52 protein-coding genes and 1 tRNA gene (2 of these 53 only partly in view) are annotated in these 57,671 nt (G+C 40.8%); 17 read left to right on the top strand and 36 right to left on the bottom strand.

Going from position 1 to position 57,671, the window contains the following annotated elements; all coding sequences use genetic code 11:
- Together OWEHO_RS06835 and OWEHO_RS06830 are read left to right on the top strand one after the other, a co-directional pair.
- Window positions 1–912, top strand: partial view of a LamG-like jellyroll fold domain-containing protein gene (locus tag OWEHO_RS06835; protein ID WP_014201740.1) — the end only. 1,344 nt of this gene lie to the left of the window's left edge; only the last 912 of its 2,256 coding nucleotides appear in the window; the start codon falls outside the window, past its left edge; it ends in the stop codon at window positions 910–912.
- 118 nt (window positions 913–1,030) lie between these two features.
- The gene (locus OWEHO_RS06830; RefSeq protein ID WP_014201739.1) at window positions 1,031–3,274 is read left to right on the top strand and encodes a LamG-like jellyroll fold domain-containing protein; all 2,244 of its coding nucleotides are present in this window, start codon (window positions 1,031–1,033) and stop codon (window positions 3,272–3,274) included.
- 3 nt (window positions 3,275–3,277) lie between these two features.
- Here the strand turns inward: OWEHO_RS06830 and OWEHO_RS06825 are convergent, their stop codons facing one another.
- Genes OWEHO_RS06825 through nadC form a run of 3 tightly spaced genes read right to left on the bottom strand, consistent with a single transcriptional unit; the run spans window position 3,278 to window position 5,530 of the window.
- Window positions 3,278–3,712 (bottom strand): DUF2147 domain-containing protein, encoded by a 435-nt coding sequence (locus OWEHO_RS06825; RefSeq protein ID WP_014201738.1) that lies wholly within the window; start codon window positions 3,710–3,712, stop codon window positions 3,278–3,280.
- The gene (locus tag OWEHO_RS06820) at window positions 3,709–4,656 is read right to left on the bottom strand and encodes a YihY/virulence factor BrkB family protein (RefSeq protein ID WP_014201737.1); all 948 of its coding nucleotides are present in this window, start codon (window positions 4,654–4,656) and stop codon (window positions 3,709–3,711) included. The genes OWEHO_RS06825 and OWEHO_RS06820 overlap by 4 nt, the downstream gene beginning before the upstream one ends.
- A 28-nt stretch (window positions 4,657–4,684) precedes the next feature.
- Entirely contained in the window at window positions 4,685–5,530 is an 846-nt protein-coding gene (nadC, locus tag OWEHO_RS06815; RefSeq protein WP_014201736.1) for a carboxylating nicotinate-nucleotide diphosphorylase, read from the bottom strand.
- Between the two features lie 40 nt (window positions 5,531–5,570).
- Here nadC and rlmH point away from each other — a divergent pair, with 40 nt between their 5' ends.
- Both rlmH and rdgB read left to right on the top strand, forming a co-directional pair.
- Window positions 5,571–6,044 carry a 23S rRNA (pseudouridine(1915)-N(3))-methyltransferase RlmH gene (gene rlmH / locus OWEHO_RS06810; protein WP_014201735.1) on the top strand — a complete coding sequence of 158 codons (474 nt, stop codon included), beginning with the start codon at window positions 5,571–5,573 and terminating at the stop codon, window positions 6,042–6,044.
- Window positions 6,041–6,628 carry an RdgB/HAM1 family non-canonical purine NTP pyrophosphatase gene (rdgB, locus tag OWEHO_RS06805; protein ID WP_014201734.1) on the top strand — a complete coding sequence of 196 codons (588 nt, stop codon included), beginning with the start codon at window positions 6,041–6,043 and terminating at the stop codon, window positions 6,626–6,628. Before rlmH ends, rdgB begins: the two co-directional genes overlap by 4 nt.
- Window positions 6,629–6,669: 41 nt before the next feature.
- Here rdgB and OWEHO_RS06800 read toward each other — a convergent pair whose 3' ends face one another.
- The 5 genes from OWEHO_RS06800 to OWEHO_RS06780 form a co-directional block, all read right to left on the bottom strand.
- Complete coding sequence (locus OWEHO_RS06800; RefSeq protein WP_014201733.1) at window positions 6,670–8,817, bottom strand: catalase; 2,148 nt, start codon at window positions 8,815–8,817, stop codon at window positions 6,670–6,672.
- A 266-nt stretch (window positions 8,818–9,083) separates the two neighbouring features.
- Window positions 9,084–9,737, bottom strand: coding sequence for a hypothetical protein (locus tag OWEHO_RS06795; protein ID WP_143764538.1), 654 nt, complete (start codon window positions 9,735–9,737; stop codon window positions 9,084–9,086).
- Window positions 9,738–9,791: 54 nt separating this feature from the next.
- A complete protein-coding gene (gene rsmD, locus OWEHO_RS06790) occupies window positions 9,792–10,346 on the bottom strand; it encodes a 16S rRNA (guanine(966)-N(2))-methyltransferase RsmD (RefSeq protein ID WP_041628035.1) in 555 nt (184 codons plus the stop codon).
- Entirely contained in the window at window positions 10,346–11,194 is an 849-nt protein-coding gene (locus OWEHO_RS06785) for a DUF3822 family protein (RefSeq protein WP_014201730.1), read from the bottom strand. Before OWEHO_RS06785 ends, rsmD begins: the two co-directional genes overlap by 1 nt.
- Entirely contained in the window at window positions 11,178–11,789 is a 612-nt protein-coding gene (locus OWEHO_RS06780; RefSeq protein WP_014201729.1) for a hypothetical protein, read from the bottom strand. Before OWEHO_RS06780 ends, OWEHO_RS06785 begins: the two co-directional genes overlap by 17 nt.
- Window positions 11,790–11,892: 103 nt before the next feature.
- Here OWEHO_RS06780 and OWEHO_RS06775 point away from each other — a divergent pair, with 103 nt between their 5' ends.
- Window positions 11,893–13,320: an ATP-dependent DNA helicase gene (locus OWEHO_RS06775; protein WP_014201728.1), complete on the top strand. Its 1,428-nt coding sequence runs from the start codon at window positions 11,893–11,895 to the stop codon at window positions 13,318–13,320.
- 7 nt (window positions 13,321–13,327) lie between these two features.
- Here OWEHO_RS06775 and OWEHO_RS06770 read toward each other — a convergent pair whose 3' ends face one another.
- On the bottom strand, window positions 13,328–13,654 hold the full coding sequence (locus OWEHO_RS06770) for a hypothetical protein (RefSeq protein ID WP_014201727.1): 327 nt from the start codon (window positions 13,652–13,654) through the stop codon (window positions 13,328–13,330).
- A gap of 196 nt (window positions 13,655–13,850) precedes the next feature.
- Here OWEHO_RS06770 and OWEHO_RS06765 point away from each other — a divergent pair, with 196 nt between their 5' ends.
- Window positions 13,851–14,408 (top strand): 1-acyl-sn-glycerol-3-phosphate acyltransferase, encoded by a 558-nt coding sequence (locus OWEHO_RS06765; RefSeq protein ID WP_014201726.1) that lies wholly within the window; start codon window positions 13,851–13,853, stop codon window positions 14,406–14,408.
- Between the two features lie 15 nt (window positions 14,409–14,423).
- Here the strand turns inward: OWEHO_RS06765 and OWEHO_RS06760 are convergent, their stop codons facing one another.
- The 17 genes from OWEHO_RS06760 to OWEHO_RS06680 form a co-directional block, all read right to left on the bottom strand.
- Entirely contained in the window at window positions 14,424–14,960 is a 537-nt protein-coding gene (locus OWEHO_RS06760; RefSeq protein ID WP_041628033.1) for a hypothetical protein, read from the bottom strand.
- A 14-nt stretch (window positions 14,961–14,974) separates the two neighbouring features.
- Window positions 14,975–16,465 (bottom strand): TolC family protein, encoded by a 1,491-nt coding sequence (locus OWEHO_RS06755; RefSeq protein WP_014201724.1) that lies wholly within the window; start codon window positions 16,463–16,465, stop codon window positions 14,975–14,977.
- A gap of 246 nt (window positions 16,466–16,711) precedes the next feature.
- On the bottom strand, window positions 16,712–18,046 hold the full coding sequence (locus tag OWEHO_RS06750; protein WP_014201723.1) for an ABC transporter permease: 1,335 nt from the start codon (window positions 18,044–18,046) through the stop codon (window positions 16,712–16,714).
- 46 nt (window positions 18,047–18,092) lie between these two features.
- On the bottom strand, window positions 18,093–19,346 hold the full coding sequence (locus OWEHO_RS06745) for an efflux RND transporter periplasmic adaptor subunit (protein ID WP_014201722.1): 1,254 nt from the start codon (window positions 19,344–19,346) through the stop codon (window positions 18,093–18,095).
- Between the two features lie 300 nt (window positions 19,347–19,646).
- Window positions 19,647–20,366 carry an SDR family oxidoreductase gene (locus tag OWEHO_RS06740; protein WP_014201721.1) on the bottom strand — a complete coding sequence of 240 codons (720 nt, stop codon included), beginning with the start codon at window positions 20,364–20,366 and terminating at the stop codon, window positions 19,647–19,649.
- A gap of 247 nt (window positions 20,367–20,613) precedes the next feature.
- Complete coding sequence (bioB, locus tag OWEHO_RS06735; protein ID WP_014201720.1) at window positions 20,614–21,693, bottom strand: biotin synthase BioB; 1,080 nt, start codon at window positions 21,691–21,693, stop codon at window positions 20,614–20,616.
- On the bottom strand, window positions 21,690–22,814 hold the full coding sequence (locus tag OWEHO_RS06730; RefSeq protein WP_014201719.1) for a beta-ketoacyl synthase N-terminal-like domain-containing protein: 1,125 nt from the start codon (window positions 22,812–22,814) through the stop codon (window positions 21,690–21,692). Before OWEHO_RS06730 ends, bioB begins: the two co-directional genes overlap by 4 nt.
- A complete protein-coding gene (gene bioA, locus OWEHO_RS06725) occupies window positions 22,811–24,160 on the bottom strand; it encodes an adenosylmethionine--8-amino-7-oxononanoate transaminase (protein ID WP_014201718.1) in 1,350 nt (449 codons plus the stop codon). Before bioA ends, OWEHO_RS06730 begins: the two co-directional genes overlap by 4 nt.
- Window positions 24,145–24,768: a dethiobiotin synthase gene (bioD, locus tag OWEHO_RS06720; RefSeq protein ID WP_014201717.1), complete on the bottom strand. Its 624-nt coding sequence runs from the start codon at window positions 24,766–24,768 to the stop codon at window positions 24,145–24,147. The genes bioA and bioD overlap by 16 nt, the downstream gene beginning before the upstream one ends.
- Window positions 24,765–25,883: an aminotransferase class I/II-fold pyridoxal phosphate-dependent enzyme gene (locus OWEHO_RS06715; protein ID WP_014201716.1), complete on the bottom strand. Its 1,119-nt coding sequence runs from the start codon at window positions 25,881–25,883 to the stop codon at window positions 24,765–24,767. The genes bioD and OWEHO_RS06715 overlap by 4 nt, the downstream gene beginning before the upstream one ends.
- A 251-nt stretch (window positions 25,884–26,134) precedes the next feature.
- A complete protein-coding gene (locus OWEHO_RS06710) occupies window positions 26,135–27,721 on the bottom strand; it encodes a T9SS type A sorting domain-containing protein (protein ID WP_014201715.1) in 1,587 nt (528 codons plus the stop codon).
- Between the two features lie 177 nt (window positions 27,722–27,898).
- Window positions 27,899–28,372, bottom strand: coding sequence for a DUF6252 family protein (locus OWEHO_RS06705; RefSeq protein ID WP_014201714.1), 474 nt, complete (start codon window positions 28,370–28,372; stop codon window positions 27,899–27,901).
- Between the two features lie 310 nt (window positions 28,373–28,682).
- Window positions 28,683–29,405, bottom strand: coding sequence for a DUF2971 domain-containing protein (locus OWEHO_RS06700; RefSeq protein ID WP_041627477.1), 723 nt, complete (start codon window positions 29,403–29,405; stop codon window positions 28,683–28,685).
- An 83-nt stretch (window positions 29,406–29,488) separates the two neighbouring features.
- Window positions 29,489–30,358, bottom strand: coding sequence for a DUF72 domain-containing protein (locus OWEHO_RS06695; protein WP_014201712.1), 870 nt, complete (start codon window positions 30,356–30,358; stop codon window positions 29,489–29,491).
- Window positions 30,355–30,774: a type II toxin-antitoxin system VapC family toxin gene (locus OWEHO_RS06690; protein ID WP_014201711.1), complete on the bottom strand. Its 420-nt coding sequence runs from the start codon at window positions 30,772–30,774 to the stop codon at window positions 30,355–30,357. Before OWEHO_RS06690 ends, OWEHO_RS06695 begins: the two co-directional genes overlap by 4 nt.
- Complete coding sequence (locus OWEHO_RS06685) at window positions 30,771–31,025, bottom strand: DUF6364 family protein (protein ID WP_014201710.1); 255 nt, start codon at window positions 31,023–31,025, stop codon at window positions 30,771–30,773. Before OWEHO_RS06685 ends, OWEHO_RS06690 begins: the two co-directional genes overlap by 4 nt.
- Window positions 31,026–31,144: 119 nt before the next feature.
- Window positions 31,145–34,099, bottom strand: a complete 2,955-nt coding sequence (locus OWEHO_RS06680; protein WP_014201709.1) for a DNA polymerase III subunit alpha — start codon at window positions 34,097–34,099, stop codon at window positions 31,145–31,147.
- Between the two features lie 268 nt (window positions 34,100–34,367).
- On the opposite strand from OWEHO_RS06680, the gene OWEHO_RS06675 reads away from it, so the two are divergent.
- Window positions 34,368–35,327: a T9SS type A sorting domain-containing protein gene (locus tag OWEHO_RS06675; protein WP_014201708.1), complete on the top strand. Its 960-nt coding sequence runs from the start codon at window positions 34,368–34,370 to the stop codon at window positions 35,325–35,327.
- A 57-nt stretch (window positions 35,328–35,384) separates the two neighbouring features.
- On the opposite strand, the gene dinB is transcribed toward OWEHO_RS06675, so the two are convergent.
- Window positions 35,385–36,620 (bottom strand): DNA polymerase IV, encoded by a 1,236-nt coding sequence (dinB, locus tag OWEHO_RS06670; RefSeq protein ID WP_014201707.1) that lies wholly within the window; start codon window positions 36,618–36,620, stop codon window positions 35,385–35,387.
- Between the two features lie 286 nt (window positions 36,621–36,906).
- Here dinB and OWEHO_RS06665 point away from each other — a divergent pair, with 286 nt between their 5' ends.
- The 6 genes from OWEHO_RS06665 to OWEHO_RS06640 all read left to right on the top strand — a co-directional run bounded on the left by OWEHO_RS06665 (window position 36,907) and on the right by OWEHO_RS06640 (window position 45,764).
- Window positions 36,907–37,446, top strand: a complete 540-nt coding sequence (locus OWEHO_RS06665; protein WP_041627476.1) for a hypothetical protein — start codon at window positions 36,907–36,909, stop codon at window positions 37,444–37,446.
- 326 nt (window positions 37,447–37,772) lie between these two features.
- Window positions 37,773–40,178: a TonB-dependent receptor gene (locus OWEHO_RS06660; RefSeq protein ID WP_014201705.1), complete on the top strand. Its 2,406-nt coding sequence runs from the start codon at window positions 37,773–37,775 to the stop codon at window positions 40,176–40,178.
- A 29-nt stretch (window positions 40,179–40,207) separates the two neighbouring features.
- On the top strand, window positions 40,208–41,491 hold the full coding sequence (locus OWEHO_RS06655; protein WP_014201704.1) for a hypothetical protein: 1,284 nt from the start codon (window positions 40,208–40,210) through the stop codon (window positions 41,489–41,491).
- A 72-nt stretch (window positions 41,492–41,563) separates the two neighbouring features.
- The gene (locus tag OWEHO_RS06650) at window positions 41,564–43,051 is read left to right on the top strand and encodes an ankyrin repeat domain-containing protein (protein ID WP_014201703.1); all 1,488 of its coding nucleotides are present in this window, start codon (window positions 41,564–41,566) and stop codon (window positions 43,049–43,051) included.
- Window positions 43,052–43,055: 4 nt separating this feature from the next.
- Window positions 43,056–43,544 carry a DUF2271 domain-containing protein gene (locus OWEHO_RS06645; RefSeq protein ID WP_014201702.1) on the top strand — a complete coding sequence of 163 codons (489 nt, stop codon included), beginning with the start codon at window positions 43,056–43,058 and terminating at the stop codon, window positions 43,542–43,544.
- Window positions 43,545–43,556: 12 nt separating this feature from the next.
- Window positions 43,557–45,764, top strand: a complete 2,208-nt coding sequence (locus OWEHO_RS06640; RefSeq protein WP_014201701.1) for a PepSY domain-containing protein — start codon at window positions 43,557–43,559, stop codon at window positions 45,762–45,764.
- 208 nt (window positions 45,765–45,972) lie between these two features.
- Here the strand turns inward: OWEHO_RS06640 and OWEHO_RS06635 are convergent.
- From OWEHO_RS06635 to OWEHO_RS06605, 7 genes are all read right to left on the bottom strand, one after another.
- Window positions 45,973–46,048: transfer RNA gene (locus tag OWEHO_RS06635), tRNA-His, on the bottom strand.
- Between the two features lie 72 nt (window positions 46,049–46,120).
- On the bottom strand, window positions 46,121–46,591 hold the full coding sequence (locus OWEHO_RS06630; RefSeq protein ID WP_014201699.1) for a hypothetical protein: 471 nt from the start codon (window positions 46,589–46,591) through the stop codon (window positions 46,121–46,123).
- Window positions 46,578–46,979 carry a hypothetical protein gene (locus tag OWEHO_RS06625; protein WP_014201698.1) on the bottom strand — a complete coding sequence of 134 codons (402 nt, stop codon included), beginning with the start codon at window positions 46,977–46,979 and terminating at the stop codon, window positions 46,578–46,580. The genes OWEHO_RS06630 and OWEHO_RS06625 overlap by 14 nt, the downstream gene beginning before the upstream one ends.
- 5 nt (window positions 46,980–46,984) lie before the next feature.
- On the bottom strand, window positions 46,985–47,521 hold the full coding sequence (locus OWEHO_RS06620; protein WP_014201697.1) for an RNA polymerase sigma factor: 537 nt from the start codon (window positions 47,519–47,521) through the stop codon (window positions 46,985–46,987).
- 102 nt (window positions 47,522–47,623) lie between these two features.
- Window positions 47,624–48,577, bottom strand: coding sequence for a transketolase family protein (locus tag OWEHO_RS06615; protein ID WP_014201696.1), 954 nt, complete (start codon window positions 48,575–48,577; stop codon window positions 47,624–47,626).
- 2 nt (window positions 48,578–48,579) lie between these two features.
- On the bottom strand, window positions 48,580–49,959 hold the full coding sequence (locus OWEHO_RS06610) for a vWA domain-containing protein (protein WP_014201695.1): 1,380 nt from the start codon (window positions 49,957–49,959) through the stop codon (window positions 48,580–48,582).
- Window positions 49,960–49,968: 9 nt separating this feature from the next.
- Window positions 49,969–50,817 (bottom strand): transketolase, encoded by an 849-nt coding sequence (locus OWEHO_RS06605; RefSeq protein ID WP_014201694.1) that lies wholly within the window; start codon window positions 50,815–50,817, stop codon window positions 49,969–49,971.
- A gap of 157 nt (window positions 50,818–50,974) precedes the next feature.
- Here OWEHO_RS06605 and OWEHO_RS06600 point away from each other — a divergent pair, with 157 nt between their 5' ends.
- The 4 genes from OWEHO_RS06600 to OWEHO_RS06580 all read left to right on the top strand — a co-directional run bounded on the left by OWEHO_RS06600 (window position 50,975) and on the right by OWEHO_RS06580 (window position 55,052).
- Window positions 50,975–51,988 (top strand): glutaminyl-peptide cyclotransferase, encoded by a 1,014-nt coding sequence (locus OWEHO_RS06600; RefSeq protein ID WP_014201693.1) that lies wholly within the window; start codon window positions 50,975–50,977, stop codon window positions 51,986–51,988.
- A 383-nt stretch (window positions 51,989–52,371) separates the two neighbouring features.
- Window positions 52,372–52,698, top strand: coding sequence for a hypothetical protein (locus tag OWEHO_RS06590; RefSeq protein ID WP_014201692.1), 327 nt, complete (start codon window positions 52,372–52,374; stop codon window positions 52,696–52,698).
- A 295-nt stretch (window positions 52,699–52,993) separates the two neighbouring features.
- Window positions 52,994–53,437, top strand: a complete 444-nt coding sequence (locus OWEHO_RS06585) for a response regulator (protein WP_014201691.1) — start codon at window positions 52,994–52,996, stop codon at window positions 53,435–53,437.
- A gap of 34 nt (window positions 53,438–53,471) precedes the next feature.
- Window positions 53,472–55,052 (top strand): tetratricopeptide repeat protein, encoded by a 1,581-nt coding sequence (locus tag OWEHO_RS06580; protein ID WP_014201690.1) that lies wholly within the window; start codon window positions 53,472–53,474, stop codon window positions 55,050–55,052.
- 53 nt (window positions 55,053–55,105) lie between these two features.
- On the opposite strand, the gene OWEHO_RS06575 is transcribed toward OWEHO_RS06580, so the two are convergent.
- Together OWEHO_RS06575 and OWEHO_RS06570 are read right to left on the bottom strand one after the other, a co-directional pair.
- On the bottom strand, window positions 55,106–57,358 hold the full coding sequence (locus OWEHO_RS06575; RefSeq protein ID WP_014201689.1) for a YCF48-related protein: 2,253 nt from the start codon (window positions 57,356–57,358) through the stop codon (window positions 55,106–55,108).
- A 240-nt stretch (window positions 57,359–57,598) separates the two neighbouring features.
- A protein-coding gene (locus OWEHO_RS06570) for a methylglyoxal synthase (protein ID WP_014201688.1) crosses the window boundary here: on the bottom strand, window positions 57,599–57,671 show its 3' portion. Its footprint extends 302 nt past the window's final position; only the last 73 of its 375 coding nucleotides appear in the window; its start codon lies beyond the right edge, outside the window — the gene reads right to left on this strand; its stop codon occupies window positions 57,599–57,601.

Here is a 57,671-nt window from a genome sequence, read left to right as displayed (position 1 = left end):
TCCAATATTCCATCCTCATCGCTAGATACTGTTATATGCGGAGCAAGCAGTTTTACTTGTGACATTAGCATGAGTGGAGCCACAAGCTATCAGTGGTTTGATGGAAATACGCAGCCCGTCCGTATATTTACTAATGATGGTAGCTATTGGTTTGAGCGAACCTTTCCTGGAGGGTGCAGCACTAGAGATACGTTGACCTTGAAATTTGCAATTATCACCACAGATCCTGTGGCTGAAAATGAGTTGTACCTGTGTGGTCAAGATACCGTTGATGTCCAACTTCGTTCTAATACGTACCCAGAGGTATTATGGAGCAATGGGGAAACTTCATGGCAAACCGAATATTGGCAAACGGGCATGGAGTGGGTGCAAACAAAAAATGCAGATGGCTGCTGGCAAACTGATTCATTCGAAATTTTGCAATCTTTACCACTTTCGGATCAGGCTATATTTGCGGACACAAGTTTTTGCGCGGGGCAAACATTGCTACTATCAGCTCCTTCAGGATACACAGCTACATGGCCCAATGGACAGACTGGTGATTATTTAGTAGGAGGTACCAAAGATATTCGGGTGGAATTGTCTGATGGGTGTACGGAGAGCGTGGAATACTTTAGTGTAACTAAATATAGTTGCGAGTGCGATGTGCAGTTTGCCAACGCCTTTACGCCCGATGGCGATGGCCTTAATGATTATTTTGGCCCAGTTACCAATTGTGAATTCACAACCTACAATCTTATAATCCTCAATAGGTGGGGGCAGCAGATGTTTGAATCGAGAGATGAAAACTTACGCTTTGATGGGAGATGGAAAAACCGCAAATTACCCATAGGGGTATATGTTTACCGGTTTGTGTATAGCACGCCTTACAAGTCAGGAACTGCTCAAGGGTACTTTACTTTGATGCGATAATTCCAGCCAACAACATTTTTTGGTGTTTTCTTTTCGAAAAAGCAAATTTTAACATTAGCAGCTGATAGGTTTTGTAGGGGTATTCTTATATTTGAGATAGCTTAACGAAATGATTACAATGCGCTACTTGACTCTTTTAATATTAATTTGTCAATCATTGATTGCTCAAAATGTGGGTAGTGGTGGAGCATTGGATTTTGATGGAACCGATGATTATATTGACTTCAACCAAAATTTCACCACTGCAAATTTCCCGTTTTCTTTTACCGTTTGGTTAAAGTTAGATTCATACAATGGCTCCCGTACACTCTTTTGTACAAACCATACTTCCGCTGGCTATTCTGGTTTTTCAGCTAATATTTCGTCTACTGATGTTAATATTGGGTTTGGAGATGGCAACTGTTATGCTTCTTCATGCAGAAGGAGTGCTTCGGCTAACATATCAGGACATGTTGGAAAATGGGTACACATTACTGGAGTATTTCAGGGGCCTAGTAATCTTCATATTTATGTAAACGGCAATCAGCAAGTTGTGTCCACATCGGGTAGTGGTAATTCGCAGGTTCACAATGCATCTGGAAACGGAACTATCGGAACAGGTCGCCCATTAGCAACAGGACGCTATTATGATGGACAAATGGATGAGCTAACCTTTTGGGACAAAGCTCTTACCCAAGGCGAAATAAGAAATATGATGTGTCACAAGCTTAGCGGTAACGAACCCAATTTGCTCGCATATTATCGTTTTGATAATGGTTCAGGAAGTACCCTTAGCAATTTGGTAACCAACGGCCCAGATGGAACTTTAGTAAATGGACCAGCCTGGGTGCTTTCCTCAGCCCCCATAGGAGATAGATCATATCATAATGGCTACAATGGTACTGACGCTGGCGGCTCTAGCCTTTCGGGAGATAGTGTAGTTATTCATCCTACCGCTATCGGTATTCCGGGTACACATCTTTACTTTATTGACAGCAAGCCAACCAATACAACTGGCATTAATCCAGTGGTCGGTATTGATTACTATTTTGGAGTTTTTAATTCAGAATTTCCAAAGGTGTATGATCTGTATGTTATACCATCTGGTACTACGGCCTCTCATCCTAATAACACACTTCAACTGGCAACTAGGCCGCATAACGCATCACCAAGCTGGACTCAAACTAATAGAAAAAACACGCCTAACTATTCACTACCGGGAGAGACTCCCATGAGTCAATATATCATTGCATTTGCTGGTTGCCCACCAATTGATTTATTGCCTGATGACTCTGCAAGCTGTGACTCTTTGTATGTGACACTACCAAGTAATATGAATTACACTTGGTCGGATGGTTCTAGATCAAATGTTAACGCTTTTATCAACTCAGGCAAGGTCTGGGTTTCTGCAGAAGACCCGGTAACAAATTGTGTATACCATGATACCATGAACGTGAATATTATCAATAGCTCCAACTTGCCTTCATTTTCATTAGATACAGCCGTTTGTGGAGGAACTAGCTTTACATATAATATTACAGTGAATGGTGCATTATATTATCGATGGTTTGATGGGAGTGGCCGATCCATTCGCACATTCAGTAATAATGGTAGCTATTGGTTTGAGGTGAGGTTCCCTGGAGGCTGCAGCATAACAGATACTTTAAATGTGAAATTCCCCACCCTTACCACAGACCCGGTGGCCGATGATGAGTTTTTTATATGCGGGCAGGATACTGTAAATGTTTACTTGCGCTCTAATACTTTTCCTGCGGTACTATGGAGTAATGGTGAAACTTCTTGGCAAACGGAATACTGGCAAATAGGCACAGAATGGGTAACAACCAAGAATGCTGACGGCTGTTGGCAAACCGATTCATTTGAAATACTACCAACTCCGCCACTTTCTGATCATCCAGTATTTGCGGATACTAGTGTTTGTGCAGGTCAATCATTGCTGTTATCAGCACCTATGGGCTATACGGCTACTTGGCCTAATGGAACAACAGGTGACTATTTGGTGAGTGGAGATAAAAATATCCGTGTGGAGCTATCGGATGGATGCACTGAAAGTGTAGAATATTTTAGCGTAAGCAAATATAGCTGTGAGTGTGACGTGATGTTTGGTGATGCTTTTACCCCTGATGGTGATGGACTCAATGATTACTTTGGACCTGTCACCAAATGTGAGTTTTTGGAATTTAACCTCTATGTATACAACCGCTGGGGGCAGGAGGTTTTTACTTCACATGATGAAAGTATGCTTTTTGATGGACGCTGGAAAAGCGAGGATTTACCAGTGGGAGTATACATTTATAAGTTTGTATTTCGTACTCCCTACACAAAGGGCACCGAGCATGGACATGTTACCATTATCAGGTAAAAATTATTTCACTCTTGTCCAGGTTGTGCTGCGGCCAATCATGGCGAAGCCGATATATCCTTTTAGAAATAAAGTGTTGGCGTCTTCCAATTTGGCATAAAGACTATAAGTGCTGCCGCTGCGAGGGTCATATATTTCGCCATCATCCCACTCATTATCGTCTTCGTCCCACTCCAAATCTTTCAGGATGTTAATGCCTACAATTGGGCGAGATCTTAGTTTTTCATCCTCATTGTTTACATCAAGTTTTGGTGACTCACCATTTGGCCCAACATTTTGGCTCAGCCAAATAATTTTCCCGAAGTATTTGTCACCTTTTTTATACACCTCAATTTTGGCATCTTTTGGCTCATTAAGCCAGGTGCCGAGTATTTTATCTGCTTGAGCAAATGTGGAAACGGAGGTGATTAGTAATAAGGCAATAAGTAATTTTTTCATGTTTCTAAATCTAATTCAAGTTCTGCTTGAGATTGTTCATTTTTTAAAGAGGCAATGCTAGCATTTAGCTCAAAGCCTAATATAAGTACTATGGCATTAATGTATATCCAAAGTAGGATAATCATTAACGTACCAATACTACCATAAAGTTTATTGTACTGCGCAAAGTTGCTCACATAAAAGCTAAAACCCACAGAAGTAATTACGATAAGAAAAGTAGCTAATAAGCTACCGGGGGATATAAATCGCCACTGCCTTTTTTTGGATGGGCCAAAATTGTACATCAAAGCTATGGCCAGTAATACTACCGAAAGCATAAGCAAGAGTCGTGTAGTTTCAATGATAAATGGTGAAATCACTTCTAAACGGAAAAAGTTGAGCAAACCATTGATTACGCCTGAGCTAAAAATAACAATGGTAAGGCCTACCAAAAACAAAAATGACAAAACAATGGTGAGCACTACCGATACAAGCTGTTGCTTAAAAAAACCACGTGTGTCAATCTGGTGGATGGTATTGTTGAAATTGGAAATAAGCGAGTTGATACCATTTGTGGCAAACACCAGCGCAAACAAGAAACCGAAGGAAAGAAGGTCCGTCCGTTTATTATTCAAAATATCATCAATTGTGGTTCGTGCGGCATCATAAGTATCAGGTGGCAACACGCGTTGGAAAGTGTAAAACACTTCATTCTCCATTCCTTCAATGGGAAAGAAGGGAATTAGGTTGAACAAAAAAATAATTCCTGGAAAGAGGGCTAAAAAAAAGCTAAATGCCACGCTGGCTGCTCTGTCCGTTATTTTGCCCTCTACTATACCTCTTATAAAAAAAGATAAAACTGCGTATAGTGTAAGCCCTTCAAAAAGTGGAAGGCGAATACGCTTGGCTTGGCGCAACACTCTGTACCAAGTTCTAAGTAGTATGGTTTTTAGATTTTTTAGCATGTTTACCTTACGGTGAAAGTAGGGAGGGCTATTCTGCCTTCAAACTCAAATCTAAACTTTTTACGGAGTGTGTAAGGGCGCCTACCGAAATAAAGTCAACACCTGTTTCGGCATAACTTCGAATCGTGGTTTCCGTGATTCCCCCTGAAGATTCAGTTTCAAATTTACCGCCCACCATATTCAGAGCTTTGATGGTATCTTCAATGCTGTAATTGTCAAACATTACACGCTGCACACCGCCCTTGTCTATCACCTGCTGTAGCTCTTCCAGGTTTCGGGTTTCCACTTCTATGCCAATGTCAAGTCCGTTTTCTTTAATGTACTCATGCGCTTTGTCGATGGCGTTGATAATTCCTCCTGCAAAATCTACATGATTATCCTTTAGCATAATCATATCATATAGACCCATTCTATGATTATAGCCGCCACCAACAGTCACTGCATACTTTTCTAAAGCCCTCATGTTGGGCGTGGTTTTTCTAGTATCCAATAGTTTGGTAGGAGTTCCCTCAATCAGTTTTACAATATGATGGGTGCGCGTGGCAATGCCGCTCATGCGCTGCATAATGTTTAGTGCAAGCCTTTCGCTGCGCAGCAAGGCGCGTTCCGGTCCTTGAAGTCTAAAGGCGATGTCTCCCAGTTTTACGGCATCACCATCCCTCATCAAAATTTCCATTTTAATGGCAGGATCTACTTTTTCAAAAACTCTTTTAGCTACATCTATGCCTGCGATTATACCTTCTTCTTTTACCAAAAGGTACATTTTTCCCTCCGCTGTAGCGGGAATGCTGCAGTTGCTGCTATGGTCGCCAGGGCCAATGTCTTCGGCTATTGCATCGTCAATAAACCGGTCGAGATAGTCTTTAGAAATCATACGGCAAATTACTTAACTTTTGCCCCAACAATCAAAGGTTTTGAAGATAGTATTTGTACAAACAGGAAAGACGAAAGGTAAAGAGATACAGAAGCTTGAAGAGGAGTACTATAAGCGCCTAGGGCGCTATGTGAGTTTCCAAAAAGTGGTGGTTCCTGATCTTAAAAATACCAAGACTTTGCGCGAAGAAGAGGTCAAAAAACAGGAAGCTTTGCTCATTCAAAAGGAATTTCAGCCTGGTGATCACATTATTTTACTGGATGAAAACGGCAAGCAGTACCCTTCTTTAAAATTTGCAAACCACTTGCAGCAAATAATGAACAGGGGAGTGAGGCGCATCGTTTTTGTGATTGGCGGCCCTTATGGTTTTGACCAAACGATTTATGATGCCGCACAGGAAAAACTGTCTCTTTCATTAATGACTTTTTCGCATCAAATAATACGGCCCATATTTGCCGAGCAGCTATATCGCGCTTACAGTATTTTGAATAATGACCCTTATCACCATCAATGATGAACGAACTGATATTTGCCACCCATAACGCTAATAAAGCCAAAGAGGTAAAAGTGCTTTTACCACATCTCAAGGTTCAATCCCTTTCAGAAATTGGCTTTTATGATGAAATTCCTGAAACTGGAGAAACGCTACAAGACAATGCCCTGATAAAAGCTAGAACCATTTTTAAGACGACTGGAAAACCTTGCTTTGCTGATGATACTGGTTTGGAGGTGGAAGCTCTTAATGGTGCTCCCGGGGTATATTCTGCACGCTATGCTGGCGAAGGTGCCAACTCAGAAAACAACATGGATAAGCTTTTGACTGAGCTTGATGGGAAGGAAAATCGCAAAGCACAGTTTAGAACAGTGATTGCCTACATTGACAATACAGGAAAGGAGCATTTATTTGAAGGCTCTGTACAAGGTGAAATTCTAAAAGCCAGACAAGGCGGGGAAGGTTTTGGTTATGATCCTATTTTTTTACCGGAAGGCGAAACCGAAAGTTTTGCTGAAATGAGTGCTGTGCGCAAAAATACCATGAGCCACAGGGGAAGAGCAATGCGGAAGCTAACCCAATATTTAACTGGCGTGGAAAAGTAACTGCACTCAGGCAAAGCGCCTAAGTGCAGTTGAAAATAAACTTATACAGCCACTTTTTTGGCTACTTCCATTCTATCCCAATTTCTGTGATTGGCAATAGCGGTTTTAAAATCGGAAGCCTTACCATTTATAAATATGGCCTTGTCATCTTTATGATCCTTAATAAAGGTATTATCTATTAAGTTCTCGCCTTCATTATCAGCTGCAATGGCTTTACAGTGCTTAAATGCCTCATTCAAAAACTTGGAGAACTTAGCTTCCTTAATCAGGGCATCTACCGATTTTTTGCCACCTGGGATATACACAGCATCGTAGAGCACACTTTCTGTAGTGTTAATGGCTGCGTCTACTGGATGGCTTACGTTTTTATCGCAAGTAACTTTTCCCCCGTGCGGTGCGATGATCGCCAGAGTAGCACCTTCCTTTTCTAAAGATTTTGTCATCTTTTCATAATCACTCATGCTAAAGCCATCACTCACCAAAACGGCAATTTTGCGGGTGGCAACACTATCAAATTTTGTGTTAGCCTGACTTAGTGCAGGTGATTCATCCAAATAGATTTTCTTCTTACCGGGTTGATGCTTCTTTACATCGGCATCAGCACCAATAGCTTGATTGATAGGTTTATCAATATTTTTAGGAACAGACATTCCCAGTCCATCAGCTACTTTTTTGGCTAAGTCGGTATCTATTTGGTTTATCACCCAAAGCATTCTTTCTTTAATGTGATCCTGATTGCACTTACCTAATTCAAAGGTATAGGCATCGGCCACATGTTCTTTTTCCCAATTAGCCAAACTCCTGTAAAAGAGAGCGGGTTGAGAAAAGTGATCACTAAAACTCTCGCTTCTGGTTCTGATTTTTTTGGCATCAATCCGCTCTTCGTAGGAATGAAATGCACCCTCAGACATTTTACTAAGATGTGGACATCCACCACTTAACGTGTTTGGAAAATAAGCCGTTTGCCCTTTCGGAATATCCATTTGCATATGTCCATCACGCTGGTTATTGTGATTTTCTACCACGGGCCTGTTGATTGGGATCTGATGGAAATTAGGAGTTCCTAAACGTGAGAGTTGTGTATCTCTGTATGAAAATAATCGGCCCTGTAGAAGTGGATCATTTGTAAAATCTAAGCCTGGAACAATATGTCCAGGTAGAAATGCTACCTGCTCCGTTTCTGCAAAAAAGTTGTCAGGATTTCTATTGAGGGTCATTTTACCAACAATCTTTACCGGCACCATTTCTTCAGGCACAAGCTTGGTAGGATCCAATAAATCAAAATCAAATTTATGCTCGTCTTTTTCGGGGATAAGCTGCAAACCTAATTCCCATTCAGGGTATTGTCCTGCTTCAATCGCATCCCAAAGATCCCTGCGGTGAAAATCTGCATCAGCACCATTTATTTTTACCGCTTCGTCCCAGGTTACGGAATGAACACCAAGAAGTGGTTTCCAATGAAATTTCACAAAATGAGCTTCGCCCTTATCATTGATCATTCTAAAAGTGTGAATTCCGAAACCTTCCATCATTCTATAGCTGCGGGGAATAGCTCTGTCACTCATCGCCCAAATGTGGTTGTGTAAAGTCTCTGTGGCATGAGATACAAAATCGTAAAAAGTATCATGTGCCGAAGCAGCCTGTGGGATTTCCTTGTTTGGCTCAGGTTTTACTGAGTGAACCAAGTCAGGAAATTTCATCGCATCCTGAATGAAGAATATAGGCATATTGTTACCTACTAAATCCCAGGTTCCTTCCTCCGTGTAAAATTTTACGGCAAAGCCTCGTACATCGCGAGCAAGGTCTGGAGATCCTTTAGATCCTGCTACCGTAGAAAATCTCACAAAGACCGGAGTCTTACGTTTTGTATCATTAAACATTCCGGCTTTTGTAAATTCAGGAATAGCTTTATACAATTCAAAAACACCATGTGCTCCGCTACCTCTGGCATGTACAATGCGCTCTGGAATGCGCTCATGATCAAAGTGGGTGATTTTTTCTCTGAGCAGAAAGTCTTCTAAAAGAGTGGAACCACGCTCTCCGCTTTTCAATGAATTATTGGTGTCATTTACCTTGAGCCCTTGATTGGTGGTCATGGGCTTCCCAGAGGGATCCTTCTTGTGCTGTTCTAATTGTTCTTGCTTTTTGGAGGATGCCTTTTCTTGAGATTTTTTGTTTGATTTGGCCATAGTATACTAATTAGTTAAACGTGTATACACTAATCTAAATCGGAGCAAAAAGGTTCAAAATTTCATGTTAAAATTACTTTAACAGACAAGCGGAAGTGTTACTAAACTAGATGCTTACATGGGGGATAATTTCTCCATTGTGGAGGGCCAGGAGAAATGTAGGAAGGGCTTTTAGCTTTGCTGAAAAAAGCGCTGAAGGTAAAAATGCTATGAGCCACAGGGGAAGAGCGATGGGGAATATTTGTTAGCCAGGTAGATGCTAATTATTAAAATTTAATGTTTTGTTTTTTCCAATTATTGATTGAGGATCGAATTTCACTTCTATTTCGGAGAAATAATTCACGTTTATGGTTATTACCTTTAAACGGGTCAGCGATAATTTTGCTCACATGAATATGGCCGTCTATTTCAAACCAGCTATCAGTAGTTTCAAAAGTGATTTTGCCATTCAGATCTATTTGACCTCTAAAAACTTCCGGAACTCGGCCTCCAATAATTTGAAAATCGGTTGAAGCAGCATTAGCCTCAGCTAAACCTAATGGTGTCATTGTACCAATATACTTACTGGGATAAAAATGACTGAGAATTTCAAGAAACTCAATTGCGTTACTTTTTGCTTGGAGGTATAAAAAACCATTTGAATGAATTCTGCCTTCAAATCTTTTAGTCATGTAAGTCCATGGACTTGAACCTTCACTGGTAACCTTGAACTGGATATTTTCGTTGCATAGTAGTTGTTTGTTTTCTTCAACTAGCTTCTTGAAGTTTTCATTATTGGCTGAAATGTGATCTACAAGAGATAAATCCAAAGACCTATTTAAGAGTGTCCTCTTTTTTATCAGCCACTTTTTGATAAAGAATCTAAATGGTGATTTGAGTTTCTTTTCAACTGATTCTAATTCTCGGGTAATTTTTTTCAAACCATTCATTTGCCTGGAGATAAAGGGGCGAAAAGTTTAAAATTTTAAAGCTAACTATTCATCACCAGCTTCCTTCTCATGCTCAAAAAAGCTAAAACTCACATTGCCGTAAGCTCTTACATTACTGAAGTGAGGGAAGGAGCTTAGGTCTTGCATGCTTTGGTGCTCTACTACCAAAAAGCCTTCTTCAGAAAGGAGGTTCTTTTCAAAAATCTTCTCAACTAGCTTTTCATATTGGTCAAAGTCGAAGGGAGGGTCGGCAAAAATGAGGTCGTAGGTTTTGCTGTCTTTTTCTACAAATTGAAATATCTCAGCTCTAAAAGCATGAAGAGTATCCATTTCCAGCTTTTCGGCTGTTTCCTGGATAAACTTTATGCAAGCTTGATTATCATCAATAGCTATAATATCAGGGCAACCACGGCTGGCCAGTTCGTAGGAAATGTTTCCTGTGCCGGAGCAAAGATCAAGTGCTGTTACTTCATCAAAGTAAAAGTGGTTGTTCAGAATGTTGAACAGTGATTCTTTGGCACGGTCGGTAGTTGGGCGAACGGGCAAATTTTTGGGCGCTTGTATTTTGCGTCCACGGTGTTTTCCGCTAATTATTCTAATCATAAACTTGCAATAAGGTGCGCCACCTGCCTAAGCTGGTTGCGGCTAAGTTGTGGGGCAGAAGTTTTGCCAATAGGCACGGGCACTTCTGTTACTTTACCAATATAAGTGCTCAGTAGGTTGTATAGTTCAGAGCCTTTGGTAATGGCGCCTCCTACTTTTAGTTCTACCTCGGGAGCCAAAATTCTATTTTGCTCCAAAGCAAAAAGTAGGTAGTACAATAAATCTTCGTGCACATCAAAAGGAAACTGATTGTAAAAAATCATCTTTCCTTTTTTGGTAATAAAGAGCTCGGCAAAATTATCGCTCACCATGATAAGGCAATTGAAATCATCACCTGTGGTATTCATCGAAAGATTATTTAGCGCAAAGCTACTGTGGGCAATGGTGCTCTTTTCATTTTGGGCAATAGCCCAGTCATGCAGCTTTTGCGAAAGCGCATAGAGGCCCACAATGTCTTTGAGTTTCCAAAAGTCAGAGTATACCGTTTCGTTTTCTTCCAAACGTGAAGTTTGCGAAAGCAGCTCGTGACCTTGACCTTGCTGATGAAAAATATCAGGAATGAGAGAACACTTAGAAACAGAAAACAGCCAGTGTATACCGGCTGCTTTTTGTGGTAAAATATGATGTTGATCAAAAAACTTTTGTGTCTGTTCTATCAGGTAGGCGTCTTCTTTTGAAGCGAGCCATGAAGCTTGAAAAATATCCAAAACTCCTTTTCCTGATGGATCACTTACCACAATTGCTAATCCGTCATAACGGAGGTTGATGGTAAGCTTAAGACCCTTTATGCCCTCGGCAATGTTGTTTCTTGAATATGCTTGAGCAAAATTATTTCCAGTTTCCACTAAGGGTGGGTTCTGTCATTGATCCTACTTTAAGACCGTAGTCTTTGTCAATAAAATCGCTGTACTTGTCCATGATGTCAGCAAATACATCCACATTTGGAGCGCGAGCTTCGAAAACCGGAACGACTACATCACCAACTTTTATCTTATTGGCTTCCATCTCAAACTTAAACTTGTTTTCCGTCATCGGGATATATTGAAGCTTATTTGCATCGAAGTTACTTCCAAATAAACTTTCCTTAACGTTTTTATAACCTAGTACACGCACTATAGTGGTGTCTTTTGATCTTTCCTGTTGGAAAACTTCATCATAATACATGAAAGAAGAGTCCTTACGAACGATGATAGATTGCTTACCTGTATCTACAAATGCGATAAGTGAGTTTAAATCTTTTGCAAACTCGTTGTACTCAGCGCGATAGGTCTTTTGTACATCACGGATTTGCTCCAATCTTTCTTTAATTTTGGTGTAGCGCTGTTCTTTTATTTTCTGAAAGCGTACTGGCTCCTGAATGATTTCGTAAAGGTTATAACCAAGTATAACTACGGCCACAAGAAGAACGAGGTTTACTACTAATGATACCTTCTTATTCATGCTATTTTAGGCAGATTTATTATTGCGTTGCGCACAAAACTACAATTTTTTTCCATTGACAAAATTGTTTTTGTCCCCCCTGTAATCCCCGTACTTTTGGCGAATGGAATTAGATAACAAAAGGAAACTCGAAAAAGACCTCATTACGAACTTTGGCTTTGAGCCTACATTGGGACAGCAAATGGCTTTGCGTCAACTTTCTACCTTTTGCTTATCGCTAAATTCCAACGAGGTTTTTTTGCTAAAGGGATATGCCGGAACGGGGAAAACCACTCTTATTCAAACTTTGGTAAAAACGCTTCCCGCTTATAAGCGAAAAACGGTATTGCTTGCTCCAACCGGCCGTGCAGCTAAGGTGATAAGTCAATATACAGGCAAAGTAGCTTACACAATTCACAAACATATTTTTCGGCCAAAGAGCGATTCCAGAGGTACGCCCACTTTTAATCTGAGGGAAAATAAAGCCACAAATACCATTTACATAGTAGATGAAGCTTCCATGATAAATGATGCCGGTGGCGATAATACTTTGGCTTCGGGCAGTTTGCTGAGCGAGTTGCTGGAGTTTGTAAAAAATGGCGTGAATTGTAAGCTTATGCTGGTAGGTGATACAGCACAGCTTCCGCCTGTGGGCACTGACCAAAGCCCGGCTTTGGATGCCAGTTACCTAGGAGTACATTACCGAAGGGAGCCCATGGAGGTAGAACTTCGCGAGGTGATGCGTCAGGTGCAGGATTCAGGAATTTTGCAAAATGCTACAGCCCTTCGCGCCAAGCAGGAAGAGTATGATTTTAGTACACCATCTTTTAGCACTTCACCTGATGTGGTAAGGTTGGTAGAAGGTTTTGAGGTAGAAGATGCTCTCAATGATTCTTTTAAAGAAGCAGGAAGGGAAGGGACAGCAATTTTGGTGCGATCCAATAAAAGGGCAGGGCTTTACAACAAACAAATTCGCGCGCGTGTCCTTTGGCAGGAAGACGAAATTTCGGCTGGAGATTATTTGATGGTGGTGAAGAATAATTATTTCTGGCTACCGGAAGAATCTAAAGCTGGCTTCATTGCCAATGGAGACATTATCGAACTTTTACAGATTTATGAGCTCAACGAATTGTACGGCTACAGGTATGCTCGTGTAAAAGTGAATATGGTGGATTACCCTGATGAAAAACCTTTTGAAACAGTATTGATGCTCAATACGCTGGACATGCCATCAGCAGCGCTTCCGTGGGAAGATTCACAAAAGTTGTATCAAACTATTTTGGAAGACTATCAGGATATTCCACAGAAGTACAAGCGCATACAGGAGTTGAAGAAAAATCCTTTTTACAATGCCTTGCAGGTGAAGTTTGCCTACGCTATTACTTGCCACAAAGCACAAGGTGGACAGTGGGAAAACGTGTTTGTAGAGCAGCCTTGGTTACCTTCTGGGGAAATAGATTTGGACTACCTGCGTTGGCTCTATACTGCTTTTACAAGAGCACAAAAGAAGGTGTACCTGATTGGTTTTAAGGATGAGTATTTTGAAGAATAGAGAGCCTTTAAAGCTTTACTCTTTTCACTTTTTCAATAGATGCCTCAAGGTCGTTTATTAAATCCCGAGTATGTTCTTTCACCATATCTTTTGAATAAATCTTATTTACACTTCGCTCCACGTGATTGGCCAATCGGTATAAATCATCAAAACCCATTGTCATAAAATGAGGCTTGGCTTTCATTACAATGTTTCCAATACCCTGATAGTTTTCCTGCTCTAGAGCATTTCTTAAGGAGTTTACCCTTCCCGTCATTCCATCGATGTATGAGTCAATGTGAAGCTGCATTTGCTTTTTGTCGCCACCCGTCACTTCTTTGAGTTTATTCAACATATCAGATTATTTAGAAGGTAAAACCTTTAAGATATTTTATAGCTGGCAAAACTAGGATAAAAAGAGCTGGGGTTAATCGAAATACTTCTGTCCCCAAGCCATTTCTTATTTCTGATAATTTGCCTTTAATCTTCTCTGTCCACCATGAGCGGCTATTTAATTCTATACCTTAGTTTTGGCGAAAAACAGACTAGCGTTGAAAAAAGTACTTGCAAAATTCTTTATGTGGATTACAGGTTGGAAGGCACATGTTAATGTTACCCCTGAGCTCAAGCGTTCTGTGATGATTGCTGCTCCTCACACCTCCAACTGGGACTTTCCTTATGCAATTCTCACTTTTTGGATAATGGAGGTGGATGTAAAGTATTTTATAAAAGATAGCTACACCAAAGGCCTGCTTGGCGGATTGTTTAAATGGACAGGTGCCATTGGTGTGGATAGAAGCCAAAAAGGAAATAAGCTTACAGATTATGCCATTGAGCTTCTTCAACAAAATGACCAGCTGGTAATTCTGATACCGGCTGAAGGCACGCGCAAAGCCGTGGACAAATGGCGAACTGGTTTTTATAGAATTGCCACCGAAGCCAAAGTTCCTGTTTCGCTAGGCTACATGGATTACAAAAAGAAAGAGGCGGGAGTGGCGGATGTATTCTGGCTTTCTGGTGATTTTGAAAAAGATATGACCCATATTCAGGAAGTTTATCGTCCTATTCACCCCAAGCATCCTGAGGGGTATAATCCTGAGATATTTTAGGATGAGGTATTGTTGTTAGTTTCGATTAAGCTTTAACCATTTATGAGCCTCTTCCATTGCCCTTGTTTCAAATTGCTCTTTTTGCTTATCTCGAGGTAGGTCATTGTAATAGAGTAGTCGGCTCCCATCATTGAAGTCGCTAAGTTCACGGTACCATGTGTATAAATGGTGCAAACCAAGTTCTTCGCCTATGCAGGTGGAAGGGAGTTCAGGATTCGTGATATTCCACTGGGTTGTTTTGTAAACTTTGTTGTCAAGTTTAATAAGAATTGAATATGTCTCTTGAGGGGCGGAAATCAGTTGCTTGAGATAATATTTAACCAGTTTTCTTGCGGCATCAAGCTTAGTTGGTAGCGTTATTTTTGTTTCTCTTAAAGCATGATCAAAATATTGCTGTAACTCAAACGGGCTATCGCGGTCGGACATTCCTGCTAGAATGATAATTGATTTAGATTCAATTCCTTCATTAAGTGCAGTCAACGCAATATCTGGAGTTTGGCTAATTGTTCGGTTACCCAAAACAAAATCTGATATTTTTTCTTGGAAATTCATTTTCATTAAAATAATCAAAAACTCACCTCATAGTCTATTGGCTGCTTTTTGATAAAATCATAAAGGGTAAGGCTACGAACGGTGTAGTATGAAACCCAATACGCGCGCAAGGCATTGATATGATCAAAGCGTGCACGGTCTTTTTCTTCCTGAGCAATATTGAGATCGGTAATGCTAATCTTCCCGATAAGGTAGCGGGCCTTGGTTACTTCATATCTTTTTTGAGCAATAGTATCGGCTTTGGCAGCAGTTTCCAGTTGGCTGGCTTGTATATTAAATCGCTTTACCTGAAGGAAAATTTCTTGCTCAAAATTGATTTCATCTTGCTGCACATCTACCTCTATCAAATCACGGTTTGCTTTGGCCCTACGAATCATTGATTTGGATTGCCCCCAGTCTACAATAGGAATGGTAACGCCTACGGTGAGGCTTTGCTGTTTAAGCGGATCGCTATATACTTGGTTTAATTCGTCTCCTTGGCGGGAAACTCCCAAGTTGGCTCGTATATTCAAGTTATAATTGGTTTGGCCACGTGCTTCCGCAATGTTCTGTTCGGCTTCTAGTCTACGTCTTCTAAATTCTAAAACCGATGAACGATTGCTACGGGCCATGTCCATAGCTTCGGCTAAAGGAACTTCCACCACGGGCACATTAGTTGGCACAGCAAGCTCTAACGGTTGGTCGGTAGGTATTTGCAAATATCGTTTTAGCGCCTGGGCTGCTACTTCATAGTTTAGATCGCTGGAGCTAAGTTGGTTTTTGGCATTAAGCAAATTGAGCTCCATTTGTAGGAGATCATTTTCGGCAATTTTGCCAAGGTTGTATCGCCCTTTTGAAATCACAAAAAGGGTATCATTATTAGAAACGTTGAGCTCGGCAATGTCTCGGTTTATCTTCGCGGCAAGTGCATCAAAATATAGGTTGGAAGCTTCAATGGCTATGCGCTCCATGTCTTCGTCAAAGGCCTGCTTTGATTCTTTATAAAGTAGCGGCTGAATTTTGTTTTCCCACTTCTGGCGGTTGTACAAAACCATGGGCTGAAAATAGCTGAAACTTACCGGTGTAGAAAAGTAATCCTGACGACTTGAGGGTTGATAAACTGTGGTTTGCTGCAAACCACTGGAAATGGAAAATAGACCTCCTGTAAACGGCACATTTTGATCAAGAGATAACTCACCTGCCAAATACGTTTGTGCCCTTTGCGGAAAGGCATAGGTTCCATCATTTTGCTCTACACGCTCAATGGCGCTGGAATAGTAGGGGAGGGTTCCATTAAAAGTTAGCTGTGGCAAATTACCAGCCCTAAACTGGCGAAAGTTCCAATACCGGTTTTCGGCAGTGTTTTCAGCACGGTAGTAGCTGGGTGAGTTTTCGCGTGCCTTTTGGATGGTTTCGTTCAAACTTAAAACTAGAGGGGCTTCTTGAGCAAAAAGTATATTTCCTACAAAGATGAGGGGTAAAATACCGAGAGATAGTCTTAGGAATTTGGGGTTAAATACAATCATATTTTAGGGATGATTAGGTAGCTAGGACTGGCATTCAGGAAATTAGAATTCTGATTAAAATCTATACTTAGAGAGGACGGGAAGCTCCGAAGAATTGAGGAGATCACCCGCCCGAACTTAGGATAGATGAAAAGCAGGTTGCTAATTTCTTGTAAGCCTTGACTTTTTGGTTCGTTTTGGGTCAAGCCAAAATGAACATGAAAAAATGTTTTTTTCACTATTGATCGCTGTGAGTTGCTCAAACATCTATTCATAACGAAGCGATTCTACGGGGTTTTGCATGGCAGCTTTGCGAGCGGGCGAAATACCGAAAATAAGTCCGGTAGCAGAGGCTACTCCAAACGAAATAAGTATGGCAAAGGGCGAAACGATGGTTTCAATTTCTGAAAACTGAGAAATGGAAAAAGACCCTGCAATTCCCAAAATAATTCCAATAACACCACCACTAAGGCTGATTAATAATGCTTCAAAAAGAAATTGGCTGATAATGTCATTTTTGCGCGCACCGATGGCCATTCGGGTTCCTATTTCACGGGTGCGCTCCAGCACCGAAGCGAGCATAATATTCATGATGCCAATTCCGCCAACAAGCAATGAAATACCAGCAATGGCACTTAATACAAGGTTGAAAATATCTTTGGTTTTTTGCTGTTGCTGAAGCAAATGCTCGGGTATCATTATTTCAAAATCTACCTGGTCGTTGTGTCTGCGCTTCAGCATTCGGCTAATAATTTCTGCACTGGAAGACAGCAGCTCACTTTCTTCTACTTGCACTACCATGCGGTCTACCTGATGGTAATTGAAATTTGTATTGGCGTTTTCATCCTCGTCATCCCAGTTTCCACCCTGGTCGGCAATGAGTTTTCCGCGATCTTCATAGCGCACTAGCATCGTATTGATGGGCGTGTAGATATCCATATTGTAATCACGAATACCAAGGTTTTCCTTGGCCTTTTGAGTCACGGCAATATCTTCGGTAATACCGACAACGGTAAGCCATTGGCTTCCACATTTGAGTTCTTTACCCAAAGCTTCTCCACCAGTAAAAAACTTTTTGGCAATGCCGCTACCGATTATGCACACGGCATCAGCATGTTCCAACTGATAGTTGGTAAACATTCGGCCCTTTCGTAGGCCAATATTTGAAATCTCAAAAAATGAAGGAGTAACCCCAATCAGCTTGGCCGTACGTTGAATTCCATTGTTGATTACGTAGGTATCCAGAATAATTTCGGGACTAATATTACTAACCGATGGAATCACTTTTTGGATACTATTGGCATCTTTTAAATCCAGCCCTTTAGAAAACTTCTTATTGTTTTCCTGGCCTTGCTCCACACCAACTTCTACCTCACTTTGTTCTACAACAGGCTTTATTTCAATGTTATTTACCCCCACCAGCTTTATTTGACTAAGGATTTCTTCCTGAGCACCTTTACCAATGGCCAGCATAGTAATTACCGCAGCAACACCAAAGATGATCCCTAAAGCTGTAAGGATTGATCGCACCTTATTGTCCCACAAAGCATTCATCGCAATGCGGAGGTTGGATAGGGTTCTTTCGCGGTTGATTAAACTCATTGAAAAATTTGTTGTTTGCTGTTAGCGGTTAATTCCGCTTTTCCGACTACCGACTACCGACTAACTTTTCCACTTCCTTCTCCCGCGCGCCTTCCGGTTCGCTTAGGTACACTTCATCATTTTCCGAAAGTCCACTTTCTACAATTACATATTCAGCATTAGCTGAACCTAATTTCACCTCTTGTTTAGAGGTTCCGGTGGTTCCTTTTAGGTACACATAACTCACACCATCCTGAGCATAAACGGCTTCCAAAGGAATTTGAAGAACGCTTTCGATTTTGTTGGTGAGGATGGTATTGCTTGTTGTCATTCCTGGCCGGTAAGTAGAGTCACTTTCGTTTACTTTTATTTCTACCTCAAAAACTTTGGTTTCAGCGCCTTTTCGGGTTTCGCCCACGTTGGCTACCTGTGTGACTTTTCCAGTAAGGGTGGCATCTGGAAAGGCATCCAGGCCGAGAGTTACCTCTTGTCCCACTTTTATCTTTCTAATTTCTACTTCGTTGATGTAAGTTTTGGAAAGCATTTCGCTGAGGTCGGGGAGGGTGGCTACAGCAGGGTCCCATGGCTGAACGGTACTACCAGCCTTTCGCTTTTCGCCACTCCATTCGCGATAATATACCACCATGCCTTGCTTTGGGGCGGTTATTCTAAATTCCTCTTCCAGCTCCTGAAGCTTCTGCAGTTGGTTTCTCGCCTTTTGCAATTCAGCCCCAGCCTCGGCCATTTTGGCTACACCTTGCTTTTTATTGATGATGTAGTTTTCGCGCGTTTGCTCTAAGTTTTGTTCCAACCGTTCTTCGTCAAGCGTAATTTTTTGAATAGTGGCCGGTGGCTCATATTTGCTTTGCTCTAGCTCAATTTTTTTCTGTTTAATCTCGAACTGTAATTTGTCAATTTCATTGCGCTTTTCGCGAAGTGTAAGCGAAGTGTCTAGCTGCGTTTGGGTATATAGACTTTGGGCTTTATCAAGCTCTACCAGCACATCGTTTATTTTGGAGCTGATGTCTGTTTTATCAAGAGCTGCAACATAGTCTCCGCTATCTACATAAGTTCCTTCGGGTACAATGTTAGAAATCTGCACACGATAAATTCCATGACGTTGCATGCTTACAGGGACAGATATTTCTTCAGAATTTTTGGCCATTAGCTCCCCTGTGCTTACCACCAGGTCTTCAAAATCGTCAACAAAAGCCTTGGTGGTAATTTCTTTTTCTTGCTCGGTTTCACCGGCAAAAGCCCAAATCAAAGTGATAATAAAAAGTGCGGAGCCTATAATCAGGGGAATCCTGTATTTTTTCATTGTATCGGTTTTGCTTAGCTGATAGGCTAATATAAATTTTGTGCAGGAGTATTTCCTTACAAAAATTAGCCAACGGTTCAATTTTAACGAAAGTTTAGGAATGTTATTTTTTGAGATATTAAACGAAAAAGCCCTTCTGGCTTTACCAAAAGGGCTTGGATGTTTTGGGTCGTATCAACAGTTTCCGGCCTGTCTAGCTGAATAACGGGGCTCTACGCTATGCTTCGGTCAGAATGATTATCCTAGCTTCATTCCGGCCGAAGAGCCGTAATCTATTCAACCAATTAACCATTAACTAATTTACTTACTCGGTGGCATACTTGGCCTTACCTCAATTTTACTGGGCAAGGTGCGTGCATCCAACTTCATTAAGCTGGCAATCATTTCGCCAATATCTTCCGGTTGAATTTTCCATGCGTCATCTTCATTAGGCGTATGACCATTAAAATGTGTAGCAACAGAACCCGGCATGATGGTAGAAACACGAATTCCATACTGGCGTAAATCCAGCATTATAGCTTGTGAAAACCCAGTCAATCCAAACTTGCTGGCATTGTAAGCCGAACCTTGAGCAAAGAAATTGGTGCCAGCCAAACTGCTCAAAGTGATAATAAAGCCTTTAGATTTTTTTAGAGATTCCAAGCCAGCTTTTACCGAGTAAAACACTCCGGTAAGATTGGTGTCAATCACTTCGCTCCATTGCTCTGGCGTCATGTCTTCTATGGTAGCAAAATGGCCAAGCCCAGCATTGGCAAATAGTAAATCAATTTCCCCGAATTTTTCTATGGCTTTTTGAACAGCGGCTTGTTGCGATTCAAAGTTTCGCACGTCTGATTCTACACCAAAAGCTTCACCTTTTCCACTTTTGTTAAGTTCGGCAGCAGCTTCATCTGCAGCTTTTTGGCTACGGCTGGTGATGGCTACTTTCATGCCTTCCGCCATTAATATTTGAGCTACTCCGTATCCTATCCCTTTAGTACCTCCGGTAATGAAGGCTACTTTGTTTTCTATGTTGGTCATATGTATTTGTTAAAAGTTGATGGTTAAATGTTAAAGGTTTCGAAGTTAGATAATGATAGGTGGCCGAGATTGTTTTCGAGATTGATTATGGTTATGAAGTGTTTGAATTCCCCTTCAATGCTTGAAGGGGAATGTATAGCGCATAAAAAAAGCCATAGAGCTGAACTCCATGGCTTCTATATTATTTGCGGAATCATTGATTGGTAAGGTCACGTCTAACACACCAATTAACCAATCAACGAATTAACTAGCTAACTACCTTCTTCCCACTTTTTTCAAGATTCTTCTCAATTTTATGAGTAGGTCTGGTCCATTTTGGTTTTTCACCAAGGGCAGGGGTCATTTCTTCTTTTGGTTTAGAAACGGGCTGCTTTTTGTCCACAAAAGGAGCTTTAGGCTTAAGGCCAAGAATTTTGAAAAGCTTCATATCCTCATCTACATCCGGGTTGGGAGTGGTAAGCAATTTGTCACCAGCAAAAATGGAGCTGGCACCAGCCATAAAGCAAAATGCCTGACCTTCCTGGCTCATGTTTGTTCTTCCTGCCGAAAGGCGAACCTGAGTTTTTGGAAGTACAATACGCGTGGTTGCAACCATGCGCACCATATCCCAAATTTCAATTGGCTCCTGATCTTCCATCGGAGTACCATCCACAGATACCAAAGCATTGATTGGCACACTCTCAGGTGGTGTTTCCATGTTGGCATATTTTTCCAACATTCCAGCACGGTCGGTGATAGCTTCTCCCATACCAATGATACCACCGGAGCAAACGTTTACGCCAGTTTTGCGAACGTTTTCAATGGTATTTATGCGATCTTCATAATCACGGGTAGAGATCACTTCTTTATAATATTCTTCTGAAGAATCAAGGTTGTGATTGTAGGAGTGAAGACCTGCTTCTTCAAGGCGTTTTGCTTGATTTTCGGTAATCATACCAAGGGTGCAGCACACTTCCAAACCTACTTCATTCACGGTGCGAACCATGTCCAACACTTGGTCAAACTCGGGGCCATCTTTCACGTTTCTCCACGCAGCACCCATGCAAAGTCGCGATGATCCTGAAGCTTTGGCGCGCAAAGCCTGAGCTTTTACGTGAGATACCCGCATTAAATCTTCACCTTCCACACCGGTAGAGTATCGCGCAGATTGCGGACAGTATCCACAGTCCTCGGGGCATCCTCCGGTTTTCACCGAAAGAAGTGTGCTTACTTGCACTTCGTTGGGGTTGTGATTTTCGCGATGAACGCTTGCAGCCTGATACACAAGGTCTAAAAACGGCTGATTGTAAATATCTTCTATCTCTTGACGAGTCCAGTTCTTTTTCATAAAACAGGGTTGTTTTCGACCGCCAAACTTACAGCATTAGCGCCAAAGCCAACGGCATTTATCAATATTCTGTTAATACTTTTTGGTTCAAGGGATTGGCTCCAATCCGGGGCAATCCACTGTTTGTTTTTTATCACTTGTACGGCCATCCAAAGGCTTACCGGGCCCGAGCTTCCAAAGCAATGGCCAGATAAAAACTTGGTGGAGGTGGTAGGAATTTCTCCAAATAACTTTTCAATGGCCGCCATTTCTGAGGCATCGCCCTTTATGGTTCCGGGAGCGTGTGCTACTATGGCATCGGGCTTTTCCCAGCCTGTAGCTTTTAGGGCCATTTTCATCGAATGTTGAAAACACTTTCCATCTGGGGATAAGCCGGTTGCGGAGTTTCCAGTTTCAGTACCAAATCCTACACCTACAATCTTTACAACCGCATTTTTTGGTTCCAGCGAAAGGTCAAATAATACAGAACCTTCGCCCAGCACCATGGTGTTTTTATCCAAATTGGGCATCAGAGCTTTACATGGAAAATCCCCTTCACCACCTAATATTTTCAAGGCCTGCATCTGTGCAATTGTAAAATCGGTGATAGGCGCTTCGGCACCTCCGGCAATCGCTTGATCTACAAATCCGGCATTGAGCCAAGCGCAGGCATCGGCTATGGCACGAAGTCCACTGGCGCAGGTGATGCTCTGATCTATATCTATAAAGTTGCTACTTTGTAAATAGGCACCCACATTACTGGCTAGTTGGCCGGCTGTGGTCAATGGCGAATCCAAGAGTCCTGCATTTCCTGTTTTGGAAAATGAGGAATAGGCTTCTTCCCAGATACCGGTGGCTCCTCGAGAGGAACCAATAGCCACGAGGGTTGAGGTCTCTTTATTCAAGTTTTGTTTGAGCTGATCAGCTGCAAAAAGTGCTAGTTGTGTGCTTCTATCCAGTCTTTTGTAGCCCTTATGTTCAGGGTTGAATTCATCAAAATTAGCATCACTAATTTGAGCGACAGCTTCGCCATTGAATTTTGAAAAACATGATTTTTTGGAAACACAGTTTTCCCAAGCCTCCTGCCCATTTCCGCCAAGGTTAGCCACAAAACCTATGTTGTGAATGTAAACGGGTTTCATGTTTTTTGAATTTTATCCAGGCAGTTGATGATGGTTTGATGCACTTTTTCCAATTCTGCTTTGGTGATAGTGTAGGGTGGAAGCACGTAAATCACATTGCCCAAAGGACGAATGAGGACACCATTTTCAATGAAGTAACCATACAACTCATCGCGCAGTCCGTGGTGATAATTTGAAGTTTCGTCAGAGCGAACATCCAGCGCCAGCAAAGTTCCTTTAACACGAATATTGGTCGCCATCGGGTGGGCGCTTAGCTTTTCAGCGAAAGCTTTTTGCCTTGCCATTAAGCTGCTTCGTTGCTCTTGAATTTCATCACTTTCCCAAAGTTCTAATCCCGCAATAGCGGCCGCACAGCCCACCGGATTTGCAGTAAAAGAATGTCCGTGCATGAGCGCTTTCGATTTATCATCATCGTAAAACCCACGATACACTTCTTCCGTGGCAACGGTAAGCCCCATGGGCAAAACACCAGCTGTGAGCCCTTTGGAAAGGCACATGATGTCTGGCTTTATTTTAGTTTGCTCACTGGCAAACATCGTTTCCAATCGGCCAAAACCCGTCATCACTTCGTCAGCAATGAGGAAGGCACCGGCATCTTTTATCTTTTTCAAAATTGGGTCCAGAGCAGTTGCTTCATAAAATTGCATACCTGCGGCACCTTGTACCAAAGGCTCGTAAATGAACCCGCAAACTTCTTCCAAATCAATTTGGTCAAGAGCTTTTAAGGCTTCATTTTCCTTTCCTTTTTCAGGAATGGGAATGCGAACCACCGTGGGGAGCATATCTGCAAAAGCACTGTTGAATACTCCCAATCCTCCGGTAGCCATAGCTCCAAAAGTGTCGCCATGATAGGCGTTTTCAAAAGCCAGGAGTACCCTGCGCTTCTTGTTTCCCTTATTATAAAAATATTGAAGCGCCATTTTCATAGCTACTTCCACGGAAGTGGAACCGTTGTCACTAAAGAACAGGCGACTGAAATTTCCGGGTAAAAGCGGCAGAAGTTTATCAGCCAATTTTATGGCAGCAGGGTGTGTAAATCCTGCAAAAAGGACGTGGTCTAATTTGCCAATTTGCTTATAAATAGCTTCTTGAATATGAGGATGGCCGTGGCCGTACGTGTTTACCCACCACGATGAAATAGCATCGATAATGGTGTTTCCATTTTCCAAAATCAAGGAAGAGCCTTTGGCTTCAACCACAGGAATGTGGCTGCCAAAATCCTTCATTTGTGTGTAGGGATGCCACTGATGTTTTTGGTCCAATGCCGAAATGCTGCTTTCGTTTTCGGGCAGCACATGGTTGGACAACATTTCGTCAAGGTCAAGATTCTTTAGTCCATCAGCCATTTTTCCAACGCAGTTTTAAGTTTTTGACTTTGCAGAAATACAAAATTGCTATCTACATTTTTAGCTTCATCAATTCGCCCTAGAATTTGGCTTTCGCCAAAATTGGCAATTGCTTCTTCGGTGTCTTTGTTTTCACTTCCGTTAAAAAGGATGCCCGGAACAATGCCCTTCTGATTTAAATAAGCAATAGAAAGTAATGTGTGGTTGATGCTTCCCAAATAATGGCGTGAAACTAAAATCACTTTGTCCTTCGGCTCAATCAAATCCGCGACCCTATTTTTAGCGTTAAGCGGAACCAACAAGCCACCGGCACCTTCTATCAAAAGGCGTTCGGAAGTTGGTCTCTTAATTTTGTCTAAATTGATTTCTACGTCATCAATTTTAGCGGCAGCGTGAGGAGAAAGAGGAGCTTCCAAACGATAAGCTTCGGGGTGAAAAACTGTTGACGTTTCACCGAGCAAATCTTTCACCGTAAGGGTATCCGAATCAGTGTTGGCGCCACTCTGAATAGGTTTCCAATAATCCAAACCCAAGGCGTGGCAAACGATGGCCGAGGCAATGGTTTTTCCAGCATCGGTGTGAATACCTGTTACGAAAACTGTCTTCATGATTCCAGAACCTGATTTAGGGTATTGGCGAGCGAACGTACATCCGCCTCAGTATTGAAAGCGTGCAAAATTATACGAATGCGCTCAGTACCCAAAGGAACGGTGGGGTGAAGTATGGCTTTTACCAAAAATCCTTTTTCAAGGAGTTGCTGCTCAGCTTGTTTGGTAGAATTATTATTTCCAAAAACTACAGATTGAATAGGGGTGGACGATGGCAAAAGTTTGGATTGTGCTTTTGCGGAAAGTTGGGCTTTAAAACTTGCAATATGCTTGTTTAGGGCAATTCTCCTATGTTCACCTTCTTTTTGTAAAAGGAGATAAGCTTGCTTTATTTTAAGAACACTTTCCGGGGGAAGACCAGTGGTGTATATCAAAGACCGGGCGTGGTTTACCAAAAAATTGATTAGATGTTTTGGACCCAGAACAGCCCCTCCATGCAAGCCCATGGCTTTGGAAAAAGTAACAATAGTAGCCAGTACTTTTTGCTGAAGCCCCAGCTGATGCACTAAGCCCAAATCGAAAACGCCCAATGCGTGTGCTTCATCCACAATTAGGCCTATGTTTTCATGGTCACAGAGTTTTGCGATTTCTTGCAGAGGAGCTATATCTCCATCCATGCTAAAGACAGATTCAGTGACAACAAAAACGTGTTTGTGTTTGGAAGAAAACTGCTCTAATTTTTGAGCTAAATCATCCAAATCATTGTGCTTAAACTTATAAGCCGAAGCATTGGACAAACGGATTCCATCGCGGATGGAGGCGTGACAGAGTTCATCAAAAAGAATAACATTACTTCGCTGAGGAAGGCTTGATAAAACACCCAAATTGGCCATAAAGCCTGTGGGGAAAATAAGCGCTGATTCTACCGAATGTTGGTTGGCAATAAAGCTTTCGACTTCTGTGTAAGCTGAATGATTTCCTGAAATCAAGCGACTGCCTCCGGCACCATGAGCTTTTGCTTCTTGAGAGATTTTCAGAGCTTCATCTTTGGCAAAACCTAGATAATCATTGGAGAAAAAGTCGATGCCCTCTGGCCAGTTTTTCAACGAGCGATAGGCATTGCTTTTTTGCTTTAACTCATGAGTTTGTGCTATGTATTTCAGGATATCCTTCACCTCAGATAATTGAGGGGCAAAGAAAGTAAAGAATAAGCTTGGTGCCTCCTAAAGTTTTAAAGTGTATGTGATTAGACATAAAGATTTAGGGACTCATAGAGTTAAGCACTTGAGCTTTGAATGGAGTTTGATGAAATGTTGGGATGATTGCGATTTTAACAGAAATAGTAAATCATGAACCATGTATCCTGTAATATAATACCGAGTAATAAAAGAAAAGCGGCTAATGAGCCGCTTCCTTATATATTTCATTACAGTTTTAAAAGCCGTTTTACGAGCAGCCTGTTGTCAAGTGAAGCTTGAAGAATATAGGTTCCTGCAGGAAATGAACTGATATCGATATGTTCGCCATTTATCGCTTTACCTTCGCATAATGTCTGTCCACTGAGGCTTAGCAACCTATAGTCAAAGGCACCCTCTAGCTCTATGGTAATAACTCCGGAGGAAGGGTTGGGGTAAATGGTAAAGGGGTGACTAAGACTAGTTTCGCTCAAACCAATTAGACTGTTGGCTTTATATTGAAGTTTTCCAAGGGCGCTGAGGTGTTTCCATGAGCGGTTAGCTTCGGGTACAAGATGGGGTGGGAATAAAATATCTTCACCATGAAAACCCAATACATATACGTTGCCCTGATTGTCTACATCAATGTCGCGGAGCTCCAGGCCGGTGTCCCAATTGTCAGTGCCCATAAAGGCATAGCTGCGGTTATCAAGGCTTAGATTACTGCGTACAATCATGTGTGCATCTTCGTAATTAGGCGGCAATATGGTGTCTGTTCCCAAATAGGAAGCATTTGGCAAATTCTCTACTATAGACGTGCTTATTACAGTGGTGTCCTCTATGTAGATTTGGTTTATGGGAAACCTGGTGTCCAGTTTCTTGAGCAAATTCATATTGTCATCAAAATGAAGCAAAGCATATTCGCCTTTAGCAAAGGTGTCCGTTCCCACAATAGTGTAATCTTGCTTTTCGCCCGCACCAAAGTAAAAATCGCCAGAGGCAGGATCAAAGGCCATGGCGGCATCGCTCATATTTTGGAACAGATTATAGTATTGCGATTTAAATAGAAGTGAATCACGCTGTGTGACTGTGCTTGTACTCACATCATACTTGGTTTTTACGAGATAGCGAGGAGAACTAATGGAACTTCCTCCTTCAGCATCCATGTAGGTCAGAATATTTGAATTTAAGTGAAAAGGTGTAGCTACAGGGAGGGTATACTGGGCAAAAAAGAAATGATGGACCACACTGCCATCCGTATTACTAAGCTCTAAAAATATATCTCCTGCACCGCTCAGTGTGGTTACTGTGTTTCCATCAAAAATAAAGGGTCCTGCTCCGGCTGCTATTTGTAACAATATATTACCATTAGCCAAAAACTGCACAGCTTTAGGTTTTTCCTGAGGATGGCTTTTTATCCAAAGGTTATCTCCTGTTTGGCCTGAAAATTTTCCGATAAACATCTGCTTATCAGTTACACCGCTAGTAGTAAGCGTATCTGTGTTAAGTTCAAATACTGAGGCAAAAGATGATACTACTAATAGATCATTATTAGCATCCAGAGCCGTATTACCTTCGCCTTGATTACGTGAGATATACACTTTTTTCCATTTTAAGATACCGGCAGTATCATGGCGGGCCACCGTAAAATTGTAGTTGGTAGCATTACCACCACCGGCCACGATGACCTCTCCATTAGTAGTAATACGTGCGCCAAAATAGGGGTCTACATTATTGATTCTTTTGCCATAGTGCCAGGTTTTGGCTGTTACTGGTTGTGCAAAGCTCGAAATGGTAGCCAGGCCCAGTATGCATGATAAGTAGAATTTTTTAGTCATGGTATAAGTTTTGTTTTAGTCAAAATTATAAGTGTTCTGCAATGGGTGAAATAGGGCAGATGTCGTAAAGTTTGGATGGAGGTGTTCCCACGAAAATCACCCAGAAGGAAAGATTTTTTAACAAAAAAGGCCGCAAGAAACTGCGGCCTGAGCAAGGTTTGGTTAAGGGGTGGTTAGTTACCAGGAGGATACTGTTACCGCATTGAAGCCCCCGTTTTCAAGCTTCATAGTACTGCCGTCTTTAGAATTAGTGAGTGTTCCGCTGAAGGTACCCGTAACTTTTTTGCCATCAATTTTGGAGAGTTTCACTTCACCAGAAGTAGCTTCATAAGCCGTTTGATTATCGGGGTAATAGGCGAAGAAACCCTTATTACGCTCAAAAGTATGCGAGCCAACAGAGTAAGTGCCTTCGGTGTTTCCATTGATATAAATGGAGAGTTGCTTGAGGCCATCTTCATGTTTTACAAAGTAGGTGGTGTCTTCCCAATTGTAGCCACCTCCCGTTCCGGAAATTGTTAAGCCATCTAGGGTATAGGTAATTTCTCCGGCTTTGGCCGATGGTTGGCTGGTTTGATCATCTTCTTTATCATCTTTTGAACATGAAGCAAAAGCAATGGCGCAGGCCAACACAGTGGATTTTAGAATTTTCATAGTTTAATTTTTAGGTAAAACTATGGCTGGAAAGTGTTGGTGTAAATAGGGCAGATGCCGTAAAGTTTGGCTGGGGAGGTTTTCACGCAAAGTCGCCAAGGCGCAAAGAATACAAAGCGAAAAAGCTCCAGAGAGATGACATATTGGTTAATGAAGGTATGGGGCGGTGGATACGAGCGAGACGCTGGCATCAGCCGGTGCAAAGGGTACAAAGAACTTAAGCTTCAGAGGAGCTGTACTTTGGAAGAAAGTAGGATAGGAAAGTTTTCGGGCAGCGTTAAAGTTTTTAAAGTCAAATAATATAAGGCGCTTATAATTTCCTTAGTTGCATCCATATTTTTAGTTCGGATTCAATTAACTTGATTGAGTTATTAATTTCTTTCAATTGAATTGCTTTAGTTTCAAATTCTTTATTTGTTAGGTAAGGTGATGCAATTACTTCAAAAAGCGGAGGATTAAAACATTCAAGTTTAAGGTTCAATTGTTCATCACGTTGGTCAGGCCTTACTAATATTAGTCGGTACTCATTTTCATATTTGAATCCAATGTGCTTCATGAAAAATGATGGCACCTTGCTCATTATTGCTTCATCGTCAAAAACATCATGGAAATTAAAGTACCTAACTCTTCCGATGAAGTTATTGTCCTCAGAGTTAGTTTCAGCTAATGCTTGCGTTACAATTTTTTCAAAATCAATCCTTCGAAATTTTATCGCAAATCCATCGTCACTATAATTATCCCACAATCCAGCAGATTCATGGTTAGAGTTTATCCAGCAACTAATAAAAGTTGTTTTTTGATTTTGTTGGACTTCAAGTTTATATTTATTGAATGACTGCAGAAGGACACGATAGGAGTCCTCCCTCTGCTTAACAGTCAAATTGGGATTATCTGGTTTTAATAAAGGGTGAGATGCTAAAATTTCAACTAATTGGTAAGCAGTAATACCTTCTAGATTATCCTTGAATCGATCTAGTCGTGGTAAATAAAGGTTTTGTGAGGTAATAAAGGAGATGAGTTTTTCCCAACTCAAATATCGAAAAATGAATTCGGGGCTATTTGTTTCTATATTATAAATATTCAAATCTGGAGTGCATAGTTTATTAAATTAAGTCTTTAAGGCTTCACCGGCACCTTCAAATCATACCCAAACCTTTTATTCAAACCTTCAATAAAATGACCAGCCAGAAGTGGAGAAGCTTGCTCCAGGTTTTGGTGAATAAAAAAGTAAATGCCTTTGATGCCTTGCTTAATCCACGGTTCCAGTTTGTCCAACCAATCATCCAGTCGGTCGTAATCGGAATCTACATTGGCGCCAACATAGCGCACAAAAGCATAAGGTGTGGTAAGACGCATGTGGAGCATATCCCTTCGTCCGGCTGTGTCTACAATTATGTTGGTGGCATTGTACGCTTCCAGCATGTTGTAAATTTCTGTGGCAACAGGTTCTTTAAACCATTCTTCATTCCGGACTTCTACAGCAAGGGGTGCTTCCTTCGGAAAGTCCTTCAAAAAGGTTTCCATGCGGGCAATGTCTTTTGGCTTAAAGTCATCCCGTAATTGGAGAAATAGCATACCTAGCTTTTCTTCAAGTGCAAGGGCGTTATCCACCAAAATGCGAGTGATGTCACCTGCTTGGTTCAATCGTTTCCAGTGGCTCACCTCCTGATTTAGCTTTGGGAAAAACTTAAAATCAGCAGGAGTTTTTTCGCCCCAGGTTTTAAATTGATCAGCTCCAAAAGGACGGTAAAAAGTAGCGTTCAACTCAATAGAATTAAACTGGGTAGAATAGTATTCCAACTCGTCTTTTGTACCTCTGGGGTAAAAGCCTTTAAGGTCAGCACGGTTCCACTTAGCGCATCCAACAAATATTTCCGGTTTGGAAGATGTGTCACCTTTTTCCTTCAGTACGCGTGCCGTTTCAGGGTGGTCAGGAGGTAGGGTGAAATCTATTTTTGAGGGGTCGTCTACTTTTCCGAATTTCATTTTTTGAGGTGTTTTTTTACAAATTGGTAAGGGGTTAATACCGGTATTTCGCTTTGAGCGAAACCTTTTTTATCTCTAGTAACTATGTAGTCAATATTTCCTGCTTCTACCGCTGAAAAGTACTGGACAGCGTCTTCAAAGTCTGGAAAACCTGAAGTAAATGCTTTTTGAAATACGCTCTTTGATGCAGGGATGAAGTTTAACTCTTTGGTAGTTTGATCAACCGACTCCAGTACTTTTTTTAGTTTGTACGTGTTTGTCAATGTGTAGACCGTGTTTAGAACTGTGATTGATGAAACAGAGATTTGACACTTTCCATCGTACATGAGTTTAAATATCTCCAAGGCTTCAACATTGTGAGGTTCGCGTTGGCTAAGCAAGTCGATTAAAATGTTGGTATCAATGAATACATTCATCCCAGAGAATTGTACTTTTCGATAAGTCGCTTGGCTTTTTCTTTTTTGTAGTCAAAGTCATCAGGAACCTTAAAAGCTCCAAAAACTCCTTCGAGTTCCTCAGGAACCTCAACTTCTTCAGTTTGTGGTTTTGCCTTTTGAGTCAAGAACTCTTGAACTAATTTAGAAAGGGAAACGCCCTGCTGTTTAGCGTATTCCTTGGCTCGGTCTATTATTTCCTGATCTATTGATAATGTCAACTTCGTTTGCATTACGTAACATTTTATTCAAAGATACGTATAAATTTTACGCATGGTTTTAACTGGGTTTTGGTTCAAGACCTGACAGGTTTACCTGCGCCATGTTTAAAAACCTGTCAGGTCTGGGGGATTTACACCTCATGAAAATCCACGTAAGGAAGCCTCTCCATGTAGGTTACTTCCAGGTTTACGAAATCGAAGTCCTCTAATATTTGGCCTTTTAGCAAATAAACCCCGCGCCCTTGAAACTTATATTTTGCCGCTACCTGCGGGAAATGGACAGAATCGATAAAGTTTCCTTCGATGTCAAAAAAGCAACCAAACTGCATGTGCTGTGGGTTTTTGCTTCGTGTGTTCAGATTGCGCACATGGATCAGGTAGCCGCACATACTCACCTCTTTGCCAATGTAGTTTTCCATGTCTTTGGCCAAAATGGTGCCTTGTGGCAATTGAGGAACTAAGTCAAAAGGTGAGGTGAGCGGGAAGCCGAGAATCTCAATTTCATCCACAGCTTTTTCATGTTGGTTGTATTCCAGTTTGGGGATTTCCAATTTCTTGGGAGTGGTTCTAAAGAGGTCGCTTACGGGAGCTGATTTTTTGGCGCCTCCCAAAATGAAATGAGCTTCCCATAGCAGTTTCTTTTTATCTGGGTTTAAAGTTCGAAAGGCATTGATGCGAATTAAAATTACTAGTTGATCCAGAGAAATTTCTACACGATCCAGAAAGTTTTGAAGGCTTTCAAAGGTTCCGTTTCTGTTGCGCTCCATCATCATTCGACCAATCACCTTTTCCTCTAATTCCTGCATTAGGTTAAAACCTAAAAAGATGTGTGTGCCATCAATTGAGGTTTCTATCGCTGAGCGATTAACACAGGGCGCTTCAATGATTCCTCCGTGCAGTCGGGCTTCATTTACGTAAGTTTCTACGCTATAAAACCCACCGCCATTGTTGATAGTGGCCACCATGTACTCCAAAGGAAAATAAGCCTTCAAGTAAAGACTTTGATAACTTTCTACAGCATAGCTGGCGGAGTGCCCTTTGGCAAAAGCAAAGTTTCCGAAGCTTTCAATTTGTCGCCAAACTTCCTGTGATATGGCGGGGTCGTAGCCAAAGGAGTTACAGTTGGAAAAGAATTTATCTCTTACTTCATTAAAGCGATTTCGCTCTTTGAACTTCCAGCTCATTCCTCGTCTTAGAATATCAGATTCTTCTAAAGTGAGCCCCGCAAAAAAGTGAGCAACCTTCAATACATCTTCCTGATACACCATCACCCCGTAGGTTTCGCTGAGTATTTCTGCCAGTTTTGGGTGCGTATATTTCCTTGTTTCAGGTTGGCGAAATCGCTTTATATACTCAGTCATCATCCCGCTTTTGGCCACACCCGGACGAATAATGGAACTTGCTGCCACAAGAGAACGATACGTGTCGCCACGCAGTTTTTTGAGTAACCCACGCATGGCAGGAGATTCTACATAAAAGCAGGCCATAGTTTTTCCCTCCCTAAGCAAGGCTTTTATTTTTTCATCATGGTAAAATGGACGCGGATGGTGAATATCTATTTCTGAAGCTTCGGGTTGATTTTTCTTCACAATTTCCACTGCATCTTTAATTTTCCCCAGCCCACGTTGGCCCAAAATATCAAACTTGTAAAGACCAACATCTTCTGCTGAGTACATGTCGAAATGCGTAGTAGGGAATCCTTTTGGGGGAAGAAAAGTAGCGCCAAATTGATACACCTCCTGCTGGGGAATAAGAATACCGCTGCTGTGAATGGTCATATTGTGGGGAAAGTTCTCGATGAGCTTTCCATATTTCAGCACCAGCTTTTGCATATCATCCAGATTGTGCGGACGATTGGGGGGGCTGCTCAATTCGTCAATATCGCGGCTGGGAAGGCCGAGTACTTTTCCTAATTCGCGGGTAACCGCCCGATACTTAAATGTAGTGTGCGAACCTAAAAGAGCCGCTTTTGGGTAACGTTCAAAAATGTATCGGGTCACGTCTTGCCGATCTCGCCACGAAAAATCCACATCAAAATCAGGAGGCGATTGACGCCTCATATTCATGAATCGTTCAAAATATAGATCCAGCTCAATGGGGTCTACATCTGTAATTCGAAGTAGGTAAGCTACCAAGCTATTGGCCCCCGAGCCGCGACCTACATAGAAATAGTTGTTTCTGCGGGCATAGTTTACAATGTCCCAATTGATGAGAAAGTAGCTGTAAAAGCCACGTTTTTCTAAAACTTCCAGCTCCTTGTCCACACGGTCCAGAACTTCTTTTGATGGATTATTTCCATATCGATATTGTAAACCTTCTCGGCACAAGCTGTGAATTTTTTCACGATCATCAGCCATAGTGCCATTGGGCGTCCAAATGGATTGATTTTGAGTTTTATGGTAGTTTTTAAATTCAAAATCTATCGAACATTGCTCAAGTACTCTTCGGGTATTTTCTATGATTTTGGGAAACTCTTCAAAGGCACTTTCCAGTTCGGAAGGTGTCGTGTAAGTGTCCTTAAGTGTTGCTTGCTCACTTTCGGGAAGTTTGCTCAGCAGTACATTTTGGTCAATAGCACGAAGTAGGCGATGGGTATTATAATCGCGCTTATTGCGAAAAGTGTTGGTATGTAGAATCACCAGTTTATCCGTCCTGTTTTTCCATTCTGAAAATTTCAGTTTTATAAGTTGAGATGGATGAACACCTACAAATTCATTTTCATGAAGTTTTCGGTTTGGAGCTTTTAGAAAAGGGTAAATCACAAAGCAGTGACTGAATTCCGCTTCAGCGGGAATAGGGTTTCCGTTCATTTGGTGTTTTGAAAGAAACTTGTTCAGCTCTGCATAACCTTCATTATTCATGGCAAGACCAACAAATTGCTGGTCGGTACCATTTCTAAAGTCAATCCCTAAAATGGGGCGGATGTTAGCTTCTTTTGCTAAGCGTACAAATTCAATTCCGGCAGCAGTGCTGTTGATGTCAGTGAGCACAAGTTCATGCAAGCCTGATTCCACAGCCCAGTCCAACATTTCCTTTGGTGAAAGGCAGCCGTAAGTAAAGGAGTATGTGGAATGGTTGTTTAGCACGTGTAGTTAATTAGTGGAATTGTTAATTGGTTGAATTGTCCCCTCCCGGCTTTCAGCCACCCCACTCCAAAGGGGAACAGATTCTGTGTCTCCCGCTGGCGGGAGTACCCGAAGGGGGAGGGTGGACATAAATACTACAAAGTAACAATTCAATAACAATGGAAATGAAGGGAATTAAAGTTTGCGCCAACCTTTTATTCACTTTTTTCGTGTGCATTTGTATCACAGGAATCTTTGATACTTTTAACAAAACTAACAACTCTCAATTATGAAAAGATTACTACTTCTCGTTCTCTTGCTTCCCTTTACCGTTTTTGCTCAGCATGAGTTTGGATATCATGCTACGTGGTATTATGAATATTCGGAGTTTGGCTATAGTGGTTACAAAAAGATCACCCATGCTAGTGACACAAATATGCTAGGTATAGACTGGTTAAAATTTGAAGTGACAGGTGTGAGTGAGATAAAGACGGGGCCCAACCCTAATGATATAATTCAGTCTAAAAATGTGGTGTTTCCTTCTATCTACCTAGCCACTCGAAATGATTCAGTATTTCGTCTTTTAAATGATTCTACTTCTTATTTGTTATATGATTTTAGTGCCACAGTAGGTGATAAATGGCAGTTTTCGCCTAGCGATACAAGTTTTGGTTGTGATTCAATTCCTGTTGCAACAGTTACAACTATAGGGACAGAAATGATTGATGGTAAGAATATGAGATATCTGGATGTTGCTTTTCCAATGGATAGTGTGGATTATGGAGGGACATCCAATTATCAACCAGTGTCTAATGCAATATTAAGTAATAGGGTGTACCCTGATTTTGGAAGTACAGGTTATGTTGTCCCCTTTGTTCCTGCTCCTAATCTTTGTGATGGTAGTGTATTTAGAACTACCCAGCTTAGTAACTATAGTTTGAGGTGTTTTAGTAATGACAGTGTTTCACTGCATTTTGTTTCTTGGCCTTGTGATCATTGGGATTTCATTTCTGTGGAAGAGTACCGGGCTATAAATTTTGAGATATACCCGAATCCTTCAGGCGGTCATTTGAATATTCAGGCCGATGAAGTGATTTCAAAAGTTGAAATCTACTCTTTGGGTGGGCAAAAACTTATTGAAACTCTCGAAACAGAAAACATAGAACTACCGACTTCTTCGGGAATGTATGTTGTAGCTATTCACTTTGAAGATGGACAAAAAGTTGTTACAAAAGTGGTGAGGGAATGAGGTTAATTTTATTGTGTCGTGCCGATAGCACTATATAACAAATCAACTAATGCCCAACTACGCTCTACGATGTGCTAAAATCATGGAAGGTTTTCCATTAAAAGGATTGGCGCCACCCAGGTTTCGGCTTTCCATGGTTTTGGCGCGTTTTATTGAATTTATGCCAAAGCGATTGCGGATATGGTCCATGGCTTGGTACAGACGGATTACCTCTTCGCTATCTTCAAACAAATTGATTTGATGACCGCCTCCCACAAGGTGGCTACATTTTACACCTACCAATCTTACAAGCAATCTTTTGTTATACAGTTTTTCAAAAAGCTCCTTAGTGATGGCAATCAGCGAGTGGTCATTGCTGGTATAAGGAATACGTTTTTGCAATGTATAGGTATTAAAATCTGAATAGCGAATTTTTACCGTAACGCAGGCCGTAAGCTTATTTCCCTGCCTTAGCTGAAAGGCGAGATTTTCAGCCATAGCAATTATAAGGGTGCGCAGCTTATCTACATCAATAGTGTCTTTTTGAAAAGTACGCTCCAGCGAAATAGATTTTCTCTCTTGATACGCCACAATGGGACTGTTGTCAATACCGTTGGCTTTTTTCCAAATCATTACACCGGTTTTTCCCATGGCACGATCCATGAGCTCAATGGGCATTTCCTGCAAAGTATGAATGCGCTTAACGCCCATTTGACTAAGTCGGAGAGTAGTTTTATCGCCTACCATCGGAATCTTTTTTACTGAAAGGGGAGCAAGGAAAGGCTTTTCAGTGCCGCGTGAAACTTCAATTTTATTGTTGGGCTTGGCTTCGCCAGTGGCAATTTTAGCTACAGTTTTGTTGGTAGAAAGACCGAAGGAAATTGGGAGCCCTGTTTCGCGAATAATCTTGTCGCGGATTTCAGAAGCCAGCTTAAAGCAACCAAAAAACTTGTCCATCCCCGTAAGGTCGGTGTAAAACTCATCGATGGAGGTTTTCTCAAAAAGTGGAACTTCTTCCTTTATAATCTCGGTGATGATGTCAGAGTATTTGCTGTAGCGACTGCTGTCACCTTTTATTACCACAGCCTCCGGACAAAGTTGCAAGGCGGTGCGCATGGGCATGGCCGAATGTATTCCAAACCTACGGGCTTCATAACTGCAGGATGCTACCACACCGCGACTGTCGGTGCCGCCTACCAAAACGGGCTTACCTACCAAAGCACTATTCTGCAATCTTTCTACCGATACAAAAAAGGTATCCAGATCCAGATGGGCGATGGTTTTGTTGCGGTTATTTTCTTCTGCGTAAAGCATCCTTTAGTACTGTGTGTTTTGGTAGAAAATAGTTTTTTAAAAACTGATTTTCAGTAGGTTTTGTTGTGTGAGGTAGAAATATAAAGATAGGGAATTGATAGGCGAATAGAGGAGGGGGTAGATCCTGAGTTTTTCATAATGAGCTGCGAGACCGCATTATAAGTTGCATGAGATTGAGGGTCAAAATCATAATTTTTTCACAAAGAGGAAGAGGGCTTTCTAAGGGGGAAAGGAAAACCCGACAGATTTTGAAATTCTCGTTACTTAGGAAAATATTTTTAACAACATGAAAAGAATTATGGAAAATAAAATAGACCCACTGGTTAAGGATCGTGAGTTTAAAGAGGCTGTGGGAGCATTTGTAATAGCATTTTATGAATTAGAGTTTGGGCTAGTATTTTTATGCAGTATGACAGATTTTGATATATATAATCGAGATTATTACTTAAAAAAGTATATCGGAATGTCGCTTGAACAGAAAAGAAATGTGATATCGGACTTTATTAAAGAACAAATGCCGGAGCTCACAGAAGTGTGGAAGAGCATCAATAGTGAAATAGGTCAGTTAAATAAAGATAGACGATATATAGCTCACGGGTTTATGTCGTACCATATTCCAAGTGAAAATATTTCTACCTATATAAGAGAAAAGGGTGTAATCAATGAAAGGTTATTGACGGTTAAAGAGATTTGCACTTTGACAAAAAGACTTTACAAGGTGAATACAGGAGAAAATGGTGTGAATGGTGAATTCCACGTGCTTTTTGCTAAAACAAGAATTAATAAGTGGAATAGGGTAGTAAATGATAAATATAAAATAGTCTAAAGGATAAATGGAGAAGTTTTAACGGATTGGAAGGGTAAAGGTTAGGACCAACCCATCCAAAAAACCTTTAAAAGCTGTTGTTTATAGGCGATAATTTTGATGCTTATAAAAAATTAGAGAGGCACACTTTTCACCAATGAGTCGCAAAGCCGCATATAAAACTACAGGTCTTTGAAGATCAAAAAAATAACTTTTTAGACAATAATGCTAGTCTCTTAAACTTTTTGAGCTGTAGGAAAATTCATGTAAAATTAACCTGCGTTTATTTAGACTGTTTAAAAATAGAGTTTACATTTGCCCCCGATTTAAAAAATCCAACGGACTAAATGACTCGGTTTTATTACTCAGTATTGTTTCTTTTATGTTTTAGCATTGTGGCCTACGGTCAGCAATGTAATATTGGTGGACAAGTGTTGCTGAGTGATGGAACGCCATTAATAGGCGCTCATCTCATTTTGGAAGAAACCAAAAAAGCAGGAGTAACAGATGCTAATGGGGTGTTTAGTATTTCTAATATTCCACATGGCACACACACGTTAGTGGTAAGCTCAATGGAGGCAAAAACCCTAAGGCAAAAAATAAAGCTTCACAAAGACAAGCATACTATAAACTTAACAGCCGAGCCTTCTAATGTGGAGCTTGAGGAAGCCCAGGTGGCTGCTAAAACGGTGGCTTCCGAAATTGAAAGTAGCGGCTTTGCAGTAAATGCATTAGAAACCAAAGATATTCAGTACCAGTCTATTCAGGTGAACGATATGCTGGATCAGAGCACGGGAGTGCGCATCAGGCAAACCGGAGGATTGGGGTCGCAGGTGGTGTATAATATCAATGGTTTGTCTGGCAATAGCGTGCGTATTTTTATAGATGGTATTCCTATTGAAAATTACGGATCATCGTTTTCATTAAGTAGTATTCCTAGTTCAAGTATAGAGCGCGTAGAAGTTTATAAAGGAGTGGTGCCAGCCCACCTTGGCGGTGATGCATTGGGCGGTGCCATCAATGTGATTACCAAAAAATTGGTGGCAAACTCGTTGAATGTATCCTACAGTTTTGGTTCGTTTAATACGCATCAAGCCAGCATAAATGGTAATTATCGCAATCAGAAAAACGGGCTTACGTTTCGTGGTTCAGCTTTTTACAATTACTCAGATAACAATTATGATGTATGGGGCGACAAGGTGTACACCACAGGTGCAGATGGTAAGAAGGAATATATCACCGCTGAGCGTTTTCACGATTCATACCAATCAAGAGGAGGTAAGGCTGAGCTAGGTTTTACGAATGTAAAATGGGCTGATCAAGCTTTTGTTGGCGTATTGCTTAGTGATTTGGATAAAGATATTCAGCATGGAGCTACCATGGAGTTGGTGTATGGAAATAGACGTGCCGAGCAGAGTACTCAGGCTATTAATCTGTTGTACACCAAAAATGATTTCCTGCTAAAAGGATTGGATATTAATATTTCAGGCCTTTATTCTAATCTTAGGAGAAACATTATTGACACCGTACCTTATATGTATGATTGGAGCGGAAATCGTGTTTCCGACTACTGGGATTTATATGATGGCGAATGGTTGGAATATCAAACCGGGGCAGAGGCTGGAGATCCAACTTTGAATGAAGACCGCGAGAAAAAATTAACGGGCCGTGCAAACCTTACTTATCGCATAAATACCAAAAATAAGGTGGTGCTCAATTACCTCGCTACTGATTTTCAGCGCAAGCCTGATGATCCATTATTACCAGACGCAGAGCGTGAACTAATAGATACTCGACATTTCAGGAAAAGTGTAACGGGGGTTTCTTACGAAAACACAGCTTTTGATGGAAGATTGACTACATCCATATTTGGGAAATTTTACTACCAATATGTAAAGCTAAAAGATGCTGTGCGTGGTCGTGATGCCGTAACAGCGTATGAATACGAAGACAGTCGAAACGAAACTGGATATGGTATTGCGGCTGCCTATTATTTATTTCCAAAAGTAGAGCTTACGGCTTCTGCCGAAAATGCTATCCGCATGCCGGGAAGTACAGAAATATTTGGAAATACAGCTGAGAATGTAGATGCCAGTTATGAATTGGAACCTGAGCGTAGCACTAACTTCAACGTGGGTTTTGTGCTGGGAATGTTTGGCAAAAAGAAACACAATGTAGGTTTCAATGCCAATTTCTTTTACCGCAATATTCAGGGAATGATAATGCCCGGAGTGCCTGATCAGCAGGATGAAACGTTTAGCTATGTAAATGTGCACTCAGTATTGAGCACTGGTTTTGATGCTGAGGCAAAATATAGTTTTGATCAAAAGTTAAACTACAGACTGGGGGTATCTCTGGCAAACCCTCGCTTTAATACTCAATATGACGAGTATGGTGATGAATATTTGTATTACAAAGACCGCCTTCGAAACGAACCATTTTTTACAGTAAATAGTAACCTGCGCTATACAATGCGCGATGTTTTGCAGAAAAAATCAAGATTGAGCATGTATTATAATCTAGGTTATGTACATGAGTTTTACCGCAATTGGCCAAGCATTGGTGGAGCAAATAAAGATGTGATTCCTTCACAAATGGTGCATGATGTGGGTGTGGCCTACACATTTCCAAAAGACAAGCTTACACTTAGTGCGGATGCGCGAAACCTATTGAATGAACAAGTATTTGACAATTGGGCTCTGCAGAAACCCGGGAGAGCCTTTTATGTGAAAGCTAGTTATTCAATTTTTTAAACCAATCAATTCTTTAAAAACACAATAATATGAACCGTAAGTTCAACAGATTTTCAAAATTAGCCATGGCAGCGGGTGTTGCTTTTTTGGCAGTAGCCTGTGAAAAGGATGATAATAATGATGACTCTACAACTACCGAAAGAGTATATACCCTGGGTTATGCCGATGGTTCGGGAAACCCTTCAGCCACTTATGTGCAGGGAACTACCGATTTAAGTGAGGGTGATATTACTTTCAAAGGCTATGGTTTTGAAGTACCATCTACACGTACTGCTCGTATTTTTACCTCTAGCGATGGTAAAACCATGTACAGCCTTGATTACGGTGGTGGAAGCATTTATAAGTTTACTGTAAATGGTGGTCAAAACTACACCAAGGTAGATGAAACCAACATCGAGCAAGCTATGGGTACTGCTTACCCTCGCTGGACTAGAATTAATGATGATGTAGCTCTTTTGCATAGCGTTGCCACTGAAAACATGTACGATGCCAATGGCGTTTATACCCACACCGAAACTACGGCTCGCGTAATGTCAGTAGGTTTGGATGGGTTGACCATCAATGAAATTTCTGATTTTACTATTCCAATGTCTGCCGAAATGCAAAATACCGGAGACTATGTTTTTCGTATTGATGCACCTGTGGTGATAGGAGACAAAGTATTTTATGGAATGGGTAAGCGCAAGTATGATCCTGCTACCGATCAAAATATTGACGCTATTTATCCTAATGTAGAAACTTTGGTACTTGATTACCCAAGTCTGGAAAATCCACGTATTATTTCTACCAATGTAAATGGAGCCAGAGGAGCTACCAATGGTTACCGTACTTCTGTTTCTTATCAAGATGAAAGAGGCGATGTGTACCAAATTACCACCGTGCCTGACAATACCTTTCAAACGCACATTTTGAAAATCAGCAATGGCGATTACGATGATAACTACAGTTTGAACCTTTCTTCACTGCTTGGAGAAAACACTATTTCTAATGGTTGGTTTTATGTAGGAAACGGTATTGGCTATGTACCTTATGCAAACTCTGACCAAGGTGGTACAAGTGATGCTGTGTGGAGCGTTGCTCGCGTGGATTTATATAGCAATACAGCTGTAAAGCTTAATTTGCCAGCAGACCTTTGGTTGCAACAATACCAAAATAGCGTAGTTGCAAATGGTGAGTTTAAGATGGCAATTGCTCCAAAAGGTGGAGAAGGTTATATCTACAGTTTTGATGTAAGCTCTACTTCTGCAGATGCGGTAACTCAAGGTGCTAAAATTGAGGCTGGCGCAGATTCTTACTACATCGGTATTTATTAATAACAATTTTTTTCTGCCGCGCATTATTTAGAGTTTTGCGCGGCAGATTTTAAGATTTCAAAAAGCAGTAAAATGGTAACAAGTCGATTGATAAGCAAAGTAGCTCTTATGCTGATGCTGGTGGTTTCATCTTTTGCTCAAGCAAAAAATGGTAATGTATTTCTGGAGAGAAGTTTTTGGAAAGGCGCGCCAGATGTAGAAACGGTAAAGCAAAAAATAGAGGAAGGAAATGATCCTACCGCCAAAAACGGCAATGCCTTTGACGGAGCTACTTATGCCATTTTACAGGATGCACCTTTGGCCACTATTGAGTACATGACTTCACTGGAGGGTAACAGTGTAAATAAGCTTACCCATGACGGACGTACGTACATTTTTTGGGCAGCTTATCGCAGTAATTTACCAGTGGTAAAAATGCTTTTGTCAAAAGGAGCAAAGCTTGATATTGTAGATACACATGGAAATAGCGCACTTACTTTTGCCGCAACCAATGGCGTTACCAACACTGAAATTTACGATGTGCTTATAGAAGGTGGTGCTGATGTGAAATTCACCGATCACCATGGAGCCAATGCGTTGCTTCTTGCTGCGGCTAGCGATAAAGACTTTGCTTTGATGAATTACTTTACTGGTAAAGGATTGGATGTAAAAGCTAAAGACAATGATGGTAATTCAGCTTTTAACTATGCCGCTCGTACAGGCAACATTGACATGATGGAGCAACTTGTGAAAGCTGGTGTGGAGTACAAAGGATTGAATAAAGAAGGCGGAAATGCTATGCTATTTGCTGCACGCGGAACCAGAAATGCGAGTAATGGTATAGAAGTGTATAAGTACCTGGAGAAAAAAGGCGTGAAGCCAAACGTGGTTACCAATGAAGGAACTACGCCTCTTCACCTTTTAGCTGGAAGAAGCGAGGATATGGAAGTATTGAAGTATTTCATCAAAAAAGGTGTAAACCCAAATCAAGTGGATGCTGATGGCAACAATGCGTTGATGATTTCTGCTTCGCGTAATAAGTTGATGGTGGTGGAGCTTTTTGCCAAAGAAACCAAAGACATTAATGCAGTAAATAAAAAAGGCGAAACAGCGCTAAACAATGCTGTGGCTGGAAATACCAGCGAAGTAGTAAACTTTTTACTTTCAGAAGGAGCAAAAACAAATGACTTGACAGGCAAGGCGCTTATTGATTCTTACCGTAAAGGAGAGGGTAAGGAGTTGCAGGCCAAATTGGCAAGCATTTATTCAGAAGATTTTAATCCTTCTGGTGTGCATGCCGATGGAAATACTTTGCTTCATTATGCAGCCGAGAAGGATGATTTGGAATTGACAAAAATGGCTCTCAACTGGGAGATGGACATCAATGCCAAAAATGATGAAGGCAACACAGCTTTGCTTATAGCAGCCATGAAAGCTTCAAATACCGAAGTGCTACAGTTTCTTATGGACAATGGCGCTGATGCAAGCATTAAAACAGATTTTGAGGAAAGTGCTTACGATTTGGCCAGCGAAAATGAGCTGCTAACTGAAGCCAATGCGGACATTAGTTTTTTGAAATAGGAAGATGAAGAAACTTAGGATTTTACTTTTTGCTTTAGCAGGTCTATTGTTATTGGGCGCTTTTAAAGCTGGTAACACTACAAGTAAAAAGTTTAAGTGTATGATTCAAATGGTGAATTATACAGGAGAGGGCGCATATATTATTATCTCATTAATTGACCCAAAAGGAGCGTACGAGGAAACGCTTTTTATACATGGCGAAGATGATGAGTGGTACCATGAGATTGATGAATGGTGGAAATTTTGGGGTGCCAAAAAACGCAGCGTTGATGGCATTACAGGCGAAACCTTAGCTGGTGGAGAGCGTCTGATTAGCGTGCTTAATATTGATGAATCTAAAATAAATGCAGGTTACAAATTACGTTTTGAAACCTCTGTAGAGGATGAAGGTTATCACGTAAAAGATGTAGAAATTCCATTGACCACTGAAGCTTTGAAAGCTAAGGCTGAGGGTACTGGTTTTATCCGTTATGTGCGTTTGATGCCGCAATAAAAAAGAACTTACATGATTCTTTCATTTTGGAGATACAGTCATCTTGCTTTGGCTGTATCTTCTTTTATTTTTATTCTAATCGCTTCCCTTACCGGGATAATTTTGGCCGTGGAGCCCGTTTCCAATCAGCTGGAAGTAGGGCTTGCCTCTGAGGCAACAAGTGAGGTAAGCTTGGCGCAAACACTTGCAGCATTGAGCAATCGCTATGATGAGGTGCTGAGTGTAGCTGTAGATGAAAATGATTTGGTGAAAGCCACCGTGATTGATGAAAACGGAGACTTTAGTGAGTTTTATATCAATCCCCTTACGGGCGAAAAAACAGCGGATCTGATAGAATCTGCGCCCATTTATCAATTTGCTACCAACCTGCATCGCTCGCTTTTTCTCAAAAGCATCGGACGCTTTTTTGTAGGATTGGCCTCCTTACTTTTATTCTTTATTTCCGTTTCCGGAATTGCCCTTATCATCAGAAGGCAGCAAGGCATAAAACGATTTTTTGCTAGAGTACTTAGAGATAATTTCTTTCAGTACTACCATGTTTACTTAGGGCGATTGAGTCTTATTCCAATCGTGATTATCACCCTGACTGGGGTTTACCTTTCACTTCTTCGCTTTGAAGTTATTCCTGCCACATCGCTTTCTCATGATGTAGATTATGAAAATATTCAGGCTGAACCAAAATTGGCCACAGCCGACTTTCCAATTTTTAATGATATAAAACTGGATGAGCTTCGCACTTTGGAGTTTCCTTTTTCAGATGATGTGGAGGATTATTATTTGGTAAGTCTTCAGTCCAAAGAAGTTTTGGTAAATCAATTCACTGGGGAGGTTTTGAGTGAACTCAAATATCCTTTTGTAGATATTGCTTCGCGCTGGAGCATAGATCTGCACACGGGCCGTGGTAGTATTTTTTGGTCTGTGATTTTGGGCTTGGCGTCCATCAGTACTTTGTTTTTTATCTACTCCGGTTTTGCCATGACTTTGCGAAGAAGGGCTTCCCGAATAAAAAACAAATACAAGAAAAATCAGGCTAAGTATATAATCCTGGTTGGATCAGAGTCGGGGAGTACCATTCGTTTTGCCACCATTTTGCATCAGCAATTATTGGCTGCCGGCCAAAAGTCTTATTTGGCCGAAATGAACCGCTACTCCGAGTTTAAGAAGATGGAGCATTTGATAGTATTTGCGGCAACCTATGGTGTGGGCGAACCTCCGGCTAATGCTAAAAAGTTTGAAAAGCGCTTCACTAAATTCAGCTCCAAAAATCCATACAGTTTTTCGGTGGTCGGCTTTGGTTCATTGGCTTATTCCAATTTTTGCCAATATGCTTTTGATGTAGATAAACTGTTGCAAACCGACAGCAAAGCTCATCGAATGCTGGAACCTTATACTATCAATAATCGCTCTTGGGAAGCTTTTAACCAATGGGTAAATCAGTGGGGCGAACATGTAGGTTTGGATATTTCTGTACCACAGGAAAACCCTATTACACAGAAGCGGAAGAAGAAACAGAGCTTTGAGGTAATTGAAAAAACGGAGGCTTGTGATAGCCCTGATGACACTTTTACGGTTACCTTAAAAACCGACAGCTTTAAGTTTCAATCAGGAGATTTATTGGCGGTGTACCCAAATGATGAAACGCACGAGCGTCTGTATTCTATTGGTTTAAATAACCGTGGTGAAATATTGTTGAGCATCAAGCGACATTCTCAGGGGCTGTGTTCTAATTATATCAATGACTTGAAGGTTGGCGAAAAGCTGCAAGCCAGCATTGTAAAGAATCGCGATTTTCACTTTCCTAAAAGAGCAAGAAAGGTGTTGATGATAAGTACAGGTACTGGTATAGCTCCGTTTTTGGGAATGATGAATCACAATCATAAAAAGATAGAAACAGAGCTTATGTGGGGCGGAAGGAATGAGGCTTCATTTGAGTTGTACAAAGAAGTTATTGAAGGAAATCTTAGTCGCGGGTATTTAAGTAAATACGCACCGGCCTATTCGCGAGCACAAGCGGAGAAGTTATACGTGCAGCATTTGGTAAAAAGGGATGCGGAGCAAATAGCTGCCTTACTTAAAGCCAAAGGCGTTATTATGATCTGCGGCAGCATTGCCATGCAAAAGGAAGTAACCGCAACCTTGGATATCATTTGCCGAAAGGCTAACAAAAAGCCATTGAGCTATTACCAAAATAAGGGACAGTTGAAGATGGATTGCTATTAAATGAAAAAGCCGCTCCGAAATCATTCGGAGCGGCTTTTTTACATTTGTCTCGTCCTGAAATACATCAGAACTTTCTTTCATAATGGGTGGAAGATGGGGCTCCCTTCGGCTTCGCTTTGCTGCGCTCAGGATAAACTTCTCGCCCCACTGTATTCTTCTGTAAATGAAAAAGAGAGTCCTGAAATACATCAGAACTCTCTTTTATAATGGGTGGAAGATGGGGCTCGAACCCACGACCCTCGGTACCACAAACCGATGCTCTAACCAACTGAGCTACAACCACCATTTTAATAATCGTTCGAGGAATCCCTCAAACGGGGCGCAAATATATAAATTATTGTTACTTCCAAAATAATTTATTTGCCTTTTTCATGGCCTCGATCAGAAATTTGTCTCATCAATTTTCTTTGGAACTCTCTTTCAGCATCATACAATAAAGCCACTTTTTTTATTGGTAGTATTTCAGTGAATTTCTTGAAGTATTTTTCACGATGCTCCACCAAAAGCTTCTGTTTTTCCATTTCATTGGTGAGCATTTCGCGGACTTCTTTGTCACTCATTTTATTTAGCTCTTCATCACTCAAGTGGTGCGGAGGTTTGCCATTGGGTTCAACACGGTGAATTATTTTTTCAAATTCTTCACGGTACTGATTGTAAACCGGCCAAAAGACTTGAGCTTCCTCAGGAGTGAGGTTTATTTTTTCCGTTATATAAGCAATGCGCATAGATTCAATTTTTTCGCGCATTTCTTCACTGGGCTTTTCACGTTGTGCCATCAGGCTGCCACTAAAAAGCAAGAGTGCGAGGGTGATTCTAATAATATTCATAATGTAGTGTTTGATCAAAATTGTTATCTAAAAATTCTTCCATGGCTTGGTCTGTAAATTGCCAACCGTCTTCTACCGCAAGTTCTTCCCCTTCCAGCTCATACAGTAATGCCTCTTCAGTAAATCCATAATTGTACTCGCTCATCACATAGTCTTCCACATATTCAGGAGTAAGCTCAGTAGGCTTTCCTTCTGGGAAAAGAAAAATAGCAAGTATTAATGCAGCAGCTACAGCGGCAGAGATCCAGGACAGTTGACGAACGGAGGAGGTTCGCTTAATTTTCTCATCAGCTATAGCAAACAGATCATTTTGCTTTTGAGCAAAATATCCCTCTGGCACCTTGTAAGAGCTGTCCTTTTTGGAATATGGGTGATTAAATTCGCTCATTGTTATTATTCGTTATTTTCTAAATAGTATTTCACTTTTTGTACCGCATGATGATACGAAGCTTTTAATGCTCCCACTGAGGTTTCAAGCACCTCTGACATTTCTTCGTATTTCATTTCTTCAAAGTACTTTAAATTAAAAACTGCACGTTGCTTATCAGGCAAACCTTGGATAGCCAGATGAAGTTTAGCTTCAGCCGCTTCTCCGTCAAAATAGGCATCCCCGCTAAGGGAGGCTTGGTTCTCAGCATCTACATCATCGCCTACTTTATATAGTCGTTTTTGCTGGCGAATATGGTTCAATGCTTCATTGGTAGCAATTCTATAAAGCCAGGTATAAAGCTTGGAGTCACCACGGTAGGAAGCAATATTGCGCCACACCTTTATGTAGGTATTTTGCAGCACATCATCAGCGTCATCATGGCTGTGCACCATGCGCCTGATATGCCAGTATAATCGCTCGCTATATGCCTTTACTATTTTGTCAAAAGCCTGGTGATGCTTGGCTTTGTCCTGGAGCAAAAGCTGGATTTCGTCTTCCAATGCCGCTTTTTGTGTTTCAGTGTAAATGTAAGATACCTGAAAAAGAAAAAGGTTTAAAGCGAACCTTAAACCTTTTTAATTATTCAAATATGTATGCTGAGTTTATTTTCTGCTCATAGCTTTTTTAGCAGCTTCTACAATATTTTGTGTGCTAAGACCATATTTTATCATAAGGTCTTCAGGTTTTCCACTTTCACCAAATGAATCATTCACAGCAACGTATTCCTGAGGAGTTGGCATCTCACGAGCTAAAAGATTACTCACGCTATCTCCTAAACCACCATTCATTTGATGTTCTTCAGCCGTTACTACACAACCTGTTTTAGCTACAGACTTTAAAATAGCCTCATCATCCAAAGGCTTAATAGTATGAATGTTAATGATCTCAGCGCTGATGTTTTGTTCTGCCAAAGCTTCACCAGCCTCGATAGCTTTCCATACCAAATGACCGGTGGCGATGATAGTTACATCAGTACCTTCATTAAGCATTACAGCTTTACCGATTTCAAATTTTTGATCTTCTGGAGTGAAATTTGCCACCTTAGGACGGCCAAAGCGTAAGTACACAGGGCCGTGGTGTTCAGCAATAGCAATGGTTGCAGCCTTTGTTTGATTATAATCGCAAGGGTTGATTACGGTCATGCCCGGAAGCATTTTCATCAAACCGATGTCTTCCAAAATTTGGTGAGTTGCACCATCTTCACCCAAAGTAAGGCCTGCGTGAGAAGCACATATTTTTACGTTCTTATCAGAGTAAGCAATAGATTGGCGAATTTGATCGTAAACACGTCCTGTAGAAAAGTTTGCGAAAGTTCCTGTAAAAGGAATTTTTCCACCTACAGTCATACCTGCTGCAATACCCATCATATTGGCTTCGGCAATACCTACTTGAAAAAAGCGGTCAGGATGTGCTTTTTTGAAGTCACCCATTTTTAATGAACCCGTAAGGTCGGCACATAGGGCCACTACATTTTCATTAGTTTTTCCCAGTTCTGAAAGTCCTGCTCCAAATCCTGAACGTGTGTCTTTTGATCCTTGATCGGTGTATTTTTTCATGGCTAATTAAGTTTTACTATTGTGGTGCTTCCCGAGCTTATTGTAAATGTACGTGTAACTGAATATTCGCTTTTGCGTGATGATTTTGAACGAAATACCACCTTATAATTTCCAGGCTGCAAATTTAAGCTTTGTCTTGCGGTATTTTCATCTAAATCGGTCACCCATTCCATTGTATTTCCATTTTCTACCAAAATAGAACCGTAGCCGGGAGCAGAGCTGCTAAAGTTTACTTTTCCAGGAGGGGGAATGGCAATGGTTGTCGTTTTTCCGGCTTCTATTTTTTGATTAGGCATTACATACCTTGGTAGGGTAAGTAGTTCCAAGTCATAATAACCGGTAATGTATCGTTGAGTTGTATTAAAGTCTTGAACGTGAAGTATTGCCTTAGAGTTATGTTCGCGGACAATACATTTTAAGTCACCAGAACTTCTACTGGTAACTTTTAACTCTAACCCTCCTCGAGGCATTTTTAGTCCAATTTGGTTATGCTTACCAGGGGCAATATTGATGTGTTCTTCTGTTTGTTCAGGAATGCTGTGTACCACCATTTTATAACGAACCAAGGGATCTAAATGTATGGTATCGGGGTTTCCTTTAAAGTTGAGTGTGTGTACCAACTGCTTTTTTATTTGACCACTTACTTCGTCATAAAAGGTAATGGCAACATCAGTTTCTGAGGGTAAATCATATTGATCTAAAAGGTTGATTTGGGCAGAAGTATTATCCAAAGCTTGAGAGATTACAACACCCAATACATTTTTGAAAGTCTCTTCATCAGCCGCATCATAGTAATTTCCTACACAATCAAAAGTTTGCTTAAACTCTTTGTCCAGCCCAATACCAATAACAAAAGGTTTAAGAATGATCCCTTTTTTCTGCAATGCCAACGAAGCTGCACAAGGGTCTTCATCGCAAGCTTCTACGCCATCGGTAATAAGAATAATTATGTTTCTGCAATTATCACAGGGAGGAAAGTCAGACGCTGAACGTAATAAAGAACGTGCGATTGGAGTGGTCCCTTTTGGCGAAAGCCCTCTTAACACACGTTTTATACTAGCAAAGTTATTGTACTTAAACGGTACTTCAAGCCGAGTGTCATTGCAATCTTGTGGAGGTACAGGTTTTTGATGACCGTATACGCGCAAGGCGAGCTGAAAGCTTTCGCTTTGCAGACTTTGCAGGCTGTCCAGCATTTGATTCATCAATCTTTGAGCAATGTCTATTTTGGTGCCACTTTGCCAGCGGGCATACATACTCTGCGAACCGTCAAATACAAACAAAATGCGTGTTACTTCTTGCTCTTGCTTTTGGGTTTGACCCGAAACAAGTGTGCTGAAGCAAAGGCTTATAAATAAAGCTATGTGGAAATATCTACGCAAAGAAATGTCTTAGTAGTCTCCTAGGGTTTCTTCAAGCTGACCCAAGGCTGCTGCCAACTGATCATCACTTGGAGCAATACCGTGCCACTCATGAGTTCCTTGCATAAAATCTACTCCGTAACCCATTTCGGTGTGCATTACCACACATACAGGTTTTCCTTTTCCGGTAAGGGATTTGGCGTGCTTCAATCCGTCCACTACAGACGTCATATCATTACCTTTTTCAATGGTCATTACTTCCCATCCAAAAGCTTTGAATTTGTCAGCAATGCTACCCATAGATAATACGTCATCCGTGCTGCCGTCAATCTGCTGACCGTTAGCATCAATAGTGCAGATAAGGTTATCAACTTTGTTGGCTGGTGCATAAAGTGCAGCTTCCCAAATTTGTCCTTCCTGCAATTCACCATCCCCGTGAAGGGTATATACGGTAGTGTCTTCACCGTTCATCTTTTTGGTAAGGGCAGCTCCTATGGCTACTGACATTCCTTGGCCTAATGAACCAGAGGCGATACGAACACCTTCCAAACCTTCGTGGGTAGTAGGGTGACCTTGTAGACGGCTGTTTATTTTACGGAAAGTATTAAGCTCATCAACATCAAAATATCCGCTGCGGCTCAATACGCTATAAAACACAGGGCTAATGTGGCCATTAGAAAGGAAGAATACATCTTCTCCTTTAGCATCCATGTCAAAAGACTTGGCGTTGTGCTTTAGAATATCAAAATAAAGGGCGGTAAGAAATTCGGTACAACCTAAAGACCCACCTGGGTGGCCTGATTGTACAGCGTGTACCATTCTTACAATGTCTCTTCTTACTTGTGAAGCGATTTTTTCTAATTCCTGAATATCAGCCATCGTTATTGTTTTGAGTTTGCAAAAGTAGGCTATCTAAAAAGTGTGGAAAAATGAATGTTGATAAAAATTAAAAAGGAAGTGCGGGCAGGGAGTTTGGGGCAGGGAGTTTGAAAAAATAAGCCATTTTTGTGGCCTGCAAAATTTTGATTGCTTTCGTATGAGAAAGATTGTTTTTCTATCGGTTATTATTTTAGTTCAAGGTGCTTGTCAGCAGAGTGCAACCTCGCTGGTAGCTGTAAGTAGCAATCTGGATAGTTACGCTAACACAAGATTACATTGGGGAGACCCGGTATCTATTGAAATGGAAACTACTAATCACGATTCTATTCAGCTACAGCTAAATGGAAAAAAGGTAGCTGCAAGCAATGTGACACTTGGCAAAGAGAATAGTGTTCTAGGAAAAAACACGCTTAAGCTTACTGTTTTTACAGGGGCGGAAAATACTGTGCGAGAAGTGTCACTATTGATCGTGTCAAGCCAAAAACCACAACGCAAGAGCTATTCTATTATTAACACCTATAAGCATGATGCCAGTTATTTTACAGAAGGCTTTTACTATGAGGATGGGATGTTATATGAAGGAACTGGCTTGAATGGCAAAAGTAAATTGGTTACCTATAATTTGGCTTCGGCCAAAATTGAAAACTCCATGGATTTGGATGCTCAGTTTTTTGGTGAGGGCATAGCCGTGGTGGGTGATAGTATTTTTCAGCTGACGTATAAAGCTCAGAAAGCATTTATATATAATAGAACCACTTTTGAAAAAGTGGGTGAGTTTAATGTTCCATTTTCGGCTGAAGGTTGGGGCCTTTGTTATGACGGTAAAAGCCTGATTATGTCCAATGGTTCGCACTTCGTATACTATATCAATCCAAAAGATTTTACTTATACAGGTAGCCTGCAGGTGGTAGATGACAAAGGTATACACGGTAAGCTAAATGAACTAGAATATCACAATGGAAAGATATATGCCAATGTTTGGTATGAAAAGGAAATCGTGGTAATCAACTCTCAGACTGGTGCGGTAGAAGAAGTGATTTCATTGGACAATATTCCTTCAAAAAATTTCCAGCAGGGTGTAGCCAATGGCATTGCCATAATAGATGGAAACCTTTTGATTACTGGAAAAAACTGGACGGAGACCTATGAGTTGCAAGTCAACGATTTGTAGGATTAAAGCTGTCAATTGGTAATTGGGCCTTCGCAGAGTTTAGGTTTTGTTTGTTAAATGTTTTAACTGATCGCTGTATAATTTTCTCTACCAACCATGGAGAAATTCTATTTACTAATTGCTGGATTTTACCCAAATTGGAAAGGGTGGTAATGAACTTTCTCTTTCTTATACTTTCAAGTATTGTTTTAGCCACGCGTTCCTGAGTTTGTGTTTTAATGTTTTCACGACTGCCCAGTGGTATTAAATGCCCATTTGAATTGATAGTTCTTTTAGCTTTATCATTTTGGGTAAACCCAACATAAATGCAGCCCACATGAATTGTTGGTCAAGTACAGTATTACATTGATTCGGGTTTATTCGAATTCCAGGAGTCTGCGCTTATGATTTGTGACGATCTGGATCGTCTTTTGAACAAGCTGGAAAAGGAGACCTTTGTAGCCAAAAAAACGCACACTATTGGTGGTGAACACTACAGCAGTAGTTTTGAAATGTATCAAAGCGATATTTGCTTGAGCAACAATTCTATACAGGCTTTTGGTGGGGGAGAGGTGTATACTTATGTGAGTTTCAATTCTTTTAATTCACTGATGTCATACGCTCCACCATTTTCAAAAGAATGTAGCCTGTGGATAGAGCAAATACGGGTAAAATCTATTTACTTAGTGATGTTTCGGAAAAGTGGCGTTATCAGTTTTTTCAAAGCTTAAGAGCTAAGATTGAATCTTTGCGAAAAGTTACTTTGGTCGATTAGGCTCTAGAAATAAGCGTGGACTTACTAGAGAGTTGTTTGATGTTTTTTACTCTCTCAATAAACTGTTGAAGTAAGTGATTTACATCTTTTTTATTATTCGAATTTAAGTGTGTTTGGTTTTTATATCTTTCATTGCTAATAATTTAAGTTGTATTGTTTAATAGAGCTAATTTTGAAGTTTAAAAGTAGGTAGCTGTTTGAGTGGCTGAAATTTTATTGTTTTAAGGGAGAACTTAAAATAAAGTGACAAAATGAATCAAGGCAACAGCCAACATAAATTAGATGTGAGTGAAAAGCTACTTATCCTATTGGTGGATGATAATGATGCCTTAAATTTTCTTCATAAGAAATTGTGTGCGATAAACTTACCTGATGCCGAGGTGATTAGTTTTGAAAATGGACGTTTGGCTCTCGATTATTTAAACCGAAATTCAAAGTTTTTAGAAAAGCAAGAAGTACTTATTCTGCTAGATATAAGGATGCCTGTGATGGATGGCTGGAGCTTTCTGAAAGAAATAGAGGGTGGCGGGCTAAGTGCACAACACAGTATAGTAATGCTAACCTCATCAACCAGTAAGTTGGATAGGGAAAAAGCCATGAGTTACCCTTTTGTAATGGGATATTTGGAGAAACCTTTAAGGGGATTTCAGCTTCAGGAGTTGGCTGATGCGTTTAACAAAGTACACCGCAATTAAGAATCACGGGTTTTAATTTCTCTCATTGTAATTCATGAAAAAAATAATTGTAACCACCATATTACTGACCTCTAGTTTGGTTTATGGCTTTCAGTCCATTGAGGAATTAAAAGTGAATATGGGGGCAGCCAAAACTCCAGATGAAAAAGGACAATTGGCCACAAGTATTTCATATTCATACTCTAAAGTGATGCCGGATAGTGGTATTGTGTATGGTGAAAGAGCTCTTCTGTGGGCGGAAGAGACACAGAATACATTCGAAGCAGCCAGAGCTAATTCGGCTATCGGAATCAATTATATGTCGAAGGCAGTTTACCCTTTAGCTTTGGAGTTTCAAACTAAAGCTTTGAAGCAATTTATGGACATGGATAGTCTAAAGCACGCTGCCGGTACAGAGTCTAATATTAGTTTGATTTTTATGAAAAAAGCAAACTATAAACTCGCCATGAAGCATGCAATCAATGCATTAAAAGGGTATGAGAAATTAGGTATTAAGCATAGGCAAGGAGTAGTTTTAGAGAATATTGGAACTTTGTTTTTCAGACAAGGCGAGTTTGAAAAAACTAAAGAGTATTACGATCGCGCGCTAAAACTTTATATTCAGGAAAGTGATTTAGCAGGGATAGCTCGTAACCGTGGAAATATAGGAATGATGCTTTCCAAAATGGGGCAATATGCTGAGTCATCTGAGGCTCAATTTGAGGCCTTGTCTATCAATAGGCGAATGAGAAATCAACAATCGGTAGCCATAAATTTGGCCAATATCGGCATGGTCGAATCAAGAAGAGGTAATTATGAGAAAGCCCTTGTATATTATGATAGTGCTCAGGCAATGAATATAGCTCTCGGTGCCGAGTTCAATGTTATCACCACCCAAGGAAATATTGGAGGTATTTATATGGAAATGTCAAAACGGCCTGATGGTAAATTTGATGCCGTTACTTTGAATAAAGGTATTTCAGCATTGGAGAAAAGTATAGAAAAGTGCCTGGCGCTATCTATAGGTGATCCTGCAATTAATTTCTATAAAGATTTGGGTGAAGCTTATGCTTTAAAAGGAGATTACGAGAAGGCTTTGGAAATATTCAAAGCCCGTGAGATATTAAAAGACTCTATTCATTCAGCAAGTAACAAAATTAGCTTGGAAAGCATGGCTGCAGCTCATGACCTAACTATGATTAATCGTGATTTACAACTAAAAGAACGAGAGCTGAAGATTAAAGATTTGGAACTAAATGAGAGTCAGCAGAGAGTAGTTCTATTTGTTATGGGCTTCATTATTTTGGTGCTTATGGGTTTGGTGTCAATATTTTTATTACGAAAGGCAAGGTTGCGAAATAAGAAACTCAAAGAAATTAATGAACTCTACGCTGGTAGAATTGAGGAACAGCTTGCAAGCTTGAAAAAACATGCCACGGTACTTGACGAAATAACTTATATGCAAGCACATCACGTGCGTGAGCCAGTGGCAACCATTCTAGGAATGGTAGAGCATTTTAATCTAAAAGATCCTCACGACCCAATGAATATTTTTATAATAGAAAACCTGAGTAAGGTTGCTGGAAAATTGGATGTAGCGGTTAGAGAAGTGATCAATAAGAAGGAAGAGGTTTGATGAAAACTTAAATGGCCGATTGTTGAACAGTTCAACAATCGGCCATTTAAGTTTTACTGAACCATTAGTTTCTGTGTAAAGGTTTGCTTTTGCTCATCTTCAATAATCAAGATATACATACCGGGAGCTATTCCACTGAGTTCAATATTATTGTTTCGAACTTCTGGCAGACTAATCTTTTTACCTTGCAGGCTAATTAGATAGGCATTGGAAACTAAGCAACCACTTACGGTACAATAGTGATAGGCCGGATTGGGGTATAATGAAACCGAGGTGTTTCTATTTTCGGCTAAATTTACTCCTGAAGCTGGTTGGCCGTTCGCAGAAATGGTGTCTGTACTGTAATTAATATCACTGAAGTAGCGGATCACATTTGGTCCTGAGCCACCCATCATGATACCAGTTGCGGTATCAGCAAAGTCCATGTCATGAGGTGTTACCATATACTGGCCGCTGGTAAAGTGACTCCAGGTCAATCCTCCATCCAGAGTTTGGAGTATATATCGTCCACCATTTGCAGTGCGGTCACCAGCATAGCCAATCATATTATCTTTAAACTCCATAAATTCAAAATCGTAAAACCTTAGGTCAACAGGTGTTTGTGGAAGTGTTGGTTTAAGGTCAGTCCAGTTTTGACCACCGTCTGTGGTTCTGTATAGTCTTCCATTATATCCAAATATGACTATCTCAGAAGCACTTTTTACTACCATGCCAGCCGTACCATTATTGGCGCTGGTTCCTAAGCTAATTCCATTTGTTACATCTAGCCAAGTTTTACCAGTATCCGTGCTTTTTAATATTTGATTAGACTGCAAAGCATATATATTACTAAAGTCTGTAAACTGAATATCCTTGTTGTCATTAGTGTTTAAGGCCGAATACATACTTTGCCAACTTGCCCCACGGTCACTGCTATAGTACACATAACTGGAGGTAAATGCTAGAAGCCTATTTCCGCTTTTTACCATCTTGGCAATACCGCTTCCAAATCCGGTTTTGGAATATACTGTCCGGCCACTTCCAGTACCGTTTTTCACAAATCGTCTTATCGCGTTTCCATAGGTGTACATCACGGTGTCTTTTGAAATTACCTGCATGTTTGCGAATGTGTTTTCCAAAAGGGTGCCTGTACTATCTTTCATATTATACCAATTCATCCCACCGTCATTTGATAGCATAGCTTGTCTTTTAGCATAAGTTCCGGTTCCCGTGATGGTATAGGCATATAGGTTTTGATTGTCTACAACCTCAATATTTTGATGTGAAAAGGTTCCCACTGGATTAAAATCATCGCTGTTGTCAGTAAAGGTTAGTCCACCATCTGTGCTTATTACGCTATGGAAATAGCGCTGACCCAATATGGTGTTGTTTCCAAGATTAAGAAATGGCGGTTTTAATTGAGTAGCGTAACCTGATGCACTGTAAAGTGGTGTCCAGGTATGTCCTGCATCCGTAGTGCTGAAAAATCCAAACCCTGCAGAACTGATTTTACCTGCAATTGTACCGGTGGTGGCACTGCTAAAGTTCACATAGTTTGGGTGAAAATTATTAGCGGGGTCGGTAAGCATTGTGAAGGTAAGTCCACCATCTGTAGTTTTAAATACGCCATCGGGATTAAGGTCATTGGACGATAGGAAAAAGACCTTAGAGGAAATTATAGAGGCTTCTTTATAGCCATTGTAGTAAAAATTGTTGCTACCCAAAGCAGGGTTGCTTTTCACCAAAGTCCACGACTGGCCAAGGTCCGTGCTTAGAGATATTCCGAATGAGAAACCATTTTGACCGAAAGCAAGAAGGGTGTCACCCTCTACGTGTATGGCCGTTCCGGGAACATGTAGTTCTGTGAAGCTGGCTCCTTTATCAGTACTGATAAAAGCGCGTTTACCTGAGTTAAAAGTGCCATTTATAATTAATGTGTTGGCGTCAATGATTTCCACTGAATGGAATCTTTCAGTCACCGGATTGTTGGCGCTGTCAAGCATAATATTTTGCTTCCAAGTTTGACCAGCATCAGTTGTGGTCAAAAATAATCCTTGATCTGCACAGGTTGCAAAACCGTTATTGGCATCAATAAATTTTACATCATAAATCGAAGATGCATCTCCACGATATACAATCTCCCAATCTTGTCCGCTGTTGGTAGATTTTTTAATAAAACCGGCAGCATCTCCAGTGAATATATGGGTAGAGTTCCCCGGAACTTGCTCGTAAACATTCGCCTGTGCATTGATATGGCGCCAATGGTAAGTTTGGGCTCCAAGTGCAAAACCAATAAAGGTGAAAAGAAGAAATAACCGTGTTTTCATAGCAATAGATTTTGCTGCTAAGGACGTGTGAATATGGAGGGACAACAATACGCTGGATGGCGTATTCGTGATGTCCAAAAAAATAAAACCCCTTTCCGTTTTAGACAAGGGGTTTGAGAATATTGAGGAATGAAAAGGAAAACGCCTGACCTGATGTAATAAGACAATTATAGCTTAAAAGGAACAGAGCTTTCCTTCTTTATCTAAGCTTAAAGAGGAGAGTTGTCAGCTTGTAAAGCATTATATCCCTCCAAGCATAGTGTCAAATATCAACTTTGCAGTAGCAGGATTGGTAGCAAGAGGAACGTTGTGT

Source organism: Owenweeksia hongkongensis DSM 17368 (assembly GCF_000236705.1).
GTDB lineage: Bacteria > Bacteroidota > Bacteroidia > Flavobacteriales > Schleiferiaceae > Owenweeksia > Owenweeksia hongkongensis.
Note: the sequence above shows the minus strand (reverse complement) of the source record. Positions and strands in the feature narration are given on the sequence as shown.

Excerpts from the sequence above, each read along its gene's own strand:
- OWEHO_RS06730 (WP_014201719.1), bottom strand. The coding sequence starts at position 22,814 with ATGAAACCCGTTTACATTCACAACATAGGTTTTGTGGCTAACCTTGGC.
- OWEHO_RS06660 (WP_014201705.1), top strand. The coding sequence starts at position 37,773 with ATGACTCGGTTTTATTACTCAGTATTGTTTCTTTTATGTTTTAGCATT.
- nadC (WP_014201736.1), bottom strand. The coding sequence starts at position 5,530 with ATGATTTCTAAAGACTATCTCGACCGGTTTATTGACGATGCAATAGCC.
- OWEHO_RS06745 (WP_014201722.1), bottom strand. The coding sequence starts at position 19,346 with ATGAAAAAATACAGGATTCCCCTGATTATAGGCTCCGCACTTTTTATT.
- OWEHO_RS06630 (WP_014201699.1), bottom strand. The coding sequence starts at position 46,591 with ATGAATATTATTAGAATCACCCTCGCACTCTTGCTTTTTAGTGGCAGC.
- dinB (WP_014201707.1), bottom strand. The coding sequence starts at position 36,620 with ATGCTTTACGCAGAAGAAAATAACCGCAACAAAACCATCGCCCATCTG.
- OWEHO_RS06775 (WP_014201728.1), top strand. The coding sequence starts at position 11,893 with ATGGAATTAGATAACAAAAGGAAACTCGAAAAAGACCTCATTACGAAC.
- OWEHO_RS06830 (WP_014201739.1), top strand. The coding sequence starts at position 1,031 with ATGCGCTACTTGACTCTTTTAATATTAATTTGTCAATCATTGATTGCT.
- OWEHO_RS06590 (WP_014201692.1), top strand. The coding sequence starts at position 52,372 with ATGATTTGTGACGATCTGGATCGTCTTTTGAACAAGCTGGAAAAGGAG.
- OWEHO_RS06760 (WP_041628033.1), bottom strand. The coding sequence starts at position 14,960 with ATGAATTTCCAAGAAAAAATATCAGATTTTGTTTTGGGTAACCGAACA.
- OWEHO_RS06625 (WP_014201698.1), bottom strand. The coding sequence starts at position 46,979 with ATGAGCGAATTTAATCACCCATATTCCAAAAAGGACAGCTCTTACAAG.
- OWEHO_RS06605 (WP_014201694.1), bottom strand. The coding sequence starts at position 50,817 with ATGGCTGATATTCAGGAATTAGAAAAAATCGCTTCACAAGTAAGAAGA.
- OWEHO_RS06780 (WP_014201729.1), bottom strand. The coding sequence starts at position 11,789 with ATGAATAAGAAGGTATCATTAGTAGTAAACCTCGTTCTTCTTGTGGCC.
- OWEHO_RS06600 (WP_014201693.1), top strand. The coding sequence starts at position 50,975 with ATGAGAAAGATTGTTTTTCTATCGGTTATTATTTTAGTTCAAGGTGCT.
- OWEHO_RS06585 (WP_014201691.1), top strand. The coding sequence starts at position 52,994 with ATGAATCAAGGCAACAGCCAACATAAATTAGATGTGAGTGAAAAGCTA.
- OWEHO_RS06655 (WP_014201704.1), top strand. The coding sequence starts at position 40,208 with ATGAACCGTAAGTTCAACAGATTTTCAAAATTAGCCATGGCAGCGGGT.
- OWEHO_RS06750 (WP_014201723.1), bottom strand. The coding sequence starts at position 18,046 with ATGAGTTTAATCAACCGCGAAAGAACCCTATCCAACCTCCGCATTGCG.
- OWEHO_RS06755 (WP_014201724.1), bottom strand. The coding sequence starts at position 16,465 with ATGATTGTATTTAACCCCAAATTCCTAAGACTATCTCTCGGTATTTTA.
- OWEHO_RS06820 (WP_014201737.1), bottom strand. The coding sequence starts at position 4,656 with ATGCTAAAAAATCTAAAAACCATACTACTTAGAACTTGGTACAGAGTG.
- OWEHO_RS06710 (WP_014201715.1), bottom strand. The coding sequence starts at position 27,721 with ATGACTAAAAAATTCTACTTATCATGCATACTGGGCCTGGCTACCATT.
- OWEHO_RS06705 (WP_014201714.1), bottom strand. The coding sequence starts at position 28,372 with ATGAAAATTCTAAAATCCACTGTGTTGGCCTGCGCCATTGCTTTTGCT.
- OWEHO_RS06770 (WP_014201727.1), bottom strand. The coding sequence starts at position 13,654 with ATGTTGAATAAACTCAAAGAAGTGACGGGTGGCGACAAAAAGCAAATG.
- rdgB (WP_014201734.1), top strand. The coding sequence starts at position 6,041 with ATGATGAACGAACTGATATTTGCCACCCATAACGCTAATAAAGCCAAA.
- OWEHO_RS06800 (WP_014201733.1), bottom strand. The coding sequence starts at position 8,817 with ATGGCCAAATCAAACAAAAAATCTCAAGAAAAGGCATCCTCCAAAAAG.
- OWEHO_RS06690 (WP_014201711.1), bottom strand. The coding sequence starts at position 30,774 with ATGAATGTATTCATTGATACCAACATTTTAATCGACTTGCTTAGCCAA.
- OWEHO_RS06825 (WP_014201738.1), bottom strand. The coding sequence starts at position 3,712 with ATGAAAAAATTACTTATTGCCTTATTACTAATCACCTCCGTTTCCACA.
- bioB (WP_014201720.1), bottom strand. The coding sequence starts at position 21,693 with ATGAAAAAGAACTGGACTCGTCAAGAGATAGAAGATATTTACAATCAG.
- OWEHO_RS06615 (WP_014201696.1), bottom strand. The coding sequence starts at position 48,577 with ATGAAAAAATACACCGATCAAGGATCAAAAGACACACGTTCAGGATTT.
- bioD (WP_014201717.1), bottom strand. The coding sequence starts at position 24,768 with ATGAAGACAGTTTTCGTAACAGGTATTCACACCGATGCTGGAAAAACC.
- OWEHO_RS06695 (WP_014201712.1), bottom strand. The coding sequence starts at position 30,358 with ATGAAATTCGGAAAAGTAGACGACCCCTCAAAAATAGATTTCACCCTA.
- OWEHO_RS06685 (WP_014201710.1), bottom strand. The coding sequence starts at position 31,025 with ATGCAAACGAAGTTGACATTATCAATAGATCAGGAAATAATAGACCGA.
- OWEHO_RS06575 (WP_014201689.1), bottom strand. The coding sequence starts at position 57,358 with ATGAAAACACGGTTATTTCTTCTTTTCACCTTTATTGGTTTTGCACTT.
- OWEHO_RS06650 (WP_014201703.1), top strand. The coding sequence starts at position 41,564 with ATGGTAACAAGTCGATTGATAAGCAAAGTAGCTCTTATGCTGATGCTG.
- OWEHO_RS06640 (WP_014201701.1), top strand. The coding sequence starts at position 43,557 with ATGATTCTTTCATTTTGGAGATACAGTCATCTTGCTTTGGCTGTATCT.
- OWEHO_RS06740 (WP_014201721.1), bottom strand. The coding sequence starts at position 20,366 with ATGACCAACATAGAAAACAAAGTAGCCTTCATTACCGGAGGTACTAAA.
- bioA (WP_014201718.1), bottom strand. The coding sequence starts at position 24,160 with ATGGCTGATGGACTAAAGAATCTTGACCTTGACGAAATGTTGTCCAAC.
- OWEHO_RS06675 (WP_014201708.1), top strand. The coding sequence starts at position 34,368 with ATGAAAAGATTACTACTTCTCGTTCTCTTGCTTCCCTTTACCGTTTTT.
- OWEHO_RS06580 (WP_014201690.1), top strand. The coding sequence starts at position 53,472 with ATGAAAAAAATAATTGTAACCACCATATTACTGACCTCTAGTTTGGTT.
- OWEHO_RS06665 (WP_041627476.1), top strand. The coding sequence starts at position 36,907 with ATGAAAAGAATTATGGAAAATAAAATAGACCCACTGGTTAAGGATCGT.
- OWEHO_RS06645 (WP_014201702.1), top strand. The coding sequence starts at position 43,056 with ATGAAGAAACTTAGGATTTTACTTTTTGCTTTAGCAGGTCTATTGTTA.